The sequence below is a fragment of the Xanthobacter sp. YC-JY1 genome (assembly GCF_021730305.1).
Taxonomy (GTDB): domain Bacteria; phylum Pseudomonadota; class Alphaproteobacteria; order Rhizobiales; family Xanthobacteraceae; genus Xanthobacter; species Xanthobacter flavus.
In genome coordinates, this window is sequence record NZ_CP032674.1 from 661,956 (window position 1) to 717,463 (window position 55,508).

The following is a 55,508-nucleotide window of genomic DNA, read 5'->3' on the forward strand; positions in this document are numbered from 1 at the left end:
ATGATCGCTATGGCTCGCCGGGCTTTCTGGCGGCCTACAATGCCGGTCCCGGCCGCTACGAGGAATATCGCGCGACCGGCCGCCCGCTGCCGGCGGAAACGCGCGCCTATGTCGCCGCTCTCGCGCCAATCATCGGCGGCGGCGATCTTGCTGCCCCCGTCACGGTGGCGACCGCCGATCCTCTCGCCTGGACCCGTGCGCCGCTCTTCATCGTGCAGGTCGACAGCAGCGCGGGTGCAATCCAGCGGCAGCGGGACGGCGATCCGGCTGCGCCCTCTGCGCAGGAAGCCGCGCGCGATCCGGTCCTGCCTGCACCGCGATCGGACGGCCTATTCGTGGCGCGAACCGATACTGAGGGGCCGCGATGAGGGACTTCGCACTCCCTGCTGCATTGTCGGGCTCTGGCGTGGATTTGGCGTCAGAGGCGGGAAGAACAGGCAGCTCAACCGAACGATGGCGAGATAAAAGCGCGCGATGTGCGGCTTGGTGCGGTCGTGTGTTTTCAGAGACTTATGGCGCATTGGCGCGAGGTGCGCCTGATCGGCGCAGCCTGCGCATCCGCCATTTCGCTAAGTATTTCCGCGCGTTTGCACGATGTGCGGGGTCCCGGCGATGAGCGGCGAGGACGATTTCCGCATCCGGCCGGGCCGCATCCGATCCACCCGCGCACAACAGGCGCGGCCCTTCATCGCCCAGGCGCTCGCCGCAGCCCAGCGCGCCGGCGGCAGCGTCTCGCGCTCCGGCAAGATCGGCTCGGGCAACCGCTCGCGTTTCGGGCGCGGCCAGCGCGCGACGGTGCAGGCCAATCGTCTGCTCACCAGCCGATCGCGCAACACGGTGATCAAGACACGCGTCGTCCGGCACACCGCTCGGGCCGCGCCGCTCTCCGCCCACCTCAGCTATCTCCGGCGCGAGGGCGTCACCCGGGATGGAGAGAAGGCCCGGCTGTTCGGGCCCGAGACCGAGGACGCCGATCCCAAGGCGTTTGCTGAGCGCACCCAGGACGACCGGCATCATTTCCGCTTCATCGTCTCGCCCGAGGACGCGACCGAGATGTCCGACCTCAAGACCTTCGCCCGCGACCTGATGGGGCAGATTGAAAAGGACCTCGGGACCAAGCTCGACTGGGTCGGCGTCGATCACTGGAACACGGACAATCCGCACGTCCATATCATCCTGCGCGGGCGCACCGATGACCGCCAGGACCTCGTCATATCCCGCGACTACATCAAGGAAGGCATGCGCGCCCGCGCGCAGGATCTCGTTACCCAGGAGTTGGGACCGCGCACCGACCACGAGATACGCCGCAATCTCGAACGCCAGATCGACGCGGAGCGCTGGACCAACCTTGACCGGCAGCTTGCCCGAGACAGCTACCGCGCCGGGGTCGTCGATCTCGCGCCGCACCCTGACCGCCAGCCCGACGAATTCCACGCGATGAAGGTCGGCCGCCTGCGCAAGTTGGAGACGCTCGGCCTCGCCGATCAGGTTGGCCCCGGCCAATGGGCCGTGTCCGAGAATGCCGAGGCGACCCTGCGCGAGCTGGGTGAGCGTGGCGACATCATCAAGCGCATTCATCGCGGCCTAACCGAACGCGGCATCGAACGCGGCGCCGCCAGCTATGTGCTCGCCGGCGAGAGCATCAACGATCCCGTCGTCGGCCGACTGGTCGATCGCGGTCTCGACGACGAGCTGAAGGGCACGGCCTATGCCGTGGTCGATGGCACGGACGGACGCACCCACCACATCAAGCTGCCCGACCTTGACGCCGCCAGCGACAGCGCGCCGGGTTCCATCGTCGAACTGCGCAAATTCGACGACGCGCAAGGCCGCCGCCGCGTTGCGCTCGCCGTCCGCTCCGATCTCGACATCTCCGCCCAAGTCAACGCGACCGGAGCTACCTGGCTCGACAGGCAGGCCATCGCGCGCGATCCGGTTGCACTCGGCGGCGGCGGCTTCGGCGCGGAGGTTCGCCAGGCGATGGACCGGCGCGCCGAGCATCTCGTCAGCCAGGGTCTCGCCGAGCGGCAAGCGCGCGGCGTCAGCTTCTCCCCGGGCCTGATCGACACGTTGCGGCAGCGCGAGGTGGAGGCCCTGGGCGAAAAGCTCGCGGCCGAGACCGGCCGACAATTCTCCAAGGCCGCAACGGGCGAGTATGTGGCGGGCACTTATCGCCAGCGCTTCGCGCTCGCTTCCGGCCGCTTCGCCATGATCGACGACGGCCTCGGCTTCCAGCTCGTGCCCTGGTCGCCCTCCCTCGAACGTCAGATCGGTCAGCACGTCTCCGGCGTGTCGCGCGGCGCCGGCGGCGTCGACTGGAGCTTCGGCCGCAACCGCGGCCTCGGCATGTAGCCCAATCAAGGAAGGAGTGCCCGCCATGTCGGCGACCAAGATCCTCTGGGGCCAGATACTCACCGTCTTCCTGATCGTGCTCATGACGACCTGGGCGGCGACGCAGTGGACGGCCTATCGGCTCGGTTTCCAACCGCAGCTCGGGCTTCCATGGTTCGAACTGGCCGGCTGGCCGATTTACTATCCGCCCGCCTTCTTCTGGTGGTGGTATTTCTACGATGCCTATGCGCCGCCGATCTTCATCGAGGGCGCCTATATCGCGGCGTCTGGCGGCTTCATGTCCATCGCCGTCGCGATCGGCATGTCCGTCTGGCGGGCGCGTGAGGCCAAGAACGCCGAGACGTTCGGTTCCGCCCGATGGGCGGTCGCCCCCGAAGTGAGCGCCGCCGGCCTGCTGGGCGCGGATGGCGTCATCCTGGGGAAATTCGAGCGCGACTATCTCCGCCACGATGGTCCTGAGCATGTGCTGTGCTTCGCGCCCACGCGATCCGGCAAGGGCGTGGGCCTTGTCGTGCCCTCGCTGCTGACCTGGCCGGGCTCCGCTATCGTCCATGACATCAAGGGGGAGAACTGGACGCTCACTGCCGGCTTCCGATCCCGGCACGGCCGTGTGCTGCTGTTCGATCCGACCAACGCGAAGTCCGCCGCCTACAATCCGCTGCTCGAGGTCCGACGCGGCGAATGGGAGGTCCGCGACGTCCAGAACATCGCCGACATCCTGGTCGATCCGGAAGGCTCGCTGGAGAAGCGGAACCATTGGGAGAAAACCAGCCACGCGTTGCTGGTCGGCGCGATCCTGCACGTCCTTTACGCCGAGGCCGACAAGACGCTCGCCGGCGTCGCCGCCTTCCTCTCAGATCCGAAGCGGCCGATCGATTCGACCCTCGCCGCCATGATGAAGACCCCGCATCTTGGCGAAGCCGGACCGCATCCGGTGATCGCCAGTGCGGCCCGCGAGCTGCTGAATAAATCCGACAACGAGCGCTCGGGCGTGCTGTCCACCGCGATGTCGTTCCTCGGGCTCTATCGCGACCCCGTCGTTGCCGAGGTCACACGCCGCTGCGACTGGCGCATCACCGACATAGTCGGCGGCAAGCATCCGACGACGCTCTACCTCGTCGTGCCGCCGTCGGACATCAACCGGACCAAGCCGCTGATCCGTCTGATCCTCAATCAGATCGGCCGGCGGCTCACGGAGGATCTGAAGGCGAAGGGCAACCGCCATCGCCTCCTCCTGATGCTCGACGAGTTCCCGGCCCTCGGCCGCCTCGATTTCTTCGAGAGCGCGCTCGCCTTCATGGCGGGTTACGGCCTCAAAGCCTTCCTCATCGCACAGTCGCTGAACCAGATCGAGAAGGCCTACGGGCCCAACAACTCGATCCTCGACAACTGCCATGTGCGCGTCAGCTTCGCGACCAACGATGAGCGGACCGCCAAACGTGTCTCGGACGCGCTCGGCACTGCGACCGAGATGCGCGCGATGAAGAACTATGCCGGTCATCGCCTGTCGCCATGGCTCGGCCACATGATGGTCTCGCGCTCGGAGACAGCCCGGCAACTGATGACGCCTGGCGAGATCATGCAGCTTCCGCCGTCCGACGAGATCGTCATGGTCGCCGGCATCCGGCCGATCCGCGCGAAGAAAGCGCGATATTATGAGGATCGCCGGTTTCAGGAGCGCATCTTACCGCCGCCGAACCTCGTTAAGTCGACAACGGCTCGGCCGGACGACTGGAGCGCGCTGCCCCTTCCGGTGACGCCCACGGTGGCGACGGCTACCGCCGGCGGCGGATCGGAAGATGAGGATACGACCGACTCCGAGCGCCGGCACCAGCCGGAACTGAGCCGCTCAAAACCCGTCGAGCCTAAGCAACCCATCGAAAACGAGTTCGAGATCGATCCCCGCGACGACGCCGATGAGGACGCTGCACGTCTCTCGCGGATGAATCAGACCATGCGCCAGGTGGCACGCCAAGCGTCGCTCGATCCCGGCGACGGCATCGAGCTTTAGGAGGCACCATGGCAAAGCCTCCCAAAAAACAGCGGCTGTCTGTGTATCTCGAACCGGACGTCATGAAGGCGCTCGCCGCGCACGCCGCCAGGCGCGATCAATCCCTCTCGCTGATCGCGGAAGCCGGCATCGCCTCTTTCCTGTCGCCTGACGCCGCCGAACGGCAGGAGGCGGCGACGACGAAGCGGCTCGATCAGCTCGACCGGCGAATGGCGCGCATGGAGCGCGACCTTGGTATAGCCGTCGAAACGCTCGCCGTGTTCATCCGCTTCTGGCTGACCACGAACCCGCCGCTACCAGAGCCCGCCCAGGCAGCGGCGCGCGCCAAGGCCGGCGAGCGCTACGAGGCGTTCGTCACCGCGCTCGGCCGCCGACTCGCTCACGGGCCGAAGCTTCGGCAAGAGATTTCGGAGGACATCGCGCCCGCGCACGACGCGGATTAATCACGGCTACGTCGACCGCAAGTATTCCGGCGTTCCGCCATTTCCCTGTCTTTGTACGCCACAGTACGACGACCACATTGTGGTTGTTGTCAGGCCGTGATTTCTGCCTCTTCTACTCATCCCCGATCCAGGGCCGCATGTCGCGGTCCCGCAAGAGAACGGGGACGACGTGGCGGCCATTCACCAGAAATCGGAGGCGATCCTTCGCGGCGCCCGCATGCTGCGCACGGCTCTCGGGCCGGCGATCGCCCGGTTTCTGGAAGATCCCACGATCGTCGAGGTGATGCTCAACCCCGATGGGCGGCTCTGGGTCGACCGTCTTTCCGAAGGGCTTTCCGATACGGGTGAGCTGCTGTCGCCTTCGGACGGCGAGCGGATCATCCGTCTGGTCGCCCACCATGTCGGCGCCGAGGTTCATCCCGGCGCACCGCGAGTCTCGGCCGAGCTGCCCGAAACGGGCGAGCGGTTCGAGGGGCTGTTGCCTCCCGTGGTGTCCGCGCCCGCCTTCGCGATCCGCAAGCCCGCCGTCGCCGTGTTCACGCTCGACGATTATGTCGCCGCCGGGATCATGGCGGCGGATCAGGCCGAGACGCTGCGCCAGGCTGTGGCCGACCGGCGCAACATCCTCGTCGCCGGCGGCACATCCACCGGCAAGACCACCCTCACAAACGCGCTGCTCGCGGAAGTCTCCAAAACCTCGGACCGCGTCGTCCTCATCGAGGACACGCGTGAACTGCAATGCGCCGCGCCGAACCTGGTCGCCATGCGGACCAAGGACGGCGTCGCCTCGCTCTCCGACCTCGTCCGCTCCTCGCTCCGCTTGCGCCCCGACCGCATCCCGATAGGCGAGGTCCGCGGGGCCGAGGCCCTCGACCTGCTCAAGGCCTGGGGCACCGGACACCCCGGCGGTGTCGGCACCATCCACGCCGGCACCGCCATCGGCGCGCTGCGCCGTATGGAGCAGCTCATCCAGGAAGCCGTCGTCACCGTCCCGCGCGCCCTGATCGCCGAGACGATCGATCTGGTCGCCGTGCTGTCCGGTCGCGGCGCGTCGCGCCGCCTCACCGAACTCGCCCGCATCGAGGGCCTCGGCCCCGACGGCGACTACCGCGTCACCCCCGTAAGCCAGCCCCTCACAGGAGATCCGTCATGATCCAGCATGCCCTGCGTTTCCGCCGCCAGCTCGCCACGGCGGTATCCGTCACTTTCGTCACGCTGGCGCTCGCGCCCGCCGCTCACGCTTCCGGCTCCCAGATGCCCTGGGAGGCGCCGTTGCAATCGATCCTCGAATCGATCGAGGGCCCGGTCGCCAAGATCATCGCGGTGATGATCATCATCATCACCGGCCTGACGCTGGCGTTCGGCGATACGTCGGGCGGCGCGCGCAAGCTCATCCAGATCGTCTTCGGCCTGTCGATCGCCTTCGCTGCGTCCAGCTTCTTCCTGTCGTTCTTCTCGTTCGGCGGCGGGGCGCTCGTCTGATGGCCGATGGCGCCGACCATGGCGGCGAGCTGCCGGGCTTTTCGGTCCCGGTTCACCGGGCGCTGACCGAGCAGATCCTGCTCGGCGGCGCCCCGCGCTCGCTCGCCATTCTGAATGGCACGCTCGCCGCCGCACTCGGCCTTGGCCTTCGCCTCTGGCTGGTCGGCCTTGGCCTTTGGGCCTTGGGGCACTTCGCAGCCGTCTGGGCCGCTAAGCGTGATCCGCAGTTCGTCGACGTCGTGCGCAAGCATCTGCGCATCCCCGGCCACCTGTCGGTTTGAGGAGCGACGCCGATGATGAACCTTGCTGAATATCGAAACCGCAACACCCGGCTCGCCGACTTCCTGCCCTGGGTCGCTTTGGTCGGCGAAGGGATCGTGCTCAACAAGGATGGGAGCCTGCAGCGCACCGCACGCTTCCGCGGCCCCGATCTCGACAGCGCCGTGCCGGCCGAGCTGGTGGCCGTCGCCGGCCGGCTCAACAACGCATTTCGTCGCCTCGGCTCCGGCTGGGCGATCTTCGTCGAAGCGCAGCGCCATGGCGCCGCGACCTATCCGGCCAGCATGTTCGCCGACAGCGCCTCCGCCCTGGTCGACGCCGAACGCAAGGCCGACTTCGAGGAGGCCGGTGCGCATTTCGAGTCCAGCTATTTCCTGACCTTCCTCTATCTGCCGCCGGCCGAGGACGCCGCCCGCGCTGAGACCTGGCTCTACGAGGGCCGCGATCAGGCCGGCGTCGATGCGCACGAGATCCTGCGCGGCTTCGCCGACCGCACCGATCGCATCCTCCAGCTCATCGATGCCTTCATGCCGGAATGCGCCTGGCTCGATGACGGCGAGACCCTGACCTATCTGCATTCGACGGTCTCGACGAAGCGGCATCGCGTCCGCGTCCCCGAAACGCCGATGTATCTCGATGCGCTGCTGGCCGATCAGCCGCTGACCGGCGGGCTCGAACCCCGGCTCGGCGATGCGCATATGCGCATCCTCACCATCGTCGGCTTCCCGACCGCGACCACGCCCGGCATCCTCGACGAGCTGAACCGGCTGGCCATTCCCTATCGCTGGTCGACGCGCGCCGTCCTCCTCGACAAGACCGACGCCACCAAGCTGCTGACCAAGATCCGGCGGCAATGGTTCGCCAAGCGCAAATCGATCGCCGCCATCCTGAAGGAGGTGATGACGAACGAGGCCTCCGCCCTCGTGGACACCGATGCCTCCAACAAGGCGGCCGATGCCGACATGGCGTTGCAGGAGCTGGGCGCGGACTATGCCGGCCAAGCCTATGTGACCGCGACGATCACCGTCTGGGACGATGATCCGCGCATCGCCGCCGAGAAGCTGCGGATGGTCGAGAAGGTCATCCAGGGCCGCGACTTCACGGCGATGCCCGAGACGATCAACGCCGTGGACGCCTGGCTCGGCTCGCTGCCCGGCCATGTCTACGCCAATGTCCGCCAGCCCCCGATCAACACATTGAATCTCGCCCACATGATCCCGCTTTCGGCGGTGTGGGCGGGACCGGAACGGGACGAGCATTTTGCAGCACCCCCACTGCTGTTCGGCAAGACCGAAGGCTCGACCCCGTTCCGGCTTTCCATCCATGTCGGCGATGTCGGCCATACGCTGATCGTCGGCCCGACCGGCGCCGGCAAGTCGGTGCTGCTGGCGTTGATGGCCCTGCAGTTCCGGCGCTATCTCCAAAGCCAAGTCTTCGCCTTCGACTTCGGCGGATCGATCCGCGCCGCCGCGCTCGCCATGCGCGGCGACTGGCACGATCTCGGCGGTGGCTTGACCGAAGGCTCGGACGACAGCGTGTCGCTACAGCCGCTGGCCCGGATCAACGACGTCGCCGAACGCGCCTGGGCCTCCGACTGGCTGATCGCGATCCTGGGGCGCGAGAGCGTGCCGGTCACGCCCGAGGTGAAGGAACATCTCTGGTCGGCCCTGTCCTCGCTGGCCTCCGCACCAATCGCCGAGCGGACGTTGACGGGTCTGTCCGTCCTGCTTCAGTCGAACGACCTGAAGCAAGCGCTCCGACCCTATTGCGTCGGCGGTCCCTATGGCCGTCTGCTCGACGCCGAGGCCGAGCAACTCGGCGAAGCCAATGTTCAGGTCTTCGAGACCGAAGGGCTGATCGGCACAGGCGCGGCTGCCGCTGTGCTCGCCTATCTCTTCCACCGCATCGAGGACCGGCTCGACGGGCGGCCCACGCTGCTGATCGTCGACGAGGGTTGGCTGGCGCTGGACGATGAGGGCTTCGCCGGCCAGCTCCGCGAGTGGCTGAAGACGCTGCGCAAGAAGAACGCGAGCGTCATCTTCGCCACGCAGTCGCTGTCGGACATCGACGGGTCGGCGATCGCGCCGGCCATCATCGAAAGCTGCCAGACCCGCATCCTGCTCCCGAACGAGCGCGCCATCGAACCGCAGATCACCGCCATCTATCGGCGCTTCGGTCTCAACGATCGTCAGATCGAAATCCTCGCGCGGGCGATGCCCAAGCGCGACTATTACTGCCAGTCGCGACGCGGCAACCGGCTGTTCGAGCTGGGCCTGTCGGACGTGGCGCTGGCGCTTTGCGCCGCCTCGTCGAAGCAGCATCAGGCGCTCATCGCGACTGTCCACGCCCGCAGCGGCACGGACGGATTCCTCGCCGAATGGCTCGCGGAGAACCGGCTCGGCTGGGCAGCGGACCTCGTCGCCGATCTCACCAACGTCATTCCCCAAACCGATCCGGAGGCACGCTCATGACTCGTTCCGTTCATACTCGCTCATCCATCGCCCGCGTCGCCGCGGTTCTGCTGGCCGCGCCGATCGCGCTGTCGCCGGTACTATGGGCTCCGCCGGCGTCCGCACAGTTGATCGTGAAGGATCCCACGAACTACGTGCAGAATGTTCTGCAGGCGGCCAGGTCGCTGGAGCAGATCAACAACCAGATCAGCTCGCTTCAGAACGAGGCGACGATGCTGATCAACCAGGCCCGCAATCTCGCGAGCCTGCCCTATTCCTCGCTCCAGCAGCTCCAGCAGTCCGTCCAGCGCACGCAGCAGCTTCTCACCCAGGCGCAGCGCATCGCCTATGATGTCCAGAACATCGACCAGGCGTTCCGGACTACCTATGGCAACGCCTCCATGTCGGCGTCCGACCAGCAGCTCGTGGCGGGCGCCCGCGAGCGCTGGCAGAACACGGTCGGCGGGCTTCAGGACGCGATGCGGGTACAGGCTGGCGTCGTCGGCAATATTGATACCAATCGCACCGAGATGTCCTCGCTGATCGGCCGCAGCCAAGGGGCGACGGGCGCGCTGCAGGCGACGCAGGCCGGCAACCAGCTTCTCGCGCTGCAGGCGCAGCAACTCGCCGATCTGACCGCCGTCGTCGCGGCGAACGGCCGGGCGCAGGCGCTCTCCGAAGCCGAGCGAGCCGCGGCCGCCGAGCAAGGCCGCGAGCAGCGCCGTCGCTTCCTGACGCCCGGCAGCGGCTACCAGCCGGGCAACGCTCGCATGTTCCCGAACGGCAACTGAGGGCACGACCATGGACGGCAAGACGCTCGCCCGGCTCGGAGCCGTCGTCTTCGTCGCGGTCGCGATCACCGCGACTGCGATCGAGATGAACCGGAAAGAGGAAACGCCCGAGCCGTGGGCGTCCGGCCGGACCATCCAGACGCAGGCCGATCCGCTCCGCGACGAGTTGATCCGCTGCCAGACGCTCGGCGAAGCCGGTCCCCGCGATACCGCCTGCCTGCGAGCCTGGGCCGAGAACCGCAACCGCTTCCTCGCTCCCGGCGCCCGACCGGCCGAACGTCTACCGGAGCCACCCCCGGCGCCACGCGACAACCCCGCGTCCCCGACAGATCGCACCGATCAGCCGGCTCTGGGGCCATCCGCGCCAGTCGCTCCGCCACACCTCGAAGAGGCTCGATAGCATCATGGGCGGCACCGGCGTCATCGACCATTTCCTTGAGGTCTTCACCCGCTACATCGACAGCGGGTTCGGCCTGCTCAGCGGCGAAGTCGCCTTCATCGCCACCACGTTGATCGTCATCGACGTGACGCTCGCGGCGCTGTTCTGGTCCTGGGGCGCCGACGACGACATCCTGGCGCGCCTGGTGAAGAAGACCCTCTTTGTCGGCGTCTTCGCCTACATTATCGGCAACTGGAACAACCTCGCCCGCATCGTCTTCGAGAGCTTCGCCGGCTTGGGCCTGAAGGCCAGCGGCACGGGCTTTACGACCGCCGATCTGCTGCGGCCCGGTAAGGTGGCGCAGACCGGCCTCGACGCCGGACGTCCGCTTCTGGAATCCATCTCAGGCCTGATGGGCTACTGGTCGTTCTTCGAGAATTTCATCCAGATCGCCTGCATGTTCCTCGCCTGGGCGCTGGTGTTGCTCGCCTTCTTCATCCTGGCCATCCAGCTTTTCGTCACGCTGATCGAATTCAAGCTGACGACGCTCGCCGGATTCGTCCTCATTCCGTTCGGCCTGTTCGGCAAGTCCGCCTTCATGGCCGAGCGAGTGCTTGGCAACGTCATCTCGTCCGGCATCAAGGTCTTGGTCCTCGCCGTCATCATCGGCATCGGCTCGACGCTGTTCTCCGAATTCACTGCCGGCTTCGGCGGCGCAACCCCATCCATCGACGAGGCCATGGCCATCGTCCTGGCCGCCCTGTCGCTCCTCGGCCTCGGCATCTTCGGCCCCGGCATCGCCAGCGGCATCGTCTCTGGCGGCCCCCAGCTCAGCGCCGGCGCCGCGGTCGGCACGGGTATGGCGGCAGGCGGCATGGTCGCCGCCGGTGTTGGCGCTGTCGGTGCGGTCGCCTCCGGTGGCGCGGCGCTGGCCGGTGGCGCGGCGGCCGCGGCGCGCGGTGGAGCCGCCGTCGCAGGCGGCGCCTCGACCGCCTATAGCCTGGGCTCCGCCGGGCAATCTGGCGCTGCGGGCGTGGCGTCCGGCCTTGGCGGCGTCGCCCGCGCCGGCGGGAGCGCAGCGGTCTCGCCGCTGCGGCGTGCCGCCTCACGCGCCGCCGATAGCATGCGCTCGAGCTTCAATGCCGGCGGGAAGGCCGCGTTTGAAGCCACTGGTGGCTCCTCGACGATGGGATCGGTCGGTGGTGACGCAGCCGGCGACGGTGGCGGCTCGGCCGCGCCGGCAGCCCCAAGCGGGCCGCCCGCATGGGCGCAGCGCATGCGCCGCTCCCAACGCATGACCCATGCCGTCCAGGCGACTGCCCACGCCGTGCGCTCCGGCGACGCCCATGGCGGCGGCTCTTCCGTCAATCTCTCCGAAGGCGACCGCTGATGTTTAAACGACCCTCCACCCACTATGGCAAAGCCCCCGAACCCGAAACGCCATATCAGCGCGCCGCACAGGTATGGGACGAACGCATCGGCGCGTCGCGCGTCCAGGCGAAGAACTGGCGGACGATGGCGTTCGGCTCGCTTATCCTCTCGGCCGGCTTCGCCGCCGCTCTGGTCTGGCAGTCGGCGCGGGGCACGATTGTGCCGTGGGTGGTGCAGGTCGACCGGCTCGGCCAGGCGCAGGCCGTGGCGCCAGCTGTCGCCGACTATCGTGCGACCGATCCGCAGATCGCCTTCCACCTGGCGCGCTTCATCGAGCAGGTCCGCTCGATCCCCGCCGACGCCATCATCGTCCGGCAAAACTGGCTGCGCGCCTACGACTTCACGACCGATCGCGGCGCCATGGCGCTCAACGACTATGCCCGCGCCAACGACCCGTTCACGAAGGTCGGCCGCCAGCAGGTCGCCGTGGATGTCTCCAGCGTCATTCGTGCATCGCCCGACAGCTTCCGCGTCGCCTGGGTCGAGCGCCGCTATGAAAACGGCCAACTCGCCGAGACCACCCGCTGGACCGCGATCCTGACGATCGTCGTCCAGATTCCACGCAACGCCGACCGGCTCAGGGCGAACCCGCTCGGCATCTACGTCAACGCCATCAACTGGTCACGGGAGCTTGGGCAATGAAGCCGTCTTTCCGTAAAGCCGGAAACCCGGCTTCACACACATCCGTAGTCTCGGCTTTCCGCAGAGCCGGATTCCCCATGGTCCTGCTGGCGACAACCGCGCTGGCAGGCTGCGCCACCAGCACACCGCCTCCCGAAATCTCCTATGACAATGCGGCTCCGGCCGTGCAGACCGTCGATCCGCCGGGGCCGGTCACCGTGGTCGAGATACCGCGGCCGCTTCCGCTGCCTGGACAATTGCAGCACGTTGAGCCGTCTCGATCGACACCGGAGCCGACCGACCCAACGGCGCGCGTCAACCAGGCAAACGCCGCAGCGCGCATACAGCCCGTGCGCAACGGTTTTATCAACTCGATGCAGGTCTACCCCTTCACGCAAGGCGCGCTCTATCAGGTCTACACCGCCGTCGGGCAGATCACGGACATCGCATTGCAGCCGGGCGAGCAGTTGGTCGGATCGGGCCCGGTCGCCGCTGGTGACACAGTGCGCTGGATCATTGGCGACACGCAGAGCGGCGCCGGGCCGACGCTTCAGGTCCATATCCTGGTGAAGCCGACCCGGCCGGACCTGATGACCAACCTCGTCATCAACACTAACCTGCGCACCTATCACATGGAGCTGCGCTCGACCGAGCGGACCTATATGGCCTCGGTCTCCTGGCAGTATCCGCAGGACCAGCTTATCGCGCTGCGCCGTCAAAACAGCCAAGCCGAAGCTGCGCAGCCGGTCGCATCCGGCGTCGACCTCGCCAACGTCAATTTCCGCTACGCAATCGACGGCGACCGCGCGCCGTGGCGGCCGCTGCGCGCCTTCGACGACGGCCGCCAAGTCTTCATCGAATTCCCGCGAGGGATCGGCCAGGGAGAGATGCCGCCACTGTTCTTGGTCGGTCCCGAGGGCAACACCTCGGAGCTGGTCAACTACCGCGTCCGCGGCCACCACATGATCGTCGATCGGCTTTTCGCCGCCGCCGAGCTGCGCTTCGGCTCCGGCGATCGCCAAAGGCGTGTTCGCATCGTGCGTACCGATGGGAGGCCGGCATCGTGAGCGAGAGCGAGTCCCGGAAAGAGGAAGGGCCGGACGACGAGACCCAGCCGCTGACCGGCGAGGCCGCCGGGCCGGCGCCGATGCGGCTGCGCGCGGAGCCGCCGCGCGTCACCCGCCTGTCGCGCAAGGTGCTGGCAGGTCTCGGCCTGGTCGCCAGCGTCGGGATCGGCGGTGCGCTCATCTATGCGCTTCAGACCCGCGATGCCGGTCGGCCGAATGAGGAACTCTACTCCACCGAGAACCGCACAACGGCAGACGGGATTGCCGGCCTGCCGCGCGATTATAGCGGCGTGCCGCAGCTCGGTCCGCCGCTTCCCGGCGACCTCGGTCGCCCGATCCTCGGAGCGCAGAATCGTGGCCAGCCCGTGCCGACACCCGGCATGGCCACCCCAAACCCAGGTCTCAGCCCGGAAGAGCAGCGCCGCATTCAGGAACTGGAGGCGTCACGCACGGCCCGGCTGTTCGCGAGCACCGAAACCCGGACGTCCGCTGCGACGCCGTCCCAGGCGACGCCCGGCGCGCAAGCTATACCCGATCTCACCAGCCTTGGCCTGGCTCCGCCACCCGCGACGCCGACGGCGCAGGATCGGCAGAACGCCTTCCTCAATGCCGCAGCAGATCGAAGGACTGTGGCGCCCGATCGCGTCGCCGCGCCGGCTTCGCCGAACATCCTTCAGGCAGGTGCCGTGATTTCGGCCGCACTGATTACGGGGATCCGCTCAGATCTCCCCGGCCAGATCACGGCCCAGGTGACCGAGAATATCTATGACAGCCCGACCGGTCGCATCCTGCTCGTACCGCAGGGCACGCGCGTCATCGGGCAGTACGACAACAATGTGCAGTTCGGGCAGAGTCGCGTGCTGTTGGTCTGGAACCGGCTGATCCTGCCGAATGGCCGATCTATCGTCCTTGAGCGTCAACCGGGCGCCGACGCCGAGGGCTATGCCGGTCTGCAGGACGGCGTCGACTATCACTGGTGGGACCTCGCAAAGGCTGCCGGTCTTTCAACGCTGCTCAGCGTAGGCGCCGAGCTTGCGACCAACGACGATGACCGCCTGATCAGCGCAATCCGCAACGGCGGGCAGGATACGATCAATGACGCCGGGCAGCAGATCGTGCGCCGCCAGCTCAACGTCGCGCCGACGCTCAACATCCGGCCGGGGTTTCCCGTTCGCGTGATTGTAACGCGCGATCTCGTCCTCGAGCCGTACGGAGGCTGAAAATGACAAAGCTGAAGCTTGGCGCACTTGTTGACGAAAAGCCGGTGAAAGTGACGATCGAGATCCCGGCGACGCTTCACCGGGAGTTGGTGCAGTACGCCCAGGTCTTAGCGCGCGAACAAAACAGGCCGATCGACGATCCGACGAAGCTTATCGTTCCGATGGTCGAGCGCTTCATCGCAACGGACCGCGGCTTCTGGCGAGCGAAGCGCATGTCATCCTGATGGACAAGATCCATTCCCTCCAAGCTCCTCTGAATCAATGAGGAACTGCTTTGCTGGATCAAATCGGTCGAGCCGACCGGCCTGCAGGGCAGCGCAAAGCTCCAGTAATTTCTTCAATGCTGGATTGTGATTACCTTCGGCCCACACGACGCTCGACGAAATCTGTTCTGACGCGTCTCCAACAGGCACGAAGACGACACCCTGATAGGTGGTCGTGACAGCGGAACGAGTTGTAAGGGTCAGCCCAAACCCTTTCGACACCATATTTAGTAGGTTTTCGCGCCCGACCTTTTGCAAGAGAATCTTTGGTCGAAAGCCCATCGCGGATAGGTGCCTGACCAAGTAATCTTCTATCTCAGGCCCTGGTCCATCCGCGCCTACGAGAAAGGTTTCTTCTCGTACGTCTTCCCACTTCACTGCGCCTGCGGTAGCCAGCGCGTGCTTCGACGGCAACGCGATTACGATGTCATCGTGCCACAACAAGCGAGTACGGCACCCTGGGAGTTGCGGGACGCCGGAAATGAAGGCGGCATCGAGCCGACCCGCAAGGACGCCCGCAGCGATCGACTGAGATGCGGCCTCCTCCAACTTCACTTCCACGCTCGGAAAGCGCGCTCGATAGGCACCCAGCAGATCGCTCAGGAATCCCCCAGCGAATGAGATCGTGAGTCCGAGGCGCAGTTCGCCAAAATGCCCGCGTTGGACGAGCGCCAAATCGCTGATTGCCTGATGTAAATGTCCCGCGCCAACTTTTGCGTCCTGGAGAAAGCGCTCACCAGCATAGGTGAGGCGCGTCCCCGATCGACTCCGTTCAAACAAGGGGACGCCAAGTCGAGCTTCCAAAAGCTGGACCCGCCGGCTGACCGTCGACTGGGATAGATTCAGCGCATCCGCCGCGCGCCGGAAGCTACCGTGCTCAGCAACGAGAATGGCGTATTGAAGGTGACGGAGATCGAGAGCCAGGTCTGGCACGGCAGACCTTCACGTTCGCGGTTGGTCATTGGACGAGCGCAGGTGACGTTGGTCGGCTAGGACGCTCCACCGGCTTCGGCCGTTCCACCAACTATTTTTCGGGGCCCCCGACGCGAGTTCCATCATGGGCGAGCGCCGCTTCAGCGCCAGAGTCCAATGATCACACCGCTAATCAGCAACGCGCCGAGATATCCGCCGGCTGTTATCGCAGTGAAAGAAATTGGATAGGCTTGGAAGGCGTGCATCGGGACCAAAATCGATGCCACGAACCCGATCCAGGCAATGCTTGCGATCTGGAGACCGCCTTTCACCGTCGCCTGTCCGAGACGGTGCATCAACCAACCCAGCACAAGCGCCATAACGAAAAATCCGACGAGTTGTAGCGCAGACGCCATCACCATCGATGGTCCATGATTCAGTTGGGCCTGCGTCTTCCCAAGACCAGCTAGGTAGGTTCGGCGAAATAAGATCGTGAACCACACAAAGTTCAGGCTGAACGCACCAATGGTTGCGGCGGCCAAAGCGAGGACATTTACCGAGGCGATTTGCACTGCTTCCTCCAACATCGTTGCGCTCCACGCCGCTCTTATCCGCGCGCTGCGAAGCTCGCCGGGCATACTTGACGGCGCCGCCATCACTATATAGAAACCATCTGGTTGTGCAACCACACGGTTTCATTCAATGGATCATCTTTCGCAGACGCTTGCCGCCCTCGCCGATCCGACGCGCCGCGCAATTCTCGCCCGGCTTAGCGAAGGGGACGCATCCGTCGTTGAACTCGCGTCACCGTTTGCAATGACTCCACAAGCCATCTCGAAGCATGTGAGCGTCCTCGAACGAGCTGGCCTGATCTCCCGGCGGCGGGAATCCCAGCGAAACCTTAGTCATCTGGAAGCAGCACCGCTGCGCGTGGTGGACGATTGGTTAGCCACCTACCGGCGCATTTGGGATCAGCGGTTGGACAACATCGAGGATGTTCTCGCCCGGATCAAAAAAGGCGATCTTGATGACCCCAGGAAATAGCCTCGCCACAGAGGGACACATCGGCAACCCGGTTCTGAAAAATGCAGAATCCTCGGACCCGCGGCGCGTACGAAAGGTGGTCGCCTACCTCCTTTCATCCATTGATGGCGTGTTAGAAGGCCCGGGCGACTGGGTGTTCGACTGCTTCGATGATGAGATGTCCGAGCACCTCCGCCAGATCATCGCCAGTCAAGATGCAGTCGTGCTTGGCCGGGCCACGTACGATGCCTGGGTTCAGACATGGCCTCACTCTACACGCGAACCCTTCGCAAGCTTTATCAACGGGACGCACAAATATGTTGCGTCATCGACGTTGGATGTCGCTCGCTGGAATGCATCTACAGTGATGCAGGATGCTCTTGAAGGCATCGCTGCGCTTAAGTCGATGCCGGGGGGAGACATTGGCATTCATGGAAGCCTGCGTCTCGTACGCGCACTTCTACCACGCGACCTCGTCGATGAACTGATCATTGTGTTCCTGCCTGTGCTGGTGGGTTCCGGCCGAAGGCTGTTTGGGCGCGATGACGCGCTACAGCGATTAAATTTGATCGACCAGCATCGTACCCGCCGCGGCGTGATTGTGTGCCGATATCAAGTCCGGCCCGCGGGAGTGGAGGCGCGCGAAGCCGCGCACTCAAGGAGATCGCGGAGGCGAAATTGATCAAGCAAGCACCAACGTCGCTCTCCACGATCACATTGAACCGGGTCTTTGACGCGCCGGCCGATCTTGTCTTTAGAGTTTGGACTGAGCCCAAGCTGGTTGCCCTCTGGTGGGGCGTAGAGGGAGCAACCAATCCAGTATGTGAGATGGACGTCCGGCCTGGCGGCCGATGGCGGATCGATATGCGGACCCCAAGCGGGAAGATTTATCGCAACCAGGGTGTGTTCCTTGAGGTCGTGGAGAATAAGCGCCTCGTCTATTCTGACATTCCCGACCCTGAGATGCCGGAATGGCAGGGCGTGCCGCCTGCGCCGCGGTTGCACACGGTCACTTTTGATTGGCGCGGTGAGGAAACCTACGTGTCTCTCGAGGTGCAGATGGCGTCAGAGGCCGACCGCAATCGGATGATCGCGTTCGGGATGCCAGACGGGCTGAAGCAAGGTTTTGACCGCCTCACTGCATTGCTCAACGATTTTCGCCGGCAAGGACGCGCGGCGCTGAACGCCTCGGAATCCCCTTAGTCCGCCATACACCACGGTCGGCGAGGCGAAAAAGCCACTGACCTGCATAACGATCGTAAGGAACGACGATAATGCGTATCGAGAGAAAGAACCCACCCACAAAAGCGACATCCCTCGACGGGACGACCATTGCCTATGACTCCGTGGGCAATGGTCCCCCGCTGGTTATCGTCGTCGGGGCGTTTAATGACCGCTCGACTGGCGCGCCGCTTGCCGATGCGCTGGCTAGTCGATTTACAGTGTACACCTACGACCGTCGCGGCCGTGGCGAAAGCGGCGATTCACCTCCCTACGCGATCGATCGCGAGATCGAAGATCTAGCGTCGATCGTCGAAGCTGCCGGAGGGACTGCTTCCGTGTTCGGCTTCTCTTCGGGCGCGGTGCTGGCGCTCAGGGCATCGGTAACGGAGATTTCGATCGATAAGCTCGTGCTCTTCGGAGCGCCGATCGTGACCGACGACAGCCGTCCCGCCGTGCCCGTTGATATCGCGCAACGCGTTAAGGCGCTTGTCGAGCAAGGCAAGCGCGGAGATGCCGTCGAGCTATTCCAACTTGAGGCGATAGGTATGCCACCGCAGATCGTCGAAAGGATGCGGCATGCGCCGTTCCGACCTGGCCTTGAAGCGGTCGCCCATACGCTTTTCAACGACTTAACAATTATTGCAGGGAGCCCAAATCCTCTCGATCTGCTTGGGTCCGTCGCAATGCCCACGCTCGTAATCGACGGCGGCGATGGACCGCCTTGGATCGGACACACAGCACGCGTGATCGCCGAGCTGCTGCCGGACGGAAAACACGTCTCGATATCTGGGCTCACCCAGGACATGCGGCCTGAGCTTCTGGTTGGCCCCACAACTGACTTTCTGTTGGCAGGTTGACGCTCGCACGGCCGCTTCCCCGGTCGCGAACTAAATTCACGGACGGAGCCCCTTCGATCCAGATCCCTCTCCGCCTAACTCTCCGGGAGATAATATGCTTCTAGCCGATGCAATCGCAGCCATACCGCCTTCTGGAACCGCAGAATTGCTCGGCCAGAAGCTCCTTGCATATGACGCCGCGTCAACGCGAGCGCGCGTTGCGTTTACCGGCCGCCCGGAATTCTTGAACCCAGCCGGATACATCCAAGGCGGCTTCCTGACCGCGATGATGGACGACACGATGGGCCCGTCGATCTGGCTGGCGACGGAGGGGAAGGTTTTTCCGGTCACGATCGATTTCTCAGTATCATTTCTCGGGGCTGCCAGCGTTGGCCAGTTGATCGGCGAGGCGCGCGTTGTGCAACTCGGCAAGACTATCGCCTTTCTTGAAGCTCAACTCGCTGACGGCGACGGTCGACTCGTCGCACGGGCCACCGCCAGCGTCAGGCTGGTACAACCTGACGGCGTGAGGCCGCGTGATGCGTAGCCCGATGAGTTGTGGCAAAGCCGCAATGCCGAGCCTAGCCGCTACGCCGGTTGCCGAACGCGTTCCACTGCTCGATCGACGAACCTTAATTCTCGCTGGCAGCGCGTTACTGGCCGGCTGCGACTCCCAGGAGACCAAGATGGCCAACGATAAGCTGAAGCCCGGACCTCCCGAGCACTTCACGTCCAAAGACGGGACGCCGATCGCATTTGAGCGGTGGGGATCGGGGCCAGCCGTCGTGCTGGTCGACGGAGCATTTTGCTCGCGAAGGTTCGGTCCTACGGACAAGCTTGCACCGTTGCTTGCCCAGCACTTTACCGTATTCGCGTATGACCGTCGCGGTCGAGGCGATAGCGGAGACGTCGCCCCTTATTCGATCTCTCGCGAGATTGAAGATCTAGCAGCGCTTATAGCGATCGCCGGCGGGTCGGCTAGGGTGTTCGGCATGTCATCCGGCGCCGTTTTGGCTCTTGAAGCGGCAGCGAGCGGCGTGCCGATGGACAAGCTGTCGCTCTACGAGGCACCCTATCTCGTAAATGCAACAACGCCACGCGCACCTGCTGACTACGCGGAGCAGCTTCAGGCGATGCTCGATGCTGACGATCGAGGCAGCGCGGTGAAGTTTTACATGACCGAAGTGATGCAGATGCCGCGGCTCATCGTGGCCATCATGCCGCTCACTCCAAACTGGAAACAACTCAAGGCGTCAGCGCCATCGCTGCTTCACGAAGCAACATTGATGGGCGATTTCCACCTCCCGCGCGAGCGCTTTGCTCAGATATCGGTGCCGACCCTGGCGCTGGCGGGGAGCAAGGGACCCGAACTAATGCGGGAGGCCGCAACCGCTTTGGCGTCGGCCCTCCCAAGCGCGACCAGCAAAGTTTTAAGCGGCCAGTCTCACGACGTATCGATGCCGGTCTTGGCTCCTGTGCTGGAAGCCTTTTTTTCAACATGACTGGCGACGGTTCGAACAAGAGCCGAAAGGTCGGCCGACGCTCCCAGACGACACTTGCCCGTTGAGACCACCCGTCCGATTTACACGCTATATCCCGATATTACCGCACACGTTCGCGCGCGGGCTTCAAAGCGGAGGATCTATCGCCTTCTATCTCCACAAGAGCAAAGAAGTGGAGATACGGTATGAGTGCTGCCCCGCATGTCGCCCGCAGAACAATTCGCCGGCAGCAGTTGCGAGAGATCGTGCCGCTTGCCGACAGCACGATCTACGACATGGAGCAGCGGGGAGAATTCCCGCAACGCTTCTATCTCACCTCGCGCTGCGTCGTCTGGGACTTGGCAGAGGTGGAAGCCTGGCTCGATGCTCGGCGCCATGCCTCTCGCGCAAATGCAATCAAACGTGCTCCAAGCCCTGACGTGAGGCTGCGCCGTTCGCGGCCCGTCAAACACTAGGCTCCAACTCAAGCAACTCCATCGTGGCCGGGAGCAGCGTCGGACGGTACTTCTGACCCAAAACCCAGGCATCCAACATATGGGACCACTCCTGCATCATATGGCGGCGTTGATGCTCGTACTCCGCCTTGTTATAGACGCCACGCGAGGATCTTCCGTCCTCATGCGCCAAGCACTTCTCGATCCAGTCGCTATTGAAGCCCAGCTCATTCAGCAGCGTAGAACCTGTGCGTCGTAGGTCATGGACAGTGAACGGTTCGAGCGGCAGCCCCTCTTTTTTCGCTCTGACGACGACCGCTGTCGTTATCCGATTGAATGTCGCCCGCGACATCGGTGCGTCAGCGTCGTATCGCGAAGGAAGGACGTAGCGCGAGTTACCCGCGCAAGTTTTCAGCGCGATGAAGATGTCCACCGCCTGCTCCGACAGATAGACGTTGTGTGCCTTCGACCGCTTCATTCGCTCTTTTGGGATCGACCAGACGGCGTTCTCGAAATCGACCTCATCCCACGTCGCGTCCTGCAGTTCGCTTTTCCTCACCATCGTCAGAAGGAAGAGTTTCATTCCCAACCGTATAGTCGGCAGGGTCGGCACATGCTCGAGCTGACCGAGCATGACGCGAATCTCCGCGGGGGAAAGCGAACGGTCCTTTGGGACGAAGGTTGCGATCGACGCGGGCCCAACTTCATCCGCCGGATTGGCGACCTTCTCGCCATGCAGGATGGCGAACGCAAAGATCAGCTTCACGATATCCCGCACATGGACGGCCGTGGCTGGAGCGCCGCGCTCCTTCACCTTCCCGCACATCATCCGGAGATCGTCCGGCGTGATCTCGGTCAGAAGCCTGTTTCGAAACGTCGGCAAGATGTCGCGCTCATAGATCGAGCGCCGCATGGCGCGTGTGCTCTCGGCCATGCGCGACTGCTGGAACCATTTTTCGCCGAACTCGCCGAACCGCTTCGCCTCCTTCAGTCGCCGCTTGTCATGCTGCTTCTCCTGGGCCGGAGACCGCCCCTCTGAAATGGCGCGCTTGGCATCGATCAGCCTTTCCCGAGCGCGGGCTAGCGAAAGGCCTTCTGGCCCGTACCGACCGAGCGTTAGCGTCTCGCGGCGGCCGTTTAGGCGGTAGTCGTACCGGAACACGATCGCACCCGATGGCTGCACCACGACGTACATACCGTCACGATCGCTCACCTTGTACAATTTCTTCTGTGATCTCAGCGCCTTAATCGCTGTGTCCTTAAGCATGGGAGCCTCCAAAACCGTACAAAAACTCAAGAGAGGCGCCGATTATACCGTCAGACCAAAACAGGCATTGCTGAAGGCGTAATTTCCGTTTTAAATCAGGTCGTTAATGCCCAAAAAAATACCGTCAGCAGCTCTCATAGCCCTGACGGTATAGCGAAATTCCCAATCGAACAAGTTCCCCGATACCGTCCGCTATACCGTCAAATCAGAGCGCTGCCCCTCGATAGATGGCGATAGACGCAGGAACTATTATCTTTGGTTTTCAACGCGTTATAGCGTACAAGAGCGTACAATCGGATACTGCCGGAGTGGCAAAAATCATTCCCACTCGATGGTGCCCGGCGGCTTCGACGTTACGTCGTAGACCACGCGGTTGACGCCCTTCACCTCGTTGATGATGCGGGTGGCGGTGCGGCCGAGGAAGGTCATGTCGAAGGGGTAGAAGTCGGCGGTCATGCCGTCGACGGAGGTGACGGCGCGCAGGGCCAGGACGTGGTCGTAGGTGCGGCCGTCGCCCATCACGCCCACGGTGCGCACGGGCAGGAGCACGGCGAAGGCCTGCCAGATCACGTCGTAGAGGCCAGCGTAGCGGATCTCTTCCAGATAGATGGCGTCCGCCTTGCGCAGGATGTCGAGCTTCTCTTGCGTCACCGCGCCGGGGCAGCGGATGGCGAGGCCGGGGCCGGGGAAGGGGTGGCGGCCGACGAAGCTCTCGGGCAGGCCGAGCTCGCGGCCGAGTGCGCGCACCTCGTCCTTGAATAGGTCGCGCAGGGGCTCCACCAGCTTCATGTTCATGCGGTCGGGCAGGCCGCCCACATTGTGGTGGCTCTTGATGGTGACGGAAGGCCCGCCGGCGAAGGAGACGCTCTCGATCACGTCCGGATAGAGCGTGCCCTGGGCGAGAAAGTCGGCGCCGCCGACCTTCTTGGCCTCGGCGTCGAACACGTCGATGAAGAGGCGGCCGATGGTCTTGCGCTTCACCTCGGGGTCCTCGACGCCCTCCAGCTCCTTCAGGAACAGCTCGGCGGCGTCCACATGGACGAGGGGGATGTTGTAGTGGCCGCGGAAGAGGGAGACCACCTCGTCCGCCTCGGCCTGGCGCATCAGGCCATGGTCCACGAACACGCAGGTGAGCTGGTCGCCGATGGCCTCGTGGATGAGCACTGCCGCGACGGAGGAATCCACCCCGCCCGAGAGGCCGCAGATGACCCGGCCCGTTCCCACCTGCTCGCGGATGCGGGCGATGGCGCGCTCGCGGAAGGCGCCCATGGTCCAGGTGCCTTCGAGGCCCGCCACCTTGCGCACGAAATTGGAAAGAAGGCGCGCGCCGTCCGGCGTATGCACCACCTCGGGGTGGAACTGCACGCCGTAATAATTGCGCGACACGTCGGCGATGGCGGCGAAGGGGGCGTTCTCGGAGGTGGCCACCACCTCGAAGCCCTCGGGCAGGCGGGTCACGCGGTCGCCGTGGCTCATCCACACGGTGTGGCGCTCACCGGGGCGCCAGACGCCGTCGAACAGGGGCACGGACTTGTGAACCGTCACCTCGGCGCGGCCGAACTCGCGATGGTGGCCCGCCTCCACCGCACCGCCGAGCTGCGCCGCCATGCACTGCTCGCCATAGCAGATGCCCAGCACCGGCACGCCCGCCCCGAACGCCGCGTCCGGCGCCTTGGGGCTCTGCCCCTCGATCACCGAGGCAGGACCGCCGGAGAGGATGATGGCCTTGGGCTTGAGGCGCGCGATGGCCTCCTCCGCCTTCTGGAACGGCACCACCTCGGAATAGACCCCGTCCTCGCGCACCCGCCGGGCGATGAGCTGCGTCACCTGGCTGCCGAAATCGATGATGAGGACGGTGTCCTGGGAGGTGGCGGGCGCGGCGGTCATGGGCAAGCCTTGGGCGAGAGGGCGGTTTCGGCCCCTCCTTTAGCCGCAAAGCGACGATTCCAAAAGTCAAGCGCCGCGCAGGGCTCCTCTGCGTCGCTCGGGTCACGGGCGCGGACAATCTCGCCTTTGACCGTTCACCCAAATCTGATCCCGCGTATCGGCCTTGAGGAGCCGATAGGACTCAACCTCGAAACACTCTCCAGCACGCAAAATTCCGTTCACCTTCGACCAATCAGCCGGGCCGGGGCGAACATACACCTGCCATCGCGCTCGCAGGACGCTTCCTTTGGAAGGGGGGGCGATGATGGGTTTGCCGTCTGCCTGATCGAAATTGACATCTTTGAATGCGCCGGTACCCAGCACTCCGACGGCTGCCCACCCGGATAGGCTCGTTTGGTCGGGCAGGGGGGTGGTGGGCTGGGAGGACAGAGGGGCGGTCTCTTGTCCGATCAGAGACGTAATTTGCCTAAATAGGTCATTTCTGTCGACGTTGCATGATTTAGGTATCATCTTTATTTGGTAAGATATCACGTCAACGTTTATTTTCTTGCTTCCTTCAATTTTCAATAAGTTATTAACCATCGAATTGCATTGAACTTCGAGGTCGGAATTGTTCTTTTTAAAAGTTAGATAGGCTCCGATCAGCCCAATTGCCGCTGCGATCACAATCTTGGAAATGACGTCAGAAGCCGGCACCCATTTCTCAAGCGGGCGGAGGGTTTTTTCATCGGCCATGAACGTCGCGCCCCAATCGAGAATGGGGTTAGAATGTGATTGCTAATATAAATAATGCAACTAAAAGTTTTATGACTTTATCTCGATACCCTCCACCCTGAACCTCAAATCCGCGCCCAGTACGGCTCGCAGCCGGCGGGGGCGTTGATGGCGGCTGTGCCGTGGCGGCGCTTCAGCTCGGCGCAGCCGAATTCGCGGGCTTTCTCCGGGAGGCGGGAATTGATGGCGGTGCCGATCTCGTCATAGGGCTCGCCGGAGGCGTAGACATAATAGGCCCAGTAGCCGCCGACGAGGACGACCACGAGGAGCAGCAGGCGGATGAGACCCATGGCCTGTCCTTTCAGCGCAGTGGCATTCGCGCGGACAACGCTCCGCTTGCGCTGAAAGTTCAATCGAGTCCGACAGGGGCCCCGTGCGGCCTCACCCCGCCCGCTTCATCACGCTCACGAAGAACCCGTCCGTGCCGGTGCGGCGCGGGCTCATTAGCAGGCCTTCGCGGCTGGTCAGCGCGGCTTCCGCCAGCGCCGGGCCGGAGGCGCCGAGCGCGAGGACGTTCTCTGTGGGCGAGACGGGGGAGAAGTCCTCGCGCTTGTTGAGGAGTGCGCGCACCTGGGCGCCGTTCTCCTCGTCCAGGAGCGAGCAGGTGACGTAGGCGAGCCGGCCGCCGGGGCGGACATAATGGGCAGCCTGTTCCAGGATCTTCGCCTGCTCGGCGGTACGCTGGGCGAGGGCGCCGGGGCGCACGCGCCATTTGGCGTCGGGGTTGCGCCGCCATGTGCCGGTGCCGGTGCAGGGGGCGTCCACGAGGACGAGGTCCATCTTGCCTTCGAGGTCGTGCAGCACGTCTTCGGCGCCGCGTGGGCTCCTCACCTGCACATTGCGCACGCCGGCACGGGCGAGGCGCTCGTGCATGGGCTTCAGGCGGCGGATGTCGCTGTCATGGGCGTAGATCTGGCCCTTGTTGTCCATCAGCGCCGCGAATTCCAGCGTCTTGCCGCCGGCACCGGCGCACAAATCCAGCACCTGCCCGCCGGGAACGGGGCGGGCGAGGATGGCGGCGAGCTGCGAGCCCTCGTCCTGTACCTCCACCTCGCCGCGCAGGAAGGCGGGCTCGGCCGAGACGGGAGGCGCCTTGCCCTCGGAATCGAGCTTGATGCGCAGGGCCAGCGGAGAGAAGCGGCAGGACTCCGGGTGAAGGTGGGAGAGTTCCGCCTTCACCGCGTCGGGCTCGCCCTTCAGCGTGTTGATGCGCAGATCCAGTGGAGCGCGGGCAGCGAGCGCCGCGCCTTCCTCGACCACGCTCTCGCCGAACACGTGCCGCAGCGAGGCATGCAGCCACTGGGGATAGTCGCCACGCACGAAGGGTGGGGCGCCCTCGAGGCTCGGATCGGCGAGGCGGGCGCGCTCGGCCTCGGAGAGCGGCGCGGGGGCGAAGCGGGCCCCGTCGGCCAGTGCCGCGATGGCGTCCACCGAAAGGCCGCGCATGAGCGCGAGCATGCCGAGCACAAGGGCGCGCGGCTCCTCCGATCCCATCACATGGGCGGCCGAGGCGCGCCGGCGCAGGGTGTCGTAGAGGATGCCGGCGATGGCCGCGCGGTCGCCCGATCCGGCGAAGCGGTGGGAGAGGCCCCAGTCCTTCAGCGCATCGGCGGCGGGGCGGCGGCGCGCGGAGAGGTCGGCGAGGATCTCGATGGCGGCGGAAAGGCGGGCGGCAGGGGTCACGGTGGCTCTTCTATTGTCGGGTCAGGCCTGCGGCGCGGTGGGGGCGAGCCCTTCCGCGGTCAGCTGCCGGGCGAACTGGTCCAGCGCGAGGGCCAGCTTCTCGTCGATGATGTGGAGATATTCGGTCCAGTCGGCATAGCCGGTCAGCTCGGCCTTGCCGTCGCTGATGCCGCGCAGACCGAGGAGGGGCACGCCGTGGCGGCGGGCGGCGCGCAGCACGGCGAAGGTTTCCATGTCCACCATGTCCTCGGGAATGGCGTCATAGGCCGCGCCCGAGATGATGGCGCCGCCGGTGGAGAGGGAAGCCTCCGGCACGCCGGCGATGCGGTGGGGCAGCTCGATCACCACCGGCTCGTCGAGAAAGGGGGTCTTGCCGCGCTCGAAGCCCAGCGCCGAGGCGTCCATGTCGCGATAGGCGACGCGGGCGACCTGATAGACCTCGGCATGGTCCAGCCGCCGCGAGCCGGCCGAACCCAGCGTCACCACCAGGTCCGGGTGGCGGCCCTGATGGTGCAGGATGGCGAGCGCCCGCGCCGTCTCCACCGCCGCTTCCACCGGCCCGACGCCGGTGATCAGCGGGTCGATGCGGGCCTTGAGGTGCTCTCCGTATTCCTGGCTGGTCGCCATGACGAAGAGGACGTCATGGCCGCCGAAGGCGAGGACGTGGCGGGCGGGATCGGTCATCGCAAGTTCCAGTGCGAGCACCCCTGCGGGCGCCCCGGGCGCAAGGACGAGACTCCTCGGACGCCACGGCGCGCCTGTCAACCGCCACGCTGTCAGATGGCGAGGAGGATGGCGAACGCGAACAGCACCCACATGAGCGTGAGCACCGCAAGGCTCGCAAGGTCGAGGCTGACGCCGCCGATGCCGCGCTCGGCCCGCAGCTTGGGGGAGAGTATCTGGGGGAAAGCGGAGGCAAGGCGCAGCAGCACGAAAATCCAGGCCAGCACCACGAAGGCCACATCCGCCTTGCGGGTGAACAGGGCGAGGGCGGTGAGCGTGTAGAAAAGCACGGCGGCGAGGCCGGCGCGCAGTCCGTCCGCCGTCACCTCGGTGGAGCGCACCGCGCGCAGCAGCACGGCCAGCACGAGTGCCACATGCACGAAAAGCGGGAGAAGGATCATCTGAACGGTCATGAATGCCTCCGGGGAGCGCGACCTGGCATCGTATTCGCCAAGCGCGAGCGCTGCCACAGGCGGAACCGCCGGCGCGTCCGTTCGTTCCCTCGCCGCAGTCTTTGCCGTGGGGGGCTCTCTCTGAAGGGAATCCCGGCGGGCGAATGCATCGGCGCGCGGCGTCCCGTCCTGGCACGGCCACGCGGCCGCGCGGAGGCGTCGCACATGAGCCATCAGCAGGATATCCGGGAGTTGCGCCGCAAGGTCGAATCCGGCCGCGCCCCGCGCCCCTTCTTCACCCGCGTGTCGCAGGCGGTCTCGCGCTATGCCGGAAAGCCCGTCACCTTCATCATCGCCGTTCTGGTGCTGGTGGTCTGGGGGCTCACGGGGCCGATCTTCGGCTTCAACGATACCTGGCAGCTGGTCATCAACACCTCCACCAGCATCGTCACCTTCCTCATGGTGTTCCTCATCCAGAACAGCCAGAACCGCGACACGGCCGCGCTCCAGATCAAGCTGGACGAATTGATCGCCCGCCTCGATGGCCCGCGCGAGAGCCTGCTCGATCTGGAGGATCTGGACGAGGAGGTGCTGGAGCGGCTGAGGCTGGAATATGCGCTCCTCGCCGACAAGGCGCGGGAGGACGGGGACAGAAGGGGTCGGGTGCCCCTCTCCGAGGCGCCGGAATGCGATCCCGGCCGGGGGAAGGCCGCAGGCGCGCCGGTGGCCGGCTGAACCGACCGCCGTTCAGAGCGCCGCGACGGCAAACGCCTCGGGCGCCACCCCGGCGCGCATCCGCGCCGCCATGGTCTCGTAGGCGCTCTCGATGTGGCGGGCATAAAGGTCCACGGCGAACAGCGGCGAGGCGGGCAGTCCCGCCTGGAGGCGGGCGCGGACCTCGGCAAGCGCCGCGGGATCGCGGGCGAGGGAAACGGCCAGCGCCTCGAAGGCCGCAGGCGTGGTCGTCGCGAGATCGCCGACGCCCACCTGCCGCATGAGGCTGTCCGCCACCCGGGAGGCGAAGGAGCGGCCGGTGCGGGTCACGATGGGCACCCCGCGCCGCAGCGCGTCGCTGGCAGTGGTGTGGGCGGTGTAGGGGAAGGTGTCGAGGAAGAGGTCCGCGTGGCCGATGCGGGCGAGATGCTCCTTCAGCGGCACGCGCGGCGCAAAGACCAGCCGCGACGGGTCGAGCCCGCGCCGCACGGCCTCGCGGCGCAGATTGTCGTCGGTGCCGGCCCGCCCCTCCAGCAGCCAGAGCACCGATCCCGGTACGGCGGCGAGGATGCGGGCGAAGCTGGAGAAGGTGTCCGGGTCAAGCTTCCACGCGGCGTTGAAGGAGACGAACACGAAGGCGTCTTCCGGCAGGCCGCAGGCGGCGCGGCCCGGCGGCTCGGCGACGGGCAGGTCGGGATCGTTCGGCTGGTAGCAGTGCGGCAGCTGGACGATCTTCTCGCTGTAGAAGGGCGCATCCGAGAACGGCAGCACCACCGGATCGCCGATCACATAGTCGAAGAAGCTGGCCCCGCTGGTGCCGGGATAGCCGAGGAAGCCCACCTGCACGGGCGCCGGGCGGTGGGCGAACAGGGCCATGCGCTCGCCCTGGGTGTGGCCCATGAGATCGACGGCGATGTCGATGCCGAGCCCGGCAATCTGTCGGGCGATGTCCTCGGTGCTCGCCTTCTCCACATCGACGAAGCGATCCACCGCCCCTTTCACCCGCGCCCGTTCGGGCGAGCCGTCGTCCGGGCCGATGGAGACGGCGGTGATCTCGAACCGGCTCCGGTCGTGCCGTTCCAGCAGGCCGGCGATGAGGTGGGTGGTGGGATGGATGCGGAAGTCGGCCGAGACGTAGGCCACGCGGATCGGCCCCGTGGCGGCGCGCCGGGCCGCGTGATCGAAGACGAGCGGCCGCGCGGGCTGCTTCTCCGCCTCCACCCAGCGCCGTGCCCCGGCGAGATGCATCGCGGGGTCGTCCAGATAGAGCGTGAGGAAGGGAATGGAGGGCGCGCTCTGGCCGATGGCGCCGAGCCGCAGATTCTCCAGAAGCCGGTCGTGGCCGCGCCAGTCGCAGGTGCCCCGGCGGGCCGGAAACAGCACGTTGGCGGCGAGCGGAAGCGAGGGGTCCCGCGCGAAGGCCTCGCCCATGGCGGCGACTTCCTCCGCCTCGCGCTTGAGCGCGCCATAGGCGAGGGCGAGATTGTAATGCAGCTTGGCGTCGTCCGGCCGGCGCGTCAGCGCTTTGCGGTAAAGCTCGATGGCCTCCAGCTCCCGGCCCTGCCGGGCCCGGCAGATGCCGAGCAGCTGGATCACGTCCGCATGGTCCGGGGCCGTCTTGAGGATCTTGCGATAGGCCCGCGCCGCATCCTCATACTGCCCGCGCAACTGGTGCTGGTAGCCGTCATAGAGCAGCTTCGCGAGCGCAGGCGGGAGCGGGGGAGGGGGCTGGGACATGGTCTCGACTGACTGGGCTCGGCAGGGGAAGGGCGGGCCCCGCGCGAACGCAGGCGCCGGGCGCCTCTAGCATGCGGGCGCCGTTGGCGATAGGCAGGGGCTGGCCCGCCCGGCTGCCACGCCGGCCACCGACCGATCTTCTGGAGGAACCCAATGCCGCTTTATGCCCTCGACGGCATCGCCCCGGAGCTGCCCGCCTCCGGCAATTTCTGGATCGCCCCCAACGCCGTGCTCATCGGCCGGGTGATCGTGAAGGAGGGCGCGAGCATCTGGTTCGGCGCGGTGCTGCGCGGCGACAACGAGCCCATCGTCGTCGGCGAGGGCACGAACATTCAGGAAAACTGCGTCCTCCACACCGACCCCGGCTATCCCATGACGCTCGGGCCGAAGGTCACCATCGGCCACAATGTGACGCTGCATGGCTGCACGGTCGGTGAGGGGGCGCTGGTGGGCATGGGAGCGACCGTGCTGAATGGCGCCGTCATCGGCGATCACTGCCTCGTCGGCTCCATGGCGCTGGTCACCGAGGGCAAGACCTTCGAGCCCTATTCGCTCATCGTCGGTGCGCCGGCCAAGGTCGCCCGCACGCTGGACGAGGCGGCGGCCGAGCGGCTGATCGCCACCGCTGCCGGCTACCAGCACCGCTTCCCGCGCTACGCCGCCGGGCTCGAGCGGATCGACTGAGCGCGGGACAGGAAACGCAAAACGGGCCGGAACCGCGGCGTCGGTTCCGGCCCGTTTTCGTCTCGCAGAGGCAGAAGCCGGCGAGGCGATCCGGTGAAGGTCAAGCTGTCAGCGGCCGGTGCCCACCACCGGCGGCACTCGCGTCTCGCCAAGGGACACCCACTGGGAGGGATCTTCCTTCGACTGGCGCTTCACGAAGCGATAGCCGGTGTCGGTCCAGGTGTGGATGTTGGCTTCTTGGTTATCGAGGATGAGGTCGCCCTTGTCGGTGACGACGGTGAGCACGGCATGGCCGTCGCCCTCATGGTCGCGCACCACGGTGATGAGCAGAACCGAAGTCGGCCAGCCGGCGTTGATGAGGCGGCGGCGCTTTTCGAGCACATAGTCCTCGCAATCGCCGCGACCGTCGTCGGGATAGGCCCAGCGCTCGGTCTCGCCGTAATGGTCGAGGTCGGTCTCGGGCTGGACGATCTCGTTGACGGTGCGGTTGACGCGCTCGAGTTCGGCCTTGCGATCGGCATCGAGCCGGATGGCGGGAATGACCGGGCCGGCCGAGCGGCAATCGGCGCCGTTCTCGGCGCAGAAGCGGACATAGCCGGACGGGGAAGAGGTATAGCGCCCGTCGGCCAGATGGCGCGGTGCGAAGGCTGCGGCGAGGTTTGCGAGACGGATCTGCCCGCGGGCGTCCTGCGCGGCGGCGGGGACGCTGGCGCCCAGAAGCGCGACCCATACGGTCAGCGCCAGAGGAAGGCTGAGGAGCGAAAAGCGCTTCGACATTGCCGGGGGTCCGAGCGGAGTTAACAAAAAGATAATGCCTCAGGCCGCCGCGCTTGGCTCCGTCAACCTTCTGTTAACCTTAATGGCCCGGTTTTCGGTTACCCCCGGATTTTGCGATCTTTTGCCGCTGTTGCGCCGCGGCCACCCGTTTCAGGGCCCTGACGCTGCGCCAACCCTTGGAGCGCACCGCCTTCGGTGCTAATGACTGACGGGTCAGTCATTGCGAGGCGCCCATGGCGCGAAGCCCTTCAGACGCACGGGAGACGCAGCCGGAGCCGCAGGCCCCGCGGCGGCGGCGTGCGCCGGCCATGGACAAGGGAGAGCGGCGTCGCTCCATCCTTGATGCGGCGCTGGCGGAGTTCTCGGCCCACGGCTTTGCCGGCGCGCGGCTCGACGACGTGGCGCGGCGGGCCGGCGTCGCCAAGGGCACGCTCTATCTCTACTTCTCCGACAAGGAGGCCCTGTTCCGGGGCCTGGTGGAGGAGAACCTGTCGCCCGTCCTCGTCGATGCCGGCGGCATGGTGGCGCTGTTTCCGGGGACCACCCGGGAGCTTCTGGACCTGCTCATCGAACTTCTCGCCCAGCGGGTGCTGGAAACGCCGGCGCAGGCGCTGGTGCGCCTGATGATCGCCGAGGGGCCGCGCTTCCCGGAACTGGCCGCCTATTATCATCGGGAAGTGGTGGTCCGCGGCCTCGCGCTCATCCGCGCCATCGTCTCCCGCGGCATCGCCCGCGGCGAGATCGACAGCGACATTCCCGCCCGCTTCCCCCAGCTCGTCATCGCCCCCGCCATCGTCGCGGTGGTGTGGAACAGCATGTTCGGCGCGTTCGACCCGCTCGACGTGCGCCAGTTCCTCGCCGCCCATCGCGACCTGATCCTGCGCGGCCTTGGATGGAGAGAGACGTGACACGCGCTCCCGCTTTGTGCGCCATGCTTCCCCGTGCCCTTGCCCTCGCCGCTGCGCTCGGCCTTGCCGGCTGCGATGGCGATAGGGCAGGGGGCTTCTCCGGCTATGTGGAAGGGGATCTGGTCTTCATCGGCCCCACCGAGGCCGGGCGCGTCAGTGCGCTCCTGGTGGAGGAGGGGGCGCAGGTGAAGGCCGGCCAGGTGCTGGCGAAGGTGGAGGACGATCTCCAGACCGCCGACCGGGACGCTGCCGCCGCCCAGCTCAAGGAGGCCGAGGCCCGCCTCGCCAATGCCCGCTCGCCCCTGCAGCGGCCGGAGGAGGTCGCGGTGCTGGAAGCCTCGGAGCGGCGCGCCGCCGCCGCCCTCGACCTCTCTCGCATCGAGCTGAACCGCCAGAAGACACTGGTGCCCAAGGGCGCGTCGTCCCAGGCCAATCTCGATTCCGCCCAGCACCAGTACGACCAGAACCAGGCCGCCCTCGACGAGGCGCAGCGCCGCATCGCGGCCGCCCGCATCGCCTCGCGCAATCAGGACATCGACGCCGCCGAGCAGGCCGCGCAGGCGGCGAAAGCCAACCTCGCCGCCGCCCAGATCCGGCTCGACCGCCGCACGGTGAAGGCCCCGGCGGATGGACCGGTGCAGACCGTCTACTACCGGCCCGGGGAAATGGTGCCGGAAGGCCGGCCCATCGTCTCCGTGCTGCCGCCGGGGCTGGTGAAGGTGCGCTTCTTCGTGCCGGAGGCGCAATTGCCGAAGGTGACGGCGGGTGCCCCTGTAACCGTCACCTGCGATGGCTGCGCGCCGTTCACCGCAAAGGTGTCCTTCATCGCGGCGCAGGCCGAATATACCCCGCCGGTGATCTACAGCCGCGAGGAGCGCTCCAAGCTCGTCTATATGGTGGAGGCGCGGCCCGATGATCCGGCCAAGGCGAAGCCGGGACAGCCGGTGAATGTGAGCCTCGGAGCCACCCCGTGAGAACGGCGGCTGCGCCGGCCCCCGATCCGGATGTGGTGATCGAGGTGGAGGGCCTTTCCAAGAGCTTCGGCGGTCACCGCGTGGTGGACAACCTCACCATGCGGGTGCGGCGCGGGCAGATCTACGGCTTCCTCGGCCCCAACGGTTCCGGCAAGACGACCACCATCCGCATGCTGTGCGGGCTGCTCACGCCAGACGCGGGGCGCGGCACCTGCCTCGGCATGGACATCCTCACCGAGTCCCGCGCCATCCGCGAGCACGTGGGCTACATGACCCAGCGCTTCTCGCTCTATCAGGATCTCTCGGTGCGGGAGAATCTGGAGTTCGTCGCCCGCCTCTACGGCGTGCCGCAGCCGGAAGCCGCGGCGACCCAGGCATTGCAACGGCTGGGGCTGGAAGGGCGCGGCAAGCAGCTTGCCGGCGCGCTCTCCGGCGGCTGGAAGCAGCGGCTCGCGCTCGGCGCCTGCATCCTGCCCGGTCCGGACCTGCTCCTCTTGGATGAGCCCACCGCCGGCGTCGATCCCCAGGCGCGGCGCGAGTTCTGGGAGCAGATCCACGACCTCGCTGCCGAGGGGCTGACCGTCCTCGTCTCCACCCACTACATGGACGAGGCGGAGCGTTGCCACGAGATCGCGTACATCGCCTATGGCAAGCTGCTGGCCCAAGGCACGGTGCAATCGGTCATCGCCGCCGCCGGCCTCACCACCGTGACGGTGGAGGTGAAGGGCGAGGCGGGGCAGGAGGCCGGGCGCCTCGCCCGTGACCTCGCCCGCGACCTGTCCCAGCGCGCGGGGGTGGACATGGTGGCGCCCTTCGGGACGGCCCTGCACATCTCCGGCCGTGACGCCACGGCGCTGGAGGCGGCCCTCGCCCCCTTCCGCTCGGACGCGCGCCTGGCCTTCCGCGCCGATGCGCCGACGCTGGAGGACGTGTTCATCGACCTCATGCGCCGCTCCAAGGACGAGATGCGATGAGTGTGCGCGCCGCCCGGGGCGGCTTCTTCACGCGCGTCGGCGCCATGATCGTGAAGGAGTTCATCCAGCTCCGCCGCGACCGGGTGACCTTCGCGACGATGATTATGATCCCGCTGCTGCAGCTGATCCTGTTCGGCTACGCCATCAACACCACGCCGCGCCATCTGCCCACCGCCGTCTTCACCCATGAGAACAACGAGGTGAGTCGCGCCATTCTCGCGGCGCTGCGCAACACTGCCTTCTTCTCCTTCGTGCGCGAGGTGAAGAGCGCCGAGGATGCCGAGCACATGATCCGCGCGGGCGAGGTGCTGTTCTTCGTGGAGATCCCAGCCGGCTTCGAGCGGGCACTGCGGCGGGGGGATGCGCCCCAGCTGCTGGTGGCGGCCGATGCCACCGATCCGGTCGGCTCGGCCAATGCGCTGGCCGCGCTCGCCGGCGTGGTCAATTCGGCCCTCGTGCGCGAGCGGTTCGTGGATGCGCCGGGCAGCGCGGCGTTCGAGATCGTGCAGCACCGGCGATACAATCCCGCCGGCACCAGCCAGCTCAACATCGTGCCGGGCCTGCTCGGCACCATCCTCACCATGACCATGCTGATCTTCACCGCTTTGTCGGTGACGCGCGAGATCGAGCGGGGGACCATGGAGAGCCTCCTCTCCATGCCGATCCACCCGGTGGAGATCATGCTGGGCAAGATCACGCCCTACGTGCTGGTGGGCATCCTGCAGGCCCTGCTCATCATGGGCGCGGGGATGATTCTCTTCGGCGTGCCGCTCGAGGGCAGCGCGATCCTGCTGGCGGTGGCGACGCTGCTGTTCATCGTCGTCAACCTCTCCATCGGCTACACCTTCTCCACCCTGGCGCAGAACCAGCTCCAGGCGGTGCAGATGTCCTTCATGTTCTTCCTGCCCTCCATCCTGCTGTCGGGCTTCATGTTTCCGTTCTCGGGCATGCCGCTGTGGGCGCAGTGGATCGGCGAGGGACTGCCGCTGACCCACTATCTGCGGATGGTGCGCGGCATCCTGCTGAAGGGGTCCGGATTCTCGGACCTGACCACCGATGCGGGCGCGCTGGTGGTGCTGATGCTGGTGGCCATGGCCATAGCCGTGGCGAGATTCCGGCAAACTCTGGACTAAAAGCCGTGCGGCATGTGGCCGCGAAGCTTTGGCGCTTGCCCGATTCCGTCCTGTGGAAAATAGTGGTCCCCGTGGTGGAGCCTGGAGGCGTTCCAGGCTCACGCGTCCAGCGTTTGCTTGATGGCTATGCGACCCGATGTCCGCTGCGCTGCGGCATTTGGTGAGGTGACTTGCGACGGCCCGCCACAGCGCACATCCGTATTTCGCCGGGCATAGCCTTTGACATGCGTCAAGGTGAAAAACGGTCCTAGGGCGATGTACTGCGCCCTAGTCCCCCGGGTGTAGTTCTGCGCTCCGGCGTGAAGGGTCCACAGATGACAACATTGCAAGCTCCAATCCAGCCCCCGGCGAAGTCGTTGAGGTGGGGTGAGGGCGCTCTCATCGGGGTGTTCTCCCTCTTCGCCCTTTTCTCGATCGTCGTGGCGGCAAAGGCCTACACGCCGGAATACGCGTTTCATGCGTACCTGTTCGCCGCGGCGAGCATCGCGTCGGTATTCGCCATCGGCAACCGCTACATGAACCGTCCGGCCGGCGCGGTGCCGCAGTTCATCGACGGCAAGCCCAACTACAACATGGGCGTGGTGAAATTCGGCACCGTCGCCGCCGTGATTTGGGGCATCGCCGGCTTCCTCGTGGGCGTCATCGCCGCGCTGCAGCTGGCCTTCCCGATCGTGAATCTCGATCTGCCCTGGATTTCGTTCGGCCGGCTGCGCCCGCTGCACACCTCGGCGGTGATCTTCGCTTTCGGCGGCAACGTGCTCCTCGCCACCTCGTTCTACGTGGTGCAGCGGACCTCGCGCGCGCGCCTTGCCGGCGATCTCGCCCCGTGGTTCGTGATGCTGGGCTACAATTTCTTCATCGTCATTGCCGGCACGGGCTATCTGCTCGGCATCACCCAGGGCAAGGAATACGCCGAGCCCGAGTGGTATTCGGACCTGTTCCTGACGGTGGTCTGGGTCACCTATCTGCTGGTGTTCCTGGTGACGCTTCTGAAGCGCAACGAGCCGCATATCTATGTGGCCAACTGGTTCTACCTTGCCTTCATCATCACCATCGCCGTCCTGCATCTCGGCAACAACGCGACCATCCCGGTGTCGGTCTTCTCGCCGAAGTCCTACATCCTGTGGTCCGGCGTGCAGGACGCCATGTTCCAGTGGTGGTACGGCCATAACGCGGTGGGCTTCTTCCTGACCGCCGGCTTCCTTGCCCTGATGTACTACTTCATCCCGAAGCGCGCCGAGCGGCCGGTCTATTCCTACCGCCTGTCCATCGTGCACTTCTGGGCGCTGATCTTCATCTACATCTGGGCCGGCCCGCACCACCTGCACTACACGGCTCTGCCGGACTGGGCGCAGACGCTGGGCATGACCTTCTCGGTGATCCTGTGGATGCCCTCCTGGGGCGGCATGATCAACGGCCTCATGACGCTTTCCGGCGCCTGGGACAAGCTGCGCACCGATCCCGTCATCCGCATGATGGTGGTGGCCGTCGCCTTCTACGGCATGTCCACCTTCGAAGGCCCGATGATGTCGGTTAAGGCGGTGAACTCGCTCAGCCACTACACCGAATGGACCATCGGCCACGTGCATTCCGGCGCGCTGGGCTGGGTCGCCTACATCTCCTTCGGCGCCATCTACTGCCTGGTGCCCTGGCTCTGGAACAAGCGCGAAATGTATTCGGTCAAGGCCATCAACTGGCACTTCTGGGTCTCGACCCTCGGCATCGTGCTCTACATCTCCTCCATGTGGGTGGCGGGCATCCTGCAGGGCCTCATGTGGCGCGCCTACACGCAGCTGGGCTTCCTCGAATACTCGTTCATCGAGACGGTCGAGGCGATGCACCCGCTCTACGTGATCCGTGCCCTGGGCGGCATCCTCTTCCTGACGGGCGCTCTCATCATGGCGTGGAACGTCTGGAAGACCATCACCACCCCCCAGACCGCAGCCGAGCGCGAGCTCGCCCTGCAGGCGGCCGAGTGAGGAGGCGAGCATGGCAACCCAAGGCACCTCCATCTGGTCCAAGCACCAGATCTTCGAGAAGCACTCCTACTGGCTGATGCTCGGCATCCTGGTGATGATCTCCATCGGCGGCCTCGTCGAGATCGCGCCGCTCTTCTACCTGAAGAGCACCATCGAGAAGGTGGAGGGCATGCGTCCCTACACCCCGCTCGAGCTGGCCGGCCGCAACATCTACGTCCGCGAGGGCTGCTACAACTGCCACTCGCAGATGATCCGCCCGCTGCGTGACGAGGTAGAGCGCTACGGCCACTACTCCCTGGCGGCCGAGAGCATGTACGACCGCCCGTTCCAGTGGGGCTCCAAGCGTACCGGTCCCGATCTCGCCCGCGTCGGCGGCAAGTATTCGGACCTGTGGCAGGTGGAGCACCTGAACAACCCGCGCTCCGTGGTGCCGGCCTCCATCATGCCGAGCTACCCCTGGCTGGCGAAGACCAGGCTCAACGCCAAGCACATCGGCGAGGAGATGCGGGTCCAGCAGGTTCTGGGCGTGCCCTACACCGACGAGATGATCGCCAAGGCGCAGGACGACCTGAAGACCCAGGCGACCACCGATGCCGCCGACTCCGACGGCCTGCAGAAGCGCTATCCCAAGGCGCAGGGCCGCGACTACGACGGCAATCCGGGTGAACTCACCGAGGCCGACGCGCTCATCGCCTATCTGCAGATGCTGGGCACGCTCGTCGACTTCAAGCTCTACGACAACCAGGCGAATGTGAGGTGATCGATGCACGACACCTATCTCGGCCTCGCGGCCTTCGCCCAGACGGGGGGCCTGATCCTCTTCGTCGTCGCCTTCCTGCTGGTGGTCGCTTACGCCTTCTGGCCCTCTAAGAAGAGGAAGAAGGAATTCGACGACGCCGCCAATATTCCGCTCAAAGAGGATTGATCCCGTGAGCACGACCAACGACACCCACGGCAAGGTCGACCAGGCAACCGGCGTCTCGACCACCGGTCATGAATGGGATGGCATCTCCGAACTGAACAACCCGCTGCCGCGCTGGTGGCTGTGGGTGTGGTATGCCTGCATCGTCTGGGCGATCGGCTACTGGATCCTGTATCCGGCCTGGCCGCTCGTCTCCTCCGCGACGCCGGGCATCCTCGGCTGGCATTCGCGTTCGGCGGTGGCGGTGCAGATCGCCGATCTCAACGCCATCCGGTCGGAGAGCGCGGCAAAGCTCACCAACGCCTCGCTCGAGCAGATCGAGCAGACGCCGGCGCTGCTCTCCCTCGCCCGGGCCCAGGGCCGCGTCGCCTTCGCCGACAATTGCGCGCCCTGCCACGGCGCGGGCGGCGGCGGTGCCACCGGCTTCCCCAACCTCAATGACGACGATTGGCTGTGGGGCGGTTCGCTGGAGCAGATCCAGCAGACCATCGAGCATGGCATCCGCGCCAACGATCCCGACACCCGCCAGGGCAACATGCCGGCCTTTGGCAAGGACGGCATCCTGCAGAAGCCGGAAATCTCGGCGGTGGCGGACTATGTGCGCACCCTCTCCGGCATCGCCAAGCCGGGTGCGGACTACGACAAGGGCAAGGAGGTGTTCGCCTCCAACTGCGCCGCGTGCCATGGTGACGACGGCAAGGGCAACCAGGAGATGGGCGCCCCCAACCTCACCGACGGCATCTGGCTGTACGGCTCCGACAAGGCCACCATCGAGTATGGTGTCATCAATGGACGCGGCAACGTGATGCCGTCCTGGCACGCGCGCCTCGACCCGACCACGATCAAGGCTCTCACCGTCTACGTCCACTCGCTGGGCGGCGGACGCTGAGCCTGAAGCTCCGGGGCCTCGCGCCCCGGACGCGCCGGCGGCCAGCCTCCCGGTCGGACACGCGCACCGTCCGGACCAGGCCGCGCGGCGGAGATGCCAAAAGGTCGCGCGACCAAACGTCGGCGCGACCTTTTGCTTTGGGGATCGCATTTACATTCTAAGATATGAATGTAGCGCTGCGGATCGGAGACGGGGGTCTTCGAATCTGCGCCCGAGGGGCAAGGCCCCGATACGTACGGCCGGTCCGTCTTGACCGGCGAACCGCGGTGAAGATGATGACTGCCCTGTCCACCAAGTCCCAGGACAAGAAGGCCCCCGTGGTCGTGAGCGGCGACGACGACATCCCGCTCTACGAGGCCCGGCGCCAGATCTATCCCCAGAGCGTCCACGGCCGCTTCCGCACCATCAAGTGGGTCCTGCTCGGGATCACCCTCGGCATCTACTATCTGCTGCCCTTCGTGCGCTGGGACCGTGGGCCGGACGCGCCCAATCAGGCCGTGCTCATCGATTTCCCGGCCCGTCGCTTCTATTTCTTCTTCCTCGAGATCTGGCCCCAGGAATTCTATTACGTCGCCGGCCTGCTCATCCTCTCCGCGCTCATCTTGTTCCTGATGAATGCGGTGGCCGGCCGTGTGTGGTGCGGCTATCTCTGCCCGCAGACGGTGTGGACCGACCTGTTCATGGCCGTGGAACGCCTGATCGAGGGCGACCGCCGCGAGCGCATGATCGCCGACGCCCAGCCCTGGTCGATCGACAAGTTCGCCCACAAGACGCTGAAGCACTCCATCTGGCTGCTGATCGCCTGGTGGACCGGCGGCGCCTGGGTGCTCTATTTCGCCGATGCGCCGACGCTGGTGGTCGAGCTGGCCACGTTCCAGGCGTCTGCCGTGGCCTACATGTCCATCGGGGTGCTCACCTTCACCACATACGCGCTCGCCGGCCACATGCGCGAGCAGGTCTGCACCTATATGTGCCCCTGGCCGCGCATCCAGGCGGCGCTGACCGACGAATACGCGCTCAACGTCACCTATCTCTACGATCGCGGCGAACCCCGCGGCTCGGTGAAGAAGGCGGCTGTGCTGCGCGAGAAGGGCCTGCCCGCCGGCGACTGCGTGGATTGCGGCCAGTGCGTCGCGGTGTGCCCCACGGGCGTCGATATCCGCCAGGGTCTGCAACTGCCCTGCATCCAGTGCGGCCTGTGCATCGATGCCTGCAACACGGTGATGCACAAGATCGGCCGTCCGGGGAACCTCATCACCTATGAGAGCGAGGCGAACCTCGAGGCGCGCGCCGCCGGCAAGCCCTTCGTCCAGCGCATCCTTCGTCCGCGGACCATCCTCTACGGCGTGCTGATCGCCTTCGTCTCCGGCCTCATGCTCACCGCGCTGATCGGGCGCTCGACGGAAGGCCTCTCCGCCATCCACGACCGCAATCCGCTGTTCGTGCGGCTCTCCAGCGGCGCGATCCGCAACGCCTACACCATCCGCCTCATCAACAAGAAGCTGGAGGAGCGGACCTTCATCCTCTCCGTCGAGGGCGTCCCGGATGCCAGCCTCGAGGTTATCGGCGACAATGCGGACGGCCTCACCATCGGACCGGACCAGACGCGGGAGGTGCGCGTGCTCGTCACCACCGGCGACAAGCTCCCGCCCGCGGCTTCCCTGCCGGTGACGTTCCGCATCCGCGACAAGGCCTCCGGCCTGTCGGCCTCCGTCACCGACCATTTCATCGGCCCCTGAGCGGGCCGCACGAAGGGAAACACACCATGGCTCGAGCCTCTGCCCCGGCCGCCAGCACCCCGAAGCCACCGCGCGAGCTGACCGGCCGCGCGGTGCTCGCCATCCTCCTCGCCTTCTTCGGCGTGGTCATCGGCGTCAACGTCATCATGGCGCGCTTCGCCGTCACCACCTTCGCGGGGGTGGAGACGGAAAGCTCCTACAAGGCCGGTCTCGCCTTCACCGCCGAACATCAGGCGGCCGAGCGGCAGGCGGCCATGCACTGGAAAGTGGACGTGTCGCTGGGCTCCCTCGGCGGCGGCGCCCGCGAGGTCAACATCATCGTGCGCGACGCCGCCGGAAAGCCGCTCACCAACCTCGTCGCCGATGGCGTGCTCGCCCATCCCACCGACGCCCGCCGCGATGTGGTGCTGGACCTCGAACCGCTGGGCGACGGCCGCTACCGCGCCCGCACCCAGGCCGGCGCCGGACAGTGGGATCTGGTGATTGATTTTGCGCAAGGCGGCGAACGGGTCTTCCGGTCCAAGAATCGTGTGCAGCTTCCGTAAGCCGCTTGAACGGGCAACCGGCATCCTCCGGGCCTCCCGAGGCGGCATCGAGACTGCCGGGCGGCCACCGTCCAGTGCCGCCCGTGCCTTGGGTACGAGAGGTTGGGCGGTTCGTCGCGCCGCCGGCCTGTCGTACTCACTTTATTTCATGGCACGGTGCTGATCCGTGCCGCGGGTTGAGCCCGCACCCTCCCTGCAGCCCCCGGGGACCTGAAGATGTCTGAGGCGATCGACTATTCCATCTTCGTCGGCACGTCCGAGGACGGCCTGGCGCAGATGAGTCTCGCCATCGACGGCATCGACTGCGCCGCCTGCATCGGCGAGATCGAGAACGGGGTGAAGGCGCTGCCCGGCGTGGTGCGCGCCCGCCTCAACTACTCGACCCACCGCCTCACCGTCGCCTGGTCGGAAGGCACATCGCCCGATCGGGTGGTGGGGCAGCTGGAGGCGTTGGGCTACCGCGCCCATCCCTTCGCCGGCCGGGCGGAGGAGAGCGAGGCGCGGCACGCCCGCTGGCTGCTGCGCTGCCTCGGCGTCGCGGGCTTCGCGGCCATGAACATCATGCTGCTGTCGGTCTCGGTGTGGTCGGGCAACGTCACCGACATCACCCCCGAGACGCGCGACTTCTTCCACTGGATCTCCGCGCTCATCGCGCTGCCGGCGGCGGCCTATGCCGGACAGCCCTTCTTCCAGAGCGCGGTCAGGGCCATTCGTTCCGGCCGGCTGAACATGGATGTGCCGATCACGATCGGCGTCACGCTGGCGCTGGGTATGAGCGTGGTGGAAACGGCCATGAGCCAGCCGCACGCTTATTTCGACAGCGCCATCATGCTGCTGTTCTTCCTCCTCGCCGGCCGCTACCTCGACCACGAGGCGCGCCGGCGCACCCGTGCCACGGCCGGTAACATCGCGGCGCTTCGGGGCGAGATGGCCCATCGCATCGGCGCCGATGGCGTGCCCGTGCTGGTGCCGGTGCAGGCGCTCCAGCCGGGCGACACCATCCTCATCCATCCCGGTGAGCGGGTGGCGGCGGACGGCGTGGTCGCGTCCGGCCTTTCCGCGGTGGACGAAAGCCTCGTCACCGGGGAGACGCTGCCCCGCGCGCTCAAGGCCGGGGATCACGTCTATGCCGGCAGCCTGAACGGGGAGGGCGCGCTGCACCTCACCGTCACAGCGGGTGGCGAGAACACCCTGGTGGACGACGTGCAGCGCCTGCTCGACGGCGCGCTGGCCGAAAAAGGTGCCTATGTGCGCCTCGCCGACCGGGTGGCGCGGCTCTATGCGCCGATGGTGCACCTCACCGCCCTCGTCTCGGCCATCGGCTGGCTGCTGGCGGGCGCCGGGCTGCACGATGCGGTGATGATCGCGGTGGCCGTGCTCATCATCACCTGCCCCTGCGCGCTGGCGCTCGCCGTGCCGGCGGTGCAGGTGACCGCGACGGGCCGGCTGTTCCGCGCCGGCCTGCTCATCAATGCCGGCGACATGCTGGAGCGCCTCGCCGCGGTGGACACCGTGGTGTTCGACAAGACCGGTACCCTGACCCTGCCGGAGCCGGCCCTCGCTCTGCCGCGCGGCGCCGATCCGGACATGGTGGCGCTAGCCGGCCGGCTGGCCCTGTCGAGCCGCCACCCCCTCGCCGGCGTCATCGCCGCCCGGGCGAAGGGGCCGGCGCTGGAGCGCGTCACCGAGATGAGCGGGCAGGGCATCGAGGCGATCATCGACGGCCGCCGCGCCCGCCTCGGCAGCCTCTCCTTCTGCGATGCCATCGCCCCCTCCGATCTTCCCGCCGACGCCTCCCTCATCGCCTTCCGCCACGGCGAGAAGGTACTCGTCATGGGCGTCGCCCAGGCGCTGCGGCCCGATGCGCGCGAGGTGGTTGCCGAGCTGAAGGCCCGTGGCCTCGACGTGCGCATTCTTTCCGGCGATCGGCCGGCGGCGGTGGCGCCGGTGGCCGAGGCGCTCGGCATCGTCGCGGCAGAGGCCGGCCTGAAGCCCGCCGACAAGATCGCCGCGCTGGACGCCCTCAAGGCCGCGGGTCGCCGCGTGCTCATGGTCGGCGACGGCCTCAACGACGCGCCGGCCCTCGCGGCCGCCACCGTCTCCCTTTCGCCCGCGAGCGGAGCCGCGGTCACGCAGGCCCATGCGGATGCGGTGTTCCTCGGCCGCCGGCTGTGGCCGGTGCTCGCCGCGGTGGACGGGGCCCGCACGGCGGCGCGGCTCATGCGGCAGAACCTCGCCATTGCGGTCGGTTACAACATCATCGCCGTACCGCTCGCCATCGCCGGCTTCGTGACGCCACTGGTGGCGGCGCTCGCCATGTCCGGCTCTTCCATCCTTGTGACCGTGAACGCCTTGCGCGCGGCCCGTCCCGGGCGCAAGGAAGAAGCGGTGGGGGATGACGGCGCGACGGGCGAAGCCGGCGCGCTCACGGAGGTGGCGGCGTGAACGTCCTCGTCTATCTCGTGCCCCTCGCGCTGCTGCTTGGCCTCGGCGGCCTGTTCGCCTTCCTGTGGAGCCTCAAGAGCGGGCAGTATGACGACCTCGACGGCGCGGCCGTTCGCGTCTTGTCCGACGACGACCTGCCCGACAATGCAAGGCCCTCATCCACCGCACCGGAAAGGCACCGCTCGTGAGGCGCGCCGCGCCCGCTCCCGAGCCCCGGGCGGGGATGCTGGTCTGCGTCTGCGACCCGCAGCTCGACGCCCCGGCCAATGACAACGGCCCCCGCGCCGTCTCCACCTTCGGTCTCGCAGTGGGCTTCGCCTTCGCCGTGCTGGCGCAGACGGTGGCTTCCGCCGCTCTGCCGCTTGCGGGCGCGCAGCTGGCGCCGCGGCCGGAACTCGTCACCTGGCCGTTCGCCGCTTTGCTGCTCGGCGCGGCGCTCGCCTCCTTCCCCGCCTCCTTTCTGCGCGATGCCTTCGGCCGGCGCACGGGCTTCGCGCTCGGCGCCTCGGTGGGCATCGCCGGCGGGGCGCTGCTGGTGGCGGCGCTGATCCAGCGGCAGTTTGCCTGGGCCTGCCTCGGCGCCCTCTGGCTCGGCATGGCGCAGGGCTTCTCCTTCTTCTACCGGCACGAGGCAGCCGCCGCGAGCGGACGGCCCGCCGCCGCCACGGCCGGGGTGCTGGCCGGCGGCCTTCTTGCTGCCGTCGCCGGGCCGACGCTCGCGAGCTTCGCCGAAAGCCTCGCCGCGCCCTTCTTTCTTGTCGGTGCCGCGGCGCTGGCTGCGCTGGCGCACACCTGCTCGCTGGGCGTTGCGGTGATGCTGGCTGATGATCCCACTTCCACCTTCCGCCCCAAGGTGACGGCGCCGCTCTCGGCCATCGTGTGGCCGACGCTGGTGGCCGGCACCGCCTGGTTCGGCATGAACGCCGTCATGTCCGGGGCGCCGCTGGCGCTGGTGGGCTGCGGCATCGGCGGTGCGGCGGTGTTCGGCTTCATCGCCTTGCACGTGGCCGCCATGTATGCGCCGGCCGTGCCGCTGGCCCTTGCGGGGGACCGCCTGCCGCCGCTGGCCATCGCGCTGACGGGCGTGGTGCTCGTCGCCATCGGCGTGCCGCTGCAACGTCTTGCGACGCCGGAGAGCATCACGGCGGCGCTGATCTGCGTCGGCGCGGGCTGGTCCGTCGCCACGGTGGGGGCGACCGCCTGGATCTACCAGTCCGGCCAGCCGAGCCGCCTCGCTTTGGCGCTGCATGATGGTGGGCTGTTTGCGCTTGCCATCTGCGGCGCGCTCACCGGCTATCTGCTGGCCTGAATCCGCCGGGAGCGGTAGGCAGGGGAGAACAACCCCGGAGCCCCGCCGTGACCCATCCCTTCGCCCTCGACGGTCAGACCGCCCTCGTCACCGGCTCGGCCTCTGGCCTCGGCTTCGAGATGGCGCTGGCGCTGGCGCTGGCCGGTGCCCATGTGCTGGTGAACGGCCGCCATGCCGAGCGGCTCGGCGCCGCCGTCACCGCCATCATCCGCAAGGGCGGCAAGGCCGAGCCCTTCCTGCTCGACGTGTTCGACGCGGAGGCGGTGGACGCGGCCATGGCCAAGGCGCCGCCCATCCACATCCTCGTCAACAATGCCGGCGCCCGCGACCGCCGCGCCTTCCTCGACATGGAGGATGCCGACTTCCGCCGGCTGGTGGAAATGGACCTGCTGGCCCCCGCCCATCTCACCCGGCAGGTGGCGCGGGGCATGGTGGCGCGCAAGGCGGGCGGGCGCATCATCAACATCACCTCCATCGCCGGTCCGCTCTCCCGCGCTGGAGATGCCGCCTACACCACGGCGAAGGGCGGGCTGGAGGCGCTGACCCGCGCGCTCGCCGCCGATCTCGGCCCGCACGGCATCACGGTGAACGCCATCGCCCCCGGCTACATGCTCACCGCCGCCAACGAGGCGCAGTCGCGCGACCAGACGCTGCGGGAATGGCTCTCCCGCCGCACGTCGCTCGGCCGCTGGGGGCACCCGGAGGAGGTGGCGGGGGCGGCGGTGTTCCTCGCCTCGCCGGCGGCCTCCTACATCACCGGCCAGATCCTGGCGGTGGACGGCGGCTACATGGCGCATTTCTGAGGCGGGCCTTTGCCCGCCCTGGCCCACTTCTGACGCGCGCCTCAGCGCACCCAGAAGCGCGGCATGAACAGCACCAGCACGGTGAGGATCTCAAGCCGCCCCAGCATCATGGCGGCGGTGAGCAGCCACAAGGCCGGATCGGGCAGACCGCCGAAATTGGAAGCGGGGCCCACCACCGGCCCCAGGCCCGGCCCCACATTGGCGAGGCAGGAGATGGCCGCCGAGAAGGCGGTGCGCAGATCGAGCCCCATCATGTTGAGCGCGACGCCCACCAGGAAGAAGGTGAGGAGATAGAGGAAGACGAAGGAGAGCACCGAGCCCACCACGTCGTCCGCCACCGGCGCACCGCCATAGCGGATGGGGAAGATGCCGGCCCGGAACGAGATGCGCTTCAGGTGCTGGCGGATGGCCTTGGCGGTGATGGCGAGCCGCAGCGCCTTCAGGCCGCCCGAGGTGGAGCCGGTGCAGCCGCCAAGGAACATCAGCACGAAGAAGAGGGAATCCGAGAACGGCCCCCAGTTCGTGTAGTCCACGGACATGAAGCCGGTGGTGGAGATGAGCGAGCTGACGGTGAACAGCGCGCCCCGCAGCGCCGTCTCGCCGCTGGCGATGCCCTGGAGGCTCTGCTGGGCGAAGGACAGCAATGTGAACGCGGCGACGATGGCGAGGAAGACCCGCACCTCGGGATTGGTGAACAGGCGGCTCGCATCGCCCGAGAGCGCCCGCACATAGAGCGGGAAGGGCATGGCGGCGGCGAGCATGAAGACGATGGCCACATAGTCCACCGCCGGGCTGGCGAACACCGAGAGCGAGGAATCCGAATTGGCGAAGCCACCGCTCGACAAAGTGGACATGGCGAGCGTCACCGCATCAAACGGCTTGAGGCCCGCCGCCAGATAGCACCCGGCGCAGATGACGGTGAGCAGCACATAGGCCTGGAGCAGGCGCTTGGCGATGCTGCCGGCGCGGGGCAGGAACTTGTCGGACTTGTCCGAGGATTCGGTGCGGAACAGCTGCATTCCGCCGATGGACAGCACCGGCAGCACGGCGATGGCGATGGCGATGATGCCGATGCCGCCGAACCAGTGCAGCAGCGCCCGCCACAGGAGGATGCCCGGCGACATGGCGTCGAGCCCCGACATGACGCTGGCGCCGGTGGTGGTGAGGCCGGACATGCTCTCGAACATGGCCCGCGTGAAGGAGAGGCGGGACGACCCCCACATCAGCGGCAGAGCGGCGAACACCGAGAGCACCACCCAGACCGAGGTGGTGAGAACGAAGGCCTGGCGCAGGTCGAGCTTGCGGGTGAGCTGGCCGCGCCCGGTCATCCACATGAGCACGCCGACGAAGATGGTAACGGCGGCCGACCCGACGAAGGCCGCACCCGCGAACGTCTCCTGGCTGTTGGCGCGGGCCGCGAAATCAGCCACAGCCGGCGCCAGCATGGCGGCGCCGAGGATGGCGAGCAGGATGCCGAGCGTGGCCGCGACCGGGCGCAGGCTGAGGACCGATACGGCCTCGGCCTCCACGGTGGGAATGCCCGCGTGCATGATCTCCCCTCTCGCCCGGTTCGCTGCGACGTCAATAAAGGACAGGGGCCAAAAAAACCTAAAGCTGAAAGGCTAAAGCTGAAATCGTCCCGCCCGGCCGGCGCCGGGCGGATGCATCAGGTCAGTTGAGGACGCGGCGCACGTCCGGCACGTCCAGCGAGAAGGCCGGGATCTCGATGGAGAAGGGCTCGCCGGTGTCGGTGACCATCTCGTAGCGTCCGCGGATGATGCCGGTGGCCGTGTTGAGCGGCACCCCGCTGGTGTATTCGAACCGGCCGCCGGGCGGCAGGGTCGGCTCCTCCCCGACGACACCGGCCCCGTGCACCTCCTCGGTGCGGCCGTTGGCATCGGTGATGATCCAGTGGCGCGCCTTGAGCTGCACTGTCTCCTGGCCCAAATTGGCCACCTCGATCGTATAGGCCCAAAAATGACGGCCCTGGTCGGGCTCAGACCGCTCCGCCACATAACGCGGCGTCGCAGTCACCTGAATATTCCGAGTGATGGCGCGGTACATACCCGCTCTAGCTCCTCACACCGCGGGAGAAAATGCCCCCGCGGCGCACAGTGAACCCGCGTTGTCGCCCGCGCGCAACAGGGCGTGGTGCAGCGCGGCAACCCGCGCGCCGCGCCGCCAGCAATCACAAGGCTTCGGCGGCACCCGCGAGGTCGGCGATCAGGTCGTCGGCGTGCTCGAGGCCCACCGAGAGGCGCAGGAGCCCGTCGGAAATGCCCATCTCCGCCCGTGTCTCCGGCGTGAATCGCTGGTGCGTGGTGGTGGCGGGGTGGGTGATGAGGCTCTTCGCGTCGCCCAGATTGTTGGAGATGCGGATGAGCCGCAGGGCATTGGCGAAGCGGAAGGCGCCCTCCTTGCCGTCCTTCACCACGAAGGTCACGAGGGTGCCGCCGCCCTTCATCTGCCGCTGCGCCAGCTCCGCCTGGGGATGATCGGCGCGGCCGGGATAGATCACCTTCTCCACGCCCGGCAGGGCGGCGAGGGCGTCGGCCACCTTGCCGGCGCTCGCCTGCATGCGCTCCACGCGCAGGGCCAGCGTCTCCAGCCCCTTCAGCATGATCCACGCATTGAAGGGCGAGATCGAGGGGCCGGTCTGGCGCAGGAAGGTCTGGAGATGGTCGGTGACGAACTGTTTGGAGGAAAGGATCACCCCGCCGAGGCAGCGGCCCTGTCCGTCCACATGCTTGGTGGTGGAATAGACCACCACGTCCGCCCCGAGCTCGAAGGGGTGCTGCAGTAGGGGGGTGGCGAACACATTGTCCACCACGAGCCGCGCGCCGGCCGCGTGCGCGATCTCCGCCACCGCGGCGATGTCGATGAGGTCCAGCGTCGGGTTGGTGGGGCTTTCCAGGAAGAAGATCTTGGTGTTGGGCTTCACCCCCGCCTTCCAGGCGTCGAGGTCGCAGCCGTCGATGAGCGTGGTCTCGACGCCGAAGCGGGGAAGGAAGTCCTCCAGAATCCAGCGGCAGGAGCCGAACAAGGCGCGGGCGGCCAGCACATGGTCACCGGCGGAGAGCTGAGACAGCAGCGCGGCATTCACCGCCGCCATGCCGGAGGCCGTGGCCCGCGCCGCTTCCGCCCCTTCCAGCAGCGCCATGCGCTCCTCGAACATGGCGGTGGTCGGGTTGGAATAGCGCGAATAGACGAAGCCGGGGTCCTCGCCCTTGAACCGCGCCTCGCAGCTCTCGGCGTCGTCATAGACGAAGCCCTGCGTCAGGAAGAGCGCCTCGGAGGTCTCGCCGAAGGGAGAGCGCGTCGTCCCGCCATGGACTAGCCGTGTTTCCGGGTGGAGTGTAAGGGGATCGCGGGGAACGAACCGGGGGGTGGGCTTTGGCGCCACGGACATGACGGTCTCCGAGGGGAGGCCGAGGGGACCTGACCGGGCGTGCAGCATCGGACGCGCCGATGAGGCTTCCCTTGTCGTCTCCCCGGCCTTTTAGCATGGTTGTTTAACGTGGCTGCAAGCCGGCCGGCTCAAATTCTCCACAGCCGCACTAAAGAGCGGGGCCCCCTTGGCGTCAAGGGCTCCGTCCGGTAAATCGAACAAAAAGGACGGGAAAGCGGATATGACGGTGCGTGCCACGGAGCATCTGAAGCCCGGCATCCTGCCCGCAGAGGCGATCGGGGCGCTGAAGGCGTCCGGCGCCATCGCCTGCCGCAAGGCGCTGGACGACGACCAGATCCAGCCGGCGAGCCTGGACCTGCGCCTCGGCCGCACCGCATGGCGGGTGCGCGCGAGCTTCCTGCCGGGCGCCGGCGTCTCGGTGAAGGAACGGCTCGGCGACCTCGCTTTGCACGATTTCGATCTCACCAAGGGCGCGGTGCTGGAAACCGGCTGCGTCTATCTGGTGGAACTGTTCGAGCGGCTGAAGCTGCCGGCGGATCTGGCCGCCGCCGCCAACCCGAAGAGCTCCACCGGGCGGCTCGACGTGTTCGTGCGCGTCATCACCGACGGCGCGCGGGCCTTCGACACCATCCCGGCCGGCTATAACGGCCCACTCTATCTGGAAATCTCGCCGCGCACCTTCCCCATTCTCGTGCGCACCGGCTCGCGCCTGTCGCAGGTGCGGTTCCGGCGCGGTGTCTCGCGGCTGTCCGATCTGGAGCTTCTGAACCTCCAGACCGCCGAATGCCTCGTGGATGCGACGAGCCCGGACGTGGCGGCGGGCGGCATCGCGCTGGGCGTGGACCTCGCCGGCGATGCTCTGGGCGGGCTCATGGGCTTCCGCGCCAAGAAGCACACGGGCGTCATCGACGTGGATCAGGCCGGGGTGCTGGACGTGGCGGACTTCTGGGAGCCCATCCACGTGCGGCCGGACCGCCCGGCCAGCCTCGTGCTCGATCCCGACGCCTTCTACATCCTCGCCTCCCGCGAGGCGGTGCATGTGCCGCCGGACTATGCCGCGGAGATGGTGCCGTTCGATCCGCTGGTGGGCGAGTTCCGGGTGCATTATGCCGGCTTCTTCGATCCCGGCTTCGGCAATCCGGCGGCCGGCGGGCGCGGCGCGCGGGCGGTGCTGGAGGTGCGCTCCCGCGAGGTGCCGTTCATCCTGGAGCACGGGCAGACGGTGGGTCGCCTCGTCTACGAGCGCATGGCGGCGCGACCCCACACGCTCTATGGCGCCGACATGCGCTCCCACTATCAGGGCCAGGGGCTGAAGCTCTCCAAGCACTTCAAGCCGGTCGCGCTCTAAGTCCTGGAGCCGTCATGCCCCGGCTCGTCCGGGGCATCCACTTCGCCTTTTGCTCTGCGCCGCTTCAGTGTGGGGCCCCGGCTGTCCCGTGGATCCCCCGGACGAGCCGGGGGATGACGCCGGAGGCAAGGTCGTCGAAGCGGAAGTTCCTAAGGCGCTGGCGTGGCCGGGGCGGCGCCGGCGGCGATCATGTCTTCCTTGCGCCACGGCTTGTCGCGCAGGCCGGCATTGAGTTCGCGCAGGGGACGCAGCAGCGCTTCCGAATAGGCGAGATAGTCCGCCACCAGAGGCAGCGTCTCCCGCAGCTTGGCGTCGTCGGCGAGGCCGAGCACGGTGGAGACGGCGGCTGCGACCGCAGGATTGGCGGCATCGGCACTGCCCGGTCCGGCCTGGCCGAGCACCACCTCGAAGGCGGTGAGGGTGCGCGAGCGGGCGGCCTCCACCACGGTCACCAACTGCTCCGACGGGTTCGTGGCGGCGAGGCGGTGAGCCACATCTTCCATGAGTGCGAGATAGGTGATGAGCACGTCGAGCGTCGAGACGATGTTGGCCACGTCTCCCGCCGAATGGCCGAACACCTGCTCGGCGCCGAGATGGGGCAGGCGCAGGCCGAGGCCGCGCACGTCCTGCACCAGGGCGGCGACGCTGGTGGTCTCGCCCGGATGCGGCCACCAGGAGGCGAAGGCCGAGCGGCAGCGCCGGAGCAGCGCGCGCACCTCGGGCCGTACCTGATCGGTGAGATAGACCGGCAGCACCATGAACGACACGGCGAGCGCCACCGCCGCCCCGATGGCGGTCTCGTAGACGCGGGCGATCATGCCCTCCGGCCCAAGGCCGGAGATGATGTGGAGGCCCAGCACCACCGAGAGGCCCACCGCGGCGGAGGCGATGTCGTAGCGGTCCTTCTGGGTCACCACCGCGATCATCTGCGCGAGCATGCAGAAGGCGGCCATGACCCAGATCTGCCCCTCGAGCGCGACGAACAGGCCAAAGCCCAGCGCCACGCCGATGAGGGTGCCCACCGTGCGGTAGCGCACCCGCGTATAGGTCTCGCCCACGCTGTTGCCGATGACGAACATCACCGTCATCGTCGCCCAATAGGCGTGATCGAGATGGATGAGGAGATCGAAGGCGGTGGTGATGGCCGTCGCCACCGCCCCCTGGCAGGCGACCCGGTAAGGCGCGGAGAGGATCTGGCGGCCGTCCGGCCCCTTCACGAAGAGCGGGATGGCCTTGGGGGGCGGGGGCAGGACGTCCGGTTCCGCGTCCGGATGGGGCGGCGGGAAGGGCGCCATCTCGGCCGCCGCGATGCCGGTGACCACCATGGAGAGGCGATCGAAAGCGGTGAGCGCCCGCAGCAGCGCGAAGCGCGCCTCGCCGGGCAGGTCAGGCGAGAAGGCGACGTGACGCAGTTGCGCGACCGCCCGCTCGAAGCGCTCTTCCGCATGGACATCGGAGACGTCCACCGCCTCCAGCCGGCGGGCGATGTGGTCGGCGGCGGCGGCGAAGGGCTGGCGCCAGTCCACCGTGTCGGGCGTGTTCTTGGGCACGCAACCCGCGAGAAGCTGCACCGCCACACGCAACCGGTAGAAGCGCACGCGCAGTTGCTCGAAGTCGGAGTGGGCGGCCGGGTCTTCCGCGATGGCGTTGGCGAGGGCGTTCCAGACCCGCCCGCGCAGATGCTCCAGCACCTCCGAGGCGTCCGGCGGGAAGGGATGGTTGTCACGCACGGCGGCCGACAGCTCGCGCAGATAGCTGGCGACCGCGCCCTGCATGTCGAGGGTGGTGTCCACGAAGGCGTGCACCGCCGATGGCCGCCAAGGCGACAGGCGCACCGCTGCCGCCACCAGCGCGCCCTGGCAGAAGGCGAGAAGCAGCATGGCGGCTTCGATCCTCGTGGGGCGGATGATGGTGCCCACCGTCGCCACCACGATCAGCGCGAGGCCGAGGCGCTGGCCGTCCATGCCGTTGCGCCGCAAGGCGAGGGCGATGAAGGACAGCGGGATCAGCAGCAGCTTCTGCACCATGTCGTTGGCCGCGCCATTGCCGGGGCCGATGGCGGTGAGGAGCGCGAGGAAGACGACGGAGACGCCGAACAGACGCAGCATGGTGCGCCCCTCGGCGGCGACGCTGGCGCCGGGGTTGAACGAGATCATCACCAGCGCGGCGCAGCCGGCCATCATCGGGAAGGTGGTGTCCATGCCCAGGCGGAAGCCCACCGAGGTGGCATAGCCCGTGACGATGACGATGACGAAGGAGATGCCCAGCGCCAGCGCGCGGGTGGTGTCGATGCCGCCGGGATCGTGATCGGCCAGCCAGCGCTTCACGCGGCGGGCGAACGGCTCGCGCGGACGGTGGCGGGGCGGGGCAAGGGGTTCCATCGTGCGGGCTCGGCTGTTCCTGTCGGGCGGGACGGTGGATGACGAAAGAATTTGGCCTAAGCGCGGTCGCCTTTTGGCAGGCGGGCCTGACGGGGGCGGGTCTGATGGGGATAGTGTGCTCTGGTGGTCAATACGGAGACCGGACGGCGTGTCACCCTTCAAACTCTACTGCTTCGCCCAGTCGGGCAATGCCTATCGTGCCGCCCTCATGCTGGAGCTGTGCGGCCTCGCCTGGGAGGCCCGGTTCGTCGACTATTTCAACGGCGAGACCCGCACCGAGGCCTACAAGCGCGACGTGAACGAGATGGGCGAGGTGCCGGTGCTGGTGGATGGGGAGCTGAAGCTGTCCCAGTCGGGCGTGATCCTCGACTATCTCGCGAAAAAGACCGGCCGCTTCCTGCCCGACGACGAAGCCGGCCGGCGCGAGGTGTTGCGCTGGATCCTCTTCGACAACCACAAGTTCACATCCTACTTCGCCACCCTGCGCTTCATGGTGGGCCTGCGTGGCGAGGGCGAGAACGAGCTGACCGCCTTCCTCAGGACGCGCGCGAGCGCGGCCTATGCCGTCGCGGACACGCACTTGCAGGCTTCGGACTTCCTCGTGGGAGACCGGCCCACCATCGCCGACATCTCGCTCGCCGGTTACATCTACTATCCCGAGCGGGCGGGCGTGGTGGTGGAGGATTATCCGGCCTTGGCCCGCTGGGCCGGGCGCATCGCCGCATTGCCGGGGTGGAAGGCACCCTACGAGCTCATGCCCGGCCATCCTCTCGCCGTCGCCGCGACGCCCTGAGCTTCAACTTTCCGCCAATCTGCTCTAAGCGGATGCGGCAGTGCACAAGCGCCGAACCGCGGCGCGGCAGGTGAAGGCGCCGGGAACGGCGGGTGAACGGGAACACGTTCATGGCGGGTGAGACGACGGCGCGGGTCACGGAACTTTATGCGGCGAAGCTTGCCGCTGGGGAAATCTCGGAAGATCCGGCCCAGGCCGAAGTGGTGGAGGAATTCGCCAGGCTGGAGCTGGAATTGCGGCAGCGGGCGCTGGCGCAGAAATCTTCGGCGCTCGGCTGGCTGTTCCAGCGCCGCGCCCCGGTCCAGCCCAAGGGCATGTATGTCTATGGCAAGGTCGGCCGCGGCAAGACCATGCTCATGGACCTGTTCCTTGACGCGCTCCCGGCCAAGGGCAAGCGCCGGGCGCATTTCCACGAATTCATGGGCGACGTGCACGAGCGCATCTTCCGCGAGCGGCAGGCGCAGAAGCAGGGTGAGCGCAAGAGCGCCGACCCCATCGCCCCGGTGGCGCAGGCGCTGGCCGACGAGGCCAAGGTGCTGTGCTTTGACGAATTCCACGTCACCGACATCGCCGACGCCATGATCCTCGGCCGGCTGTTCGAGAAGCTGTTCGCCGACGGCGTGGTGGTGGTGGCCACTTCCAACGTCGCGCCGCAGGATCTCTATGCCGGCGGCCTCAACCGTGCGTTGTTCCTGCCCTTCATCGGGGAGATCGAGCAGCGCATGCGCGTCATGTCCCTCGATTCGCGCACCGACTACCGCATGGAGAAGCTGGAGGGCGTGAGCACCTGGCACACGCCCCTCGGCCCCGCCGCAGATGCGGCGGTGGAGGCAGCGTGGCGGCGTCTCGCCGGCCCCACCGGTGGCAGGCCCGGGGAGATGCTGCTGAAGGGCCGCAAGCTCGTCATCCCCGCCATGGGGCAGGGCGCGGCGCGCTTCTCCTTCGCCAATCTGTGCGAGGCGGCGCTTGGCCCGAACCCGGACTATCTCAGCCTCGCCCGCCTGTTCCACACCATCGTGCTAGAGCACATCCCCATTCTCGGGCCGGACCAGCGCAACGAGGCCAAGCGCTTCATCTCGCTGATCGACACGCTCTACGATGCCAACGTGAAGCTCATCGCCTCGGCGGCCGCCGAGCCGGAGCAGCTCTATCTCGGCACCGAGGGGGCGGAGGCGTTCGAATTCGCCCGCACCATCTCGCGCCTGCACGAGATGCGCTCCAGCGAATATCTCGCCAAGCCGCACGGCCGCACGGATTCCGTCGCGTCCGGCAATACGACCGGCCTCGTCGAGACCTGACGCCTACCGTGTGGTGAAGAAGGTCATCACCACCTTGTCGTTCTCGCCCACGAGGCAGAGGAAGCGGTGGGCCTTGTCGGAGCGATCGCGCTTGATATAGGCCTCGCCCATCAGCACAGCGGTGATCTTCTCCTGCCCCACGGTCGTGTCGGCCTTGGCGATGGTGAGGCCGTCCATGTCGATGAGGATGTCGTCGACGGAGGGCGAGTTCGCCTTGAGCCGTGCCAGAGCATGGGCCTTGCAGGCGGCGGCGCGCTCGGCATCCCCGGGCGCCTGGGCTTCGGCGTCCTTGAGCGCCTCC

The 55,508-nt window shown here is 66.8% G+C and carries 57 protein-coding genes and 1 riboswitch (2 of these 58 cut by a window edge); of the genes, 41 read left to right on the forward strand and 16 right to left on the reverse strand.

Annotated elements, in window-relative coordinates:
* The 15 genes from D7006_RS03130 to D7006_RS03200 all read left to right on the forward strand — a co-directional run.
* On the forward strand, positions 1–368 hold the end of the coding sequence (locus D7006_RS03130; RefSeq protein WP_237355515.1) for a lytic transglycosylase domain-containing protein. The gene continues 397 nt to the left of window position 1, outside the view; only the last 368 of its 765 coding nucleotides appear in the window; its start codon lies beyond the left edge, outside the window; it ends in the stop codon at positions 366–368.
* 244 nt (positions 369–612) lie between these two features.
* Positions 613–2,352, forward strand: coding sequence for a VirD2 family relaxase/mobilization nuclease (locus D7006_RS03135; protein WP_237355516.1), 1,740 nt, complete (start codon positions 613–615; stop codon positions 2,350–2,352).
* A 25-nt stretch (positions 2,353–2,377) separates the two neighbouring features.
* Positions 2,378–4,363 carry a conjugal transfer protein TraG gene (locus tag D7006_RS03140; protein ID WP_237355517.1) on the forward strand — a complete coding sequence of 662 codons (1,986 nt, stop codon included), beginning with the start codon at positions 2,378–2,380 and terminating at the stop codon, positions 4,361–4,363.
* A gap of 8 nt (positions 4,364–4,371) precedes the next feature.
* Entirely contained in the window at positions 4,372–4,806 is a 435-nt protein-coding gene (locus tag D7006_RS03145; RefSeq protein ID WP_099555746.1) for a CopG family transcriptional regulator, read from the forward strand.
* A gap of 169 nt (positions 4,807–4,975) precedes the next feature.
* Complete coding sequence (gene trbB / locus D7006_RS03150; RefSeq protein ID WP_237355518.1) at positions 4,976–5,959, forward strand: P-type conjugative transfer ATPase TrbB; 984 nt, start codon at positions 4,976–4,978, stop codon at positions 5,957–5,959.
* Complete coding sequence (locus D7006_RS03155) at positions 5,956–6,288, forward strand: TrbC/VirB2 family protein (RefSeq protein ID WP_237355519.1); 333 nt, start codon at positions 5,956–5,958, stop codon at positions 6,286–6,288. Before trbB ends, D7006_RS03155 begins: the two co-directional genes overlap by 4 nt.
* Positions 6,288–6,569, forward strand: a complete 282-nt coding sequence (locus tag D7006_RS03160) for a VirB3 family type IV secretion system protein (RefSeq protein ID WP_237355520.1) — start codon at positions 6,288–6,290, stop codon at positions 6,567–6,569. Before D7006_RS03155 ends, D7006_RS03160 begins: the two co-directional genes overlap by 1 nt.
* 12 nt (positions 6,570–6,581) lie before the next feature.
* Complete coding sequence (gene trbE / locus D7006_RS03165; protein ID WP_237355521.1) at positions 6,582–9,038, forward strand: conjugal transfer protein TrbE; 2,457 nt, start codon at positions 6,582–6,584, stop codon at positions 9,036–9,038.
* Complete coding sequence (gene trbJ, locus D7006_RS03170; RefSeq protein ID WP_237355522.1) at positions 9,035–9,808, forward strand: P-type conjugative transfer protein TrbJ; 774 nt, start codon at positions 9,035–9,037, stop codon at positions 9,806–9,808. The genes trbE and trbJ overlap by 4 nt, the downstream gene beginning before the upstream one ends.
* Positions 9,809–9,818: 10 nt before the next feature.
* Positions 9,819–10,208, forward strand: a complete 390-nt coding sequence (trbK-alt, locus tag D7006_RS03175; RefSeq protein ID WP_237355523.1) for a putative entry exclusion protein TrbK-alt — start codon at positions 9,819–9,821, stop codon at positions 10,206–10,208.
* 4 nt (positions 10,209–10,212) lie between these two features.
* Positions 10,213–11,577 carry a P-type conjugative transfer protein TrbL gene (gene trbL, locus D7006_RS03180; RefSeq protein WP_237355524.1) on the forward strand — a complete coding sequence of 455 codons (1,365 nt, stop codon included), beginning with the start codon at positions 10,213–10,215 and terminating at the stop codon, positions 11,575–11,577.
* Complete coding sequence (gene trbF / locus D7006_RS03185; protein ID WP_237355525.1) at positions 11,577–12,260, forward strand: conjugal transfer protein TrbF; 684 nt, start codon at positions 11,577–11,579, stop codon at positions 12,258–12,260. Before trbL ends, trbF begins: the two co-directional genes overlap by 1 nt.
* A complete protein-coding gene (trbG, locus tag D7006_RS03190; protein WP_237355526.1) occupies positions 12,257–13,306 on the forward strand; it encodes a P-type conjugative transfer protein TrbG in 1,050 nt (349 codons plus the stop codon). Before trbF ends, trbG begins: the two co-directional genes overlap by 4 nt.
* Positions 13,303–14,526, forward strand: coding sequence for a TrbI/VirB10 family protein (locus tag D7006_RS03195; RefSeq protein WP_237355527.1), 1,224 nt, complete (start codon positions 13,303–13,305; stop codon positions 14,524–14,526). The genes trbG and D7006_RS03195 overlap by 4 nt, the downstream gene beginning before the upstream one ends.
* A gap of 2 nt (positions 14,527–14,528) precedes the next feature.
* Positions 14,529–14,750, forward strand: a complete 222-nt coding sequence (locus D7006_RS03200) for a DUF2274 domain-containing protein (protein WP_237355528.1) — start codon at positions 14,529–14,531, stop codon at positions 14,748–14,750.
* Here the strand turns inward: D7006_RS03200 and D7006_RS03205 are convergent.
* Together D7006_RS03205 and D7006_RS03210 are read right to left on the reverse strand one after the other, a co-directional pair.
* A complete protein-coding gene (locus tag D7006_RS03205; RefSeq protein ID WP_237355529.1) occupies positions 14,742–15,722 on the reverse strand; it encodes a LysR family transcriptional regulator in 981 nt (326 codons plus the stop codon). The two genes, D7006_RS03200 and D7006_RS03205, sit on opposite strands and share 9 nt — an antisense overlap.
* A 140-nt stretch (positions 15,723–15,862) precedes the next feature.
* On the reverse strand, positions 15,863–16,288 hold the full coding sequence (locus D7006_RS03210; RefSeq protein WP_237355530.1) for a DUF1761 domain-containing protein: 426 nt from the start codon (positions 16,286–16,288) through the stop codon (positions 15,863–15,865).
* Positions 16,289–16,403: 115 nt separating this feature from the next.
* Between D7006_RS03210 and D7006_RS03215 the strand changes: the two genes are divergently transcribed.
* The 7 genes from D7006_RS03215 (at position 16,404) to D7006_RS03245 (ending at position 20,741) form a co-directional block, all read left to right on the forward strand.
* Entirely contained in the window at positions 16,404–16,745 is a 342-nt protein-coding gene (locus tag D7006_RS03215; RefSeq protein WP_237355531.1) for a helix-turn-helix transcriptional regulator, read from the forward strand.
* Positions 16,696–17,406 (forward strand): dihydrofolate reductase family protein, encoded by a 711-nt coding sequence (locus D7006_RS03220; protein WP_237355532.1) that lies wholly within the window; start codon positions 16,696–16,698, stop codon positions 17,404–17,406. Before D7006_RS03215 ends, D7006_RS03220 begins: the two co-directional genes overlap by 50 nt.
* Positions 17,403–17,927: an SRPBCC domain-containing protein gene (locus D7006_RS03225; RefSeq protein ID WP_237355533.1), complete on the forward strand. Its 525-nt coding sequence runs from the start codon at positions 17,403–17,405 to the stop codon at positions 17,925–17,927. Before D7006_RS03220 ends, D7006_RS03225 begins: the two co-directional genes overlap by 4 nt.
* A gap of 71 nt (positions 17,928–17,998) precedes the next feature.
* Complete coding sequence (locus D7006_RS03230; RefSeq protein ID WP_237355534.1) at positions 17,999–18,805, forward strand: alpha/beta fold hydrolase; 807 nt, start codon at positions 17,999–18,001, stop codon at positions 18,803–18,805.
* Between the two features lie 94 nt (positions 18,806–18,899).
* Positions 18,900–19,331 (forward strand): PaaI family thioesterase, encoded by a 432-nt coding sequence (locus D7006_RS03235; protein WP_237355535.1) that lies wholly within the window; start codon positions 18,900–18,902, stop codon positions 19,329–19,331.
* A 139-nt stretch (positions 19,332–19,470) separates the two neighbouring features.
* Positions 19,471–20,286, forward strand: coding sequence for an alpha/beta fold hydrolase (locus tag D7006_RS03240; protein WP_237355536.1), 816 nt, complete (start codon positions 19,471–19,473; stop codon positions 20,284–20,286).
* 185 nt (positions 20,287–20,471) lie between these two features.
* The gene (locus D7006_RS03245) at positions 20,472–20,741 is read left to right on the forward strand and encodes an AlpA family transcriptional regulator (protein WP_181268293.1); all 270 of its coding nucleotides are present in this window, start codon (positions 20,472–20,474) and stop codon (positions 20,739–20,741) included.
* On the opposite strand, the gene D7006_RS03250 is transcribed toward D7006_RS03245, so the two are convergent.
* The 7 genes from D7006_RS03250 to D7006_RS03280 form a co-directional block, all read right to left on the reverse strand.
* A complete protein-coding gene (locus D7006_RS03250) occupies positions 20,731–21,987 on the reverse strand; it encodes a tyrosine-type recombinase/integrase (RefSeq protein WP_237355537.1) in 1,257 nt (418 codons plus the stop codon). The genes D7006_RS03245 and D7006_RS03250 overlap by 11 nt on opposite strands.
* Positions 21,988–22,305: 318 nt before the next feature.
* A complete protein-coding gene (gene guaA / locus D7006_RS03255; RefSeq protein ID WP_237355538.1) occupies positions 22,306–23,874 on the reverse strand; it encodes a glutamine-hydrolyzing GMP synthase in 1,569 nt (522 codons plus the stop codon).
* Positions 23,875–23,976: 102 nt separating this feature from the next.
* On the reverse strand, positions 23,977–24,609 hold the full coding sequence (locus D7006_RS03260; RefSeq protein ID WP_237355539.1) for a hypothetical protein: 633 nt from the start codon (positions 24,607–24,609) through the stop codon (positions 23,977–23,979).
* A 104-nt stretch (positions 24,610–24,713) separates the two neighbouring features.
* A complete protein-coding gene (locus tag D7006_RS03265; protein WP_229645280.1) occupies positions 24,714–24,938 on the reverse strand; it encodes a hypothetical protein in 225 nt (74 codons plus the stop codon).
* Between the two features lie 91 nt (positions 24,939–25,029).
* Complete coding sequence (locus tag D7006_RS03270; protein WP_237355540.1) at positions 25,030–26,331, reverse strand: RsmB/NOP family class I SAM-dependent RNA methyltransferase; 1,302 nt, start codon at positions 26,329–26,331, stop codon at positions 25,030–25,032.
* 21 nt (positions 26,332–26,352) lie between these two features.
* On the reverse strand, positions 26,353–27,015 hold the full coding sequence (locus tag D7006_RS03275; RefSeq protein WP_237355541.1) for a 5'-methylthioadenosine/S-adenosylhomocysteine nucleosidase: 663 nt from the start codon (positions 27,013–27,015) through the stop codon (positions 26,353–26,355).
* Positions 27,016–27,107: 92 nt separating this feature from the next.
* The gene (locus D7006_RS03280) at positions 27,108–27,467 is read right to left on the reverse strand and encodes a hypothetical protein (protein WP_169123583.1); all 360 of its coding nucleotides are present in this window, start codon (positions 27,465–27,467) and stop codon (positions 27,108–27,110) included.
* Positions 27,468–27,671: 204 nt separating this feature from the next.
* Between D7006_RS03280 and D7006_RS03285 the strand changes: the two genes are divergently transcribed.
* The gene (locus D7006_RS03285; protein WP_237355542.1) at positions 27,672–28,181 is read left to right on the forward strand and encodes a low affinity iron permease family protein; all 510 of its coding nucleotides are present in this window, start codon (positions 27,672–27,674) and stop codon (positions 28,179–28,181) included.
* Between the two features lie 12 nt (positions 28,182–28,193).
* Here D7006_RS03285 and D7006_RS03290 read toward each other — a convergent pair whose 3' ends face one another.
* The gene (locus D7006_RS03290) at positions 28,194–29,897 is read right to left on the reverse strand and encodes a tetratricopeptide repeat protein (protein WP_237355543.1); all 1,704 of its coding nucleotides are present in this window, start codon (positions 29,895–29,897) and stop codon (positions 28,194–28,196) included.
* 153 nt (positions 29,898–30,050) lie between these two features.
* Here D7006_RS03290 and D7006_RS03295 point away from each other — a divergent pair, with 153 nt between their 5' ends.
* Complete coding sequence (locus tag D7006_RS03295) at positions 30,051–30,581, forward strand: gamma carbonic anhydrase family protein (RefSeq protein ID WP_169123586.1); 531 nt, start codon at positions 30,051–30,053, stop codon at positions 30,579–30,581.
* Between the two features lie 108 nt (positions 30,582–30,689).
* On the opposite strand, the gene D7006_RS03300 is transcribed toward D7006_RS03295, so the two are convergent.
* Positions 30,690–31,358, reverse strand: a complete 669-nt coding sequence (locus tag D7006_RS03300; RefSeq protein WP_169123587.1) for a transglutaminase-like cysteine peptidase — start codon at positions 31,356–31,358, stop codon at positions 30,690–30,692.
* A gap of 308 nt (positions 31,359–31,666) precedes the next feature.
* Between D7006_RS03300 and D7006_RS03305 the strand changes: the two genes are divergently transcribed.
* The 14 genes from D7006_RS03305 to D7006_RS03370 all read left to right on the forward strand — a co-directional run bounded on the left by D7006_RS03305 (position 31,667) and on the right by D7006_RS03370 (position 45,978).
* Positions 31,667–32,266 (forward strand): TetR/AcrR family transcriptional regulator, encoded by a 600-nt coding sequence (locus tag D7006_RS03305; RefSeq protein ID WP_237355544.1) that lies wholly within the window; start codon positions 31,667–31,669, stop codon positions 32,264–32,266.
* Entirely contained in the window at positions 32,263–33,240 is a 978-nt protein-coding gene (locus tag D7006_RS03310) for an HlyD family secretion protein (protein WP_237355545.1), read from the forward strand. The genes D7006_RS03305 and D7006_RS03310 overlap by 4 nt, the downstream gene beginning before the upstream one ends.
* Positions 33,237–34,214, forward strand: a complete 978-nt coding sequence (locus D7006_RS03315) for an ABC transporter ATP-binding protein (RefSeq protein ID WP_237355546.1) — start codon at positions 33,237–33,239, stop codon at positions 34,212–34,214. The genes D7006_RS03310 and D7006_RS03315 overlap by 4 nt, the downstream gene beginning before the upstream one ends.
* Positions 34,211–35,347: an ABC transporter permease gene (locus D7006_RS03320; protein WP_229645290.1), complete on the forward strand. Its 1,137-nt coding sequence runs from the start codon at positions 34,211–34,213 to the stop codon at positions 35,345–35,347. The genes D7006_RS03315 and D7006_RS03320 overlap by 4 nt, the downstream gene beginning before the upstream one ends.
* A gap of 314 nt (positions 35,348–35,661) precedes the next feature.
* On the forward strand, positions 35,662–37,326 hold the full coding sequence (ccoN, locus tag D7006_RS03325) for a cytochrome-c oxidase, cbb3-type subunit I (protein ID WP_237355547.1): 1,665 nt from the start codon (positions 35,662–35,664) through the stop codon (positions 37,324–37,326).
* 10 nt (positions 37,327–37,336) lie between these two features.
* Positions 37,337–38,086, forward strand: a complete 750-nt coding sequence (gene ccoO, locus D7006_RS03330) for a cytochrome-c oxidase, cbb3-type subunit II (RefSeq protein WP_169123592.1) — start codon at positions 37,337–37,339, stop codon at positions 38,084–38,086.
* A 3-nt stretch (positions 38,087–38,089) separates the two neighbouring features.
* The gene (locus tag D7006_RS03335) at positions 38,090–38,251 is read left to right on the forward strand and encodes a cbb3-type cytochrome c oxidase subunit 3 (protein ID WP_229645292.1); all 162 of its coding nucleotides are present in this window, start codon (positions 38,090–38,092) and stop codon (positions 38,249–38,251) included.
* A gap of 4 nt (positions 38,252–38,255) precedes the next feature.
* On the forward strand, positions 38,256–39,137 hold the full coding sequence (ccoP, locus tag D7006_RS03340; RefSeq protein WP_237355548.1) for a cytochrome-c oxidase, cbb3-type subunit III: 882 nt from the start codon (positions 38,256–38,258) through the stop codon (positions 39,135–39,137).
* Positions 39,138–39,412: 275 nt separating this feature from the next.
* Positions 39,413–40,876, forward strand: a complete 1,464-nt coding sequence (gene ccoG, locus D7006_RS03345) for a cytochrome c oxidase accessory protein CcoG (RefSeq protein ID WP_237356841.1) — start codon at positions 39,413–39,415, stop codon at positions 40,874–40,876.
* A gap of 26 nt (positions 40,877–40,902) precedes the next feature.
* Positions 40,903–41,421, forward strand: a complete 519-nt coding sequence (locus D7006_RS03350; RefSeq protein ID WP_237355549.1) for a FixH family protein — start codon at positions 40,903–40,905, stop codon at positions 41,419–41,421.
* Between the two features lie 216 nt (positions 41,422–41,637).
* Positions 41,638–43,866 carry a heavy metal translocating P-type ATPase gene (locus tag D7006_RS03355; protein WP_237355550.1) on the forward strand — a complete coding sequence of 743 codons (2,229 nt, stop codon included), beginning with the start codon at positions 41,638–41,640 and terminating at the stop codon, positions 43,864–43,866.
* On the forward strand, positions 43,863–44,054 hold the full coding sequence (gene ccoS / locus D7006_RS03360; RefSeq protein WP_237355551.1) for a cbb3-type cytochrome oxidase assembly protein CcoS: 192 nt from the start codon (positions 43,863–43,865) through the stop codon (positions 44,052–44,054). Before D7006_RS03355 ends, ccoS begins: the two co-directional genes overlap by 4 nt.
* Positions 44,051–45,175, forward strand: a complete 1,125-nt coding sequence (locus tag D7006_RS03365; protein WP_237355552.1) for a hypothetical protein — start codon at positions 44,051–44,053, stop codon at positions 45,173–45,175. The genes ccoS and D7006_RS03365 overlap by 4 nt, the downstream gene beginning before the upstream one ends.
* A gap of 47 nt (positions 45,176–45,222) precedes the next feature.
* On the forward strand, positions 45,223–45,978 hold the full coding sequence (locus D7006_RS03370) for an SDR family oxidoreductase (protein WP_237355553.1): 756 nt from the start codon (positions 45,223–45,225) through the stop codon (positions 45,976–45,978).
* 41 nt (positions 45,979–46,019) lie between these two features.
* Here the strand turns inward: D7006_RS03370 and D7006_RS03375 are convergent, their stop codons facing one another.
* The 3 genes from D7006_RS03375 to D7006_RS03385 all read right to left on the reverse strand — a co-directional run bounded on the left by D7006_RS03375 (position 46,020) and on the right by D7006_RS03385 (position 49,387).
* Positions 46,020–47,528 (reverse strand): TrkH family potassium uptake protein, encoded by a 1,509-nt coding sequence (locus D7006_RS03375; protein ID WP_237355554.1) that lies wholly within the window; start codon positions 47,526–47,528, stop codon positions 46,020–46,022.
* 121 nt (positions 47,529–47,649) lie between these two features.
* A complete protein-coding gene (gene apaG, locus D7006_RS03380; protein WP_169123600.1) occupies positions 47,650–48,042 on the reverse strand; it encodes a Co2+/Mg2+ efflux protein ApaG in 393 nt (130 codons plus the stop codon).
* Positions 48,043–48,166: 124 nt separating this feature from the next.
* Positions 48,167–49,387: an O-succinylhomoserine sulfhydrylase gene (locus D7006_RS03385; RefSeq protein WP_237355555.1), complete on the reverse strand. Its 1,221-nt coding sequence runs from the start codon at positions 49,385–49,387 to the stop codon at positions 48,167–48,169.
* 70 nt (positions 49,388–49,457) lie between these two features.
* Positions 49,458–49,538, reverse strand: a riboswitch (SAM riboswitch).
* Between the two features lie 69 nt (positions 49,539–49,607).
* On the opposite strand from D7006_RS03385, the gene D7006_RS03390 reads away from it, so the two are divergent.
* A complete protein-coding gene (locus D7006_RS03390; RefSeq protein WP_229645298.1) occupies positions 49,608–50,735 on the forward strand; it encodes a 2'-deoxycytidine 5'-triphosphate deaminase in 1,128 nt (375 codons plus the stop codon).
* A 149-nt stretch (positions 50,736–50,884) separates the two neighbouring features.
* Here D7006_RS03390 and D7006_RS03395 read toward each other — a convergent pair whose 3' ends face one another.
* Positions 50,885–53,116: an FUSC family protein gene (locus D7006_RS03395; RefSeq protein ID WP_237355556.1), complete on the reverse strand. Its 2,232-nt coding sequence runs from the start codon at positions 53,114–53,116 to the stop codon at positions 50,885–50,887.
* A 148-nt stretch (positions 53,117–53,264) separates the two neighbouring features.
* Here D7006_RS03395 and D7006_RS03400 point away from each other — a divergent pair, with 148 nt between their 5' ends.
* Both D7006_RS03400 and zapE read left to right on the forward strand, forming a co-directional pair.
* Positions 53,265–53,909, forward strand: a complete 645-nt coding sequence (locus D7006_RS03400) for a glutathione S-transferase family protein (protein ID WP_237355557.1) — start codon at positions 53,265–53,267, stop codon at positions 53,907–53,909.
* Positions 53,910–54,019: 110 nt separating this feature from the next.
* Positions 54,020–55,207 (forward strand): cell division protein ZapE, encoded by a 1,188-nt coding sequence (zapE, locus tag D7006_RS03405; protein ID WP_169123606.1) that lies wholly within the window; start codon positions 54,020–54,022, stop codon positions 55,205–55,207.
* 3 nt (positions 55,208–55,210) lie between these two features.
* Here the strand turns inward: zapE and D7006_RS03410 are convergent, their stop codons facing one another.
* Positions 55,211–55,508, reverse strand: the 3' portion of a protein-coding gene (locus D7006_RS03410) for a hypothetical protein (protein WP_237355558.1). It continues 254 nt past the right edge of the window; the window shows 298 of its 552 coding nt (coding positions 255–552); the start codon falls outside the window, past its right edge — the gene reads right to left on this strand; its stop codon occupies positions 55,211–55,213.

Excerpts from the sequence above, each read along its gene's own strand:
- D7006_RS03135 (WP_237355516.1), top strand. The coding sequence starts at position 613 with ATGAGCGGCGAGGACGATTTCCGCATCCGGCCGGGCCGCATCCGATCC.
- D7006_RS03140 (WP_237355517.1), top strand. The coding sequence starts at position 2,378 with ATGTCGGCGACCAAGATCCTCTGGGGCCAGATACTCACCGTCTTCCTG.
- D7006_RS03145 (WP_099555746.1), top strand. The coding sequence starts at position 4,372 with ATGGCAAAGCCTCCCAAAAAACAGCGGCTGTCTGTGTATCTCGAACCG.
- D7006_RS03155 (WP_237355519.1), top strand. The coding sequence starts at position 5,956 with ATGATCCAGCATGCCCTGCGTTTCCGCCGCCAGCTCGCCACGGCGGTA.
- D7006_RS03160 (WP_237355520.1), top strand. The coding sequence starts at position 6,288 with ATGGCCGATGGCGCCGACCATGGCGGCGAGCTGCCGGGCTTTTCGGTC.
- trbE (WP_237355521.1), top strand. The coding sequence starts at position 6,582 with ATGATGAACCTTGCTGAATATCGAAACCGCAACACCCGGCTCGCCGAC.
- trbJ (WP_237355522.1), top strand. The coding sequence starts at position 9,035 with ATGACTCGTTCCGTTCATACTCGCTCATCCATCGCCCGCGTCGCCGCG.
- trbK-alt (WP_237355523.1), top strand. The coding sequence starts at position 9,819 with ATGGACGGCAAGACGCTCGCCCGGCTCGGAGCCGTCGTCTTCGTCGCG.
- trbL (WP_237355524.1), top strand. The coding sequence starts at position 10,213 with ATGGGCGGCACCGGCGTCATCGACCATTTCCTTGAGGTCTTCACCCGC.
- trbF (WP_237355525.1), top strand. The coding sequence starts at position 11,577 with ATGTTTAAACGACCCTCCACCCACTATGGCAAAGCCCCCGAACCCGAA.
- trbG (WP_237355526.1), top strand. The coding sequence starts at position 12,257 with ATGAAGCCGTCTTTCCGTAAAGCCGGAAACCCGGCTTCACACACATCC.
- D7006_RS03200 (WP_237355528.1), top strand. The coding sequence starts at position 14,529 with ATGACAAAGCTGAAGCTTGGCGCACTTGTTGACGAAAAGCCGGTGAAA.
- D7006_RS03210 (WP_237355530.1), bottom strand. The coding sequence starts at position 16,288 with ATGTTGGAGGAAGCAGTGCAAATCGCCTCGGTAAATGTCCTCGCTTTG.
- D7006_RS03215 (WP_237355531.1), top strand. The coding sequence starts at position 16,404 with ATGGATCATCTTTCGCAGACGCTTGCCGCCCTCGCCGATCCGACGCGC.
- D7006_RS03220 (WP_237355532.1), top strand. The coding sequence starts at position 16,696 with ATGTTCTCGCCCGGATCAAAAAAGGCGATCTTGATGACCCCAGGAAAT.
- D7006_RS03230 (WP_237355534.1), top strand. The coding sequence starts at position 17,999 with ATGCGTATCGAGAGAAAGAACCCACCCACAAAAGCGACATCCCTCGAC.
- D7006_RS03235 (WP_237355535.1), top strand. The coding sequence starts at position 18,900 with ATGCTTCTAGCCGATGCAATCGCAGCCATACCGCCTTCTGGAACCGCA.
- D7006_RS03240 (WP_237355536.1), top strand. The coding sequence starts at position 19,471 with ATGGCCAACGATAAGCTGAAGCCCGGACCTCCCGAGCACTTCACGTCC.
- D7006_RS03245 (WP_181268293.1), top strand. The coding sequence starts at position 20,472 with ATGAGTGCTGCCCCGCATGTCGCCCGCAGAACAATTCGCCGGCAGCAG.
- D7006_RS03250 (WP_237355537.1), bottom strand. The coding sequence starts at position 21,987 with ATGCTTAAGGACACAGCGATTAAGGCGCTGAGATCACAGAAGAAATTG.
- guaA (WP_237355538.1), bottom strand. The coding sequence starts at position 23,874 with ATGACCGCCGCGCCCGCCACCTCCCAGGACACCGTCCTCATCATCGAT.
- D7006_RS03260 (WP_237355539.1), bottom strand. The coding sequence starts at position 24,609 with ATGGCCGATGAAAAAACCCTCCGCCCGCTTGAGAAATGGGTGCCGGCT.
- D7006_RS03265 (WP_229645280.1), bottom strand. The coding sequence starts at position 24,938 with ATGGGTCTCATCCGCCTGCTGCTCCTCGTGGTCGTCCTCGTCGGCGGC.
- D7006_RS03275 (WP_237355541.1), bottom strand. The coding sequence starts at position 27,015 with ATGACCGATCCCGCCCGCCACGTCCTCGCCTTCGGCGGCCATGACGTC.
- D7006_RS03280 (WP_169123583.1), bottom strand. The coding sequence starts at position 27,467 with ATGACCGTTCAGATGATCCTTCTCCCGCTTTTCGTGCATGTGGCACTC.
- D7006_RS03285 (WP_237355542.1), top strand. The coding sequence starts at position 27,672 with ATGAGCCATCAGCAGGATATCCGGGAGTTGCGCCGCAAGGTCGAATCC.
- D7006_RS03290 (WP_237355543.1), bottom strand. The coding sequence starts at position 29,897 with ATGTCCCAGCCCCCTCCCCCGCTCCCGCCTGCGCTCGCGAAGCTGCTC.
- D7006_RS03295 (WP_169123586.1), top strand. The coding sequence starts at position 30,051 with ATGCCGCTTTATGCCCTCGACGGCATCGCCCCGGAGCTGCCCGCCTCC.
- D7006_RS03300 (WP_169123587.1), bottom strand. The coding sequence starts at position 31,358 with ATGTCGAAGCGCTTTTCGCTCCTCAGCCTTCCTCTGGCGCTGACCGTA.
- D7006_RS03305 (WP_237355544.1), top strand. The coding sequence starts at position 31,667 with ATGGACAAGGGAGAGCGGCGTCGCTCCATCCTTGATGCGGCGCTGGCG.
- D7006_RS03320 (WP_229645290.1), top strand. The coding sequence starts at position 34,211 with ATGAGTGTGCGCGCCGCCCGGGGCGGCTTCTTCACGCGCGTCGGCGCC.
- ccoN (WP_237355547.1), top strand. The coding sequence starts at position 35,662 with ATGACAACATTGCAAGCTCCAATCCAGCCCCCGGCGAAGTCGTTGAGG.
- ccoO (WP_169123592.1), top strand. The coding sequence starts at position 37,337 with ATGGCAACCCAAGGCACCTCCATCTGGTCCAAGCACCAGATCTTCGAG.
- D7006_RS03335 (WP_229645292.1), top strand. The coding sequence starts at position 38,090 with ATGCACGACACCTATCTCGGCCTCGCGGCCTTCGCCCAGACGGGGGGC.
- ccoG (WP_237356841.1), top strand. The coding sequence starts at position 39,413 with ATGACTGCCCTGTCCACCAAGTCCCAGGACAAGAAGGCCCCCGTGGTC.
- D7006_RS03350 (WP_237355549.1), top strand. The coding sequence starts at position 40,903 with ATGGCTCGAGCCTCTGCCCCGGCCGCCAGCACCCCGAAGCCACCGCGC.
- D7006_RS03355 (WP_237355550.1), top strand. The coding sequence starts at position 41,638 with ATGTCTGAGGCGATCGACTATTCCATCTTCGTCGGCACGTCCGAGGAC.
- D7006_RS03375 (WP_237355554.1), bottom strand. The coding sequence starts at position 47,528 with ATGCACGCGGGCATTCCCACCGTGGAGGCCGAGGCCGTATCGGTCCTC.
- apaG (WP_169123600.1), bottom strand. The coding sequence starts at position 48,042 with ATGTACCGCGCCATCACTCGGAATATTCAGGTGACTGCGACGCCGCGT.
- D7006_RS03385 (WP_237355555.1), bottom strand. The coding sequence starts at position 49,387 with ATGTCCGTGGCGCCAAAGCCCACCCCCCGGTTCGTTCCCCGCGATCCC.
- D7006_RS03390 (WP_229645298.1), top strand. The coding sequence starts at position 49,608 with ATGACGGTGCGTGCCACGGAGCATCTGAAGCCCGGCATCCTGCCCGCA.
- D7006_RS03395 (WP_237355556.1), bottom strand. The coding sequence starts at position 53,116 with ATGGAACCCCTTGCCCCGCCCCGCCACCGTCCGCGCGAGCCGTTCGCC.
- zapE (WP_169123606.1), top strand. The coding sequence starts at position 54,020 with ATGGCGGGTGAGACGACGGCGCGGGTCACGGAACTTTATGCGGCGAAG.